Here is a 57,671-nt window from a genome sequence, read left to right on the forward strand (position 1 = left end):
TATGGGTTGCTGGCAACGAAGGGATGAAAAAGTGCATGTACGACTGACAAGCTTTTTCAGGCAAAAACCAACGACACCTAACGCCACTGTTTAAGCCGAGGAATTAGAAAGTTAACACTTAAGATGCAGAACAATAAAAGTATCAGGAGGTGCTAAGGCATTGATAAATTGGGATAAAGAAATTAGCTGACGATGCTAAGGGATCGATGCGGCTAGTAAAAAATGTAACAGCTCAGCACACATCGAAAAAGCGTAAGTTCTTACGCCGATATTTACACTATAAAAGTATCACTCGGGCTTGTTCAACACTTGGGATAAGGACGCGGCTACGCGCGGCCTATCCTTATCTGTTAGATGCTTATCGCTTGCGCCACCTCGGTAGCTTCATTTTTCCATGTTTCGCATTTGGAAACTTATATCTAGGTGCGAAATCTGAATACCACAAAATTTCCACACGACAATAATCCCGGAATTTGGAATCACTCCACAGCGCTATCATTTCTTTCTTTTTCAAGCGCTCTTTTGCAAGTTCTTTGTTGTTTGCGTTAAATACAACTCCCGTATATGGATTTACGCGTATAGGAGATGTCTTCACATGAAGGTGCCCATGTGGGACAGAAGGGAAACAATCAACGTCACCTGGCGTAAACTTCCACTTTCCGAGACCTACAAAACTCAGTTCATCTTCACGATCTGAATTCATAGAATGATTTGAATTTAGATCATGCTCATCTGAACTCATTGATTCAAGTTCGTCAGGCTCAAAAAGCTCATCTGCTACACGCAGTCTTTCTAGATACTCATTGAGACCTATAATACCTACTTGGTAACTCAAATCAGCCAATAGAATCAATGTTGTTCTCATACTTGTCACCTCGGTATAAACTACTTTCAAATTATACACTTAGATTGGTTACAGTAAACTAACCACCTTGGTGGTGAAAGACGTCAAGATCAAGCTTGTTAAGTACTCATTGCGTATAACAGCTTATTAGCGAGAATTCCGATAAACACCCCTAGGCTACTTACCAATACTCAATCACTTTTCAGCTTAATTTATTAATAATTTTAATAACTTAACAGCCATCAAAATTTAAATCAATCGACTAAATAGTGGATAAAACCGAGAATTGAGATAACCGAGAATTAATTTGGGTCCTTATGTAAATAGCCATATTAAAAAAGTTATTCATTTTCATAAGCTTAAGGCGTGATGATAATAGAAAGTGAGAATTTTCTTGTTTACATAACGAGAAGTAAGTTTGCACTTATGTGATACAGATATGTATTTGATAATTCACTTTAATAATAGACTTTAACAATACACTTTCATAATAGACTGCCAAACAGTAGATTCTGACAATATGCAGGTAACTTAAATTACCAAGTTCGTTGCTCATTCCCACCTATATATGCCGACCTATACATTTCCACCTATTCATTCCCACCTATTAATTTCATAAAAAAAAGCCCAAGCTATAACCTAGCTTGGGCATTGATATTACTTTAAATGTTGGAACTAGATTTTCAGCACTTTACTCAGTGGTAAATCTCGATAACGTTTACCTGAGGCTGCAAATATGGCATTGGTTAAACTTGGTGCAACGGGTGGCACGCCGGGTTCACCCACTCCTGCAGGTTTTGCATCTGACTCGACAATAATGGTTTCGATTTCAGGTGACTGGCCGATGCGTAGCAGCGGATAGTTATGGAAATTAGATTGCTCGACTTTACCGTCTTTATAACTAATTTCGCCCATCATCGCCAAGCTTAAACCGAATATGATGGCGCCTTCGGTTTGCGAATGTACCCTATCAGGGTTGACCACAGTGCCTGCGTCAATCGCCGCAATGCTTTTTAATACAGTCAACTTATCGCCGTCCATTTCAACTAATGTGGCCACTGCAACATAGCTGACAAAGCTGCGATGTACTGCAAAGCCCCAACCTTGATTGGCTTGGATTTTAGGCTGTTTTGCCATGGCCTTTTCTACTGCATCAATCACGCCTAAATAGCGGCCGATATCAATAGGGAAATCCTCTAAGGTTTCACCATAATTACCGTATTTCACCACTTGGTTTTCAAGCTTTTCATGTCGCGGTTTGCCCAGCAGCTCACGCCACATACTAATACAAGGTTTACCTGCATTTACTGCAAGCTCATCGACAAAGCTGCCGACACCAAAGCCATGCTGAATATTACACACTGAGCGCATCCAACCGATTCGAGAATGAGCAGTGGCTTTAACAGACTCCAACTGAATTTGGCTTAAGTTAAACGGCATATCAGAAAAGCCAAGGTCTAACTCCCCTGCTGATGGCATATCAACGCCTTCGGCAAAGGTTGAACTAATCGATGGAAAACCAGTACGGGCAAGTAACGCCGTTGGCGCTTTATTGCCATCTAACTTAGCTTGGTAATGCTGTGCACTAATAGCATGGTAGTAACCGTTTTGAATTTCATCTTCACGGCTCCATAACAGTTTGACTGGTTTAGCAATTTTTTGTGATAACCACGCTGCCTCGGCGCTAAAGTCAGGTTTTGATTTGCGGCCAAAGCCACCACCTAGCAAGGTGACATTCACTTTCACTTGCTCATCTTTTAAGCCTAAAACCCCAGCAACATTTTTCTGGGTGCTTTGTGGTGTTTGAGTTGATGCCCAAATTTCGCAGCCGTCTTTAGTCACTGATGCAGCGGCCGCTGGCGGCTCCATCATGGCATGGGTCAAATACGGCACGGTATAAACTGCTGATAAACTATTGTTGTCACTCCAATCACTGACTGATTCGCCCAATTGACGAATAACCGTACCTGACTCACCAACGCGTTTAACAAGCGCTGCTAAATCGGTATCCGAGTCATATTGACTGTTTGCAGAGTCTGTCCAGGTGATTTTTAGTGCTTTACGGCCTTGCAGCGCACTCCAGCTATTAGTTGCAATAACCGCAACACCACCAAGGGGCTGAAATAACGGCGCGCCTTTTGATATCGGAATTTGAATCACATCCAATACCCCTGCCACTTTGCGAGCAGCGCTATCATCTAAAGTCGCTATATCGCTACCCAATACTGGCGGTCGAGTAATTGAGGCGTGCACCATACCTGCTACTTTTACATCAAAACCATATTCAGCTTTGCCGTTAAGCATATCGTCCATATCTACGATGGTGGGCGATTTTCCGATATGAGTAAATTTCGACGCAGGCTTTAATGCCACGCTTTCAAGTGCTGGTGTTGTTAGTGCAGAGGCTGCAATGGCAAGCTCGCCAAATGACAGGCTTTTACCATTAGTTTTATGATGAATTTTACCTGCTTTGGCATACACATCTGCTGGCGTCACTTGCCACTGGTTAGCTGCTGCTTGCTCTAGCATGCTCCTTGCAGTTGCGCCCATTTGACGCATTTTTTGATAATGCTTACGGATACTGCGGCTACCATCAGTGTTTTGACTGCCATATTGCTCGTCAGCCAAACCTTGAACCACAACGATTTGATCCCACTCAGCTTCTAGCTCATCGGCTAAGACTTGTGGCACACCTGTTCTAATGCCTTGACCCATTTCAGAGCGGTGACAGGTTAAATACACCTTATTGTCTTCACCAATGGCGATAAAGATGTTCAGCTGCGCTTGCTTGCCTTGAGCAATAGCCTCTTGAGCAATTGCCATGGGACTCCACGCTAAGCCAGATGCGCCTAAGGCTAAGCCTCCGCCCACTGCGCCAAACAGTTTTAGCACGTTACGACGGCTAATGTTTTCAACTGCGGTAAATGTGGTCATGGTTATGCCTCCACTTTACTGTTTTCAGCAGCGGTATTAATTGCAGCTTTTATGCGAGGGTAAGTGCCACAGCGGCAAATATTACCCGACATGGCATCATCAATTTGCGCTTCAGACGGTTTGGCTGTGGTGTTAAGTAACGCTGCCGCTGACATAAGTTGTCCTGCTTGGCAGTAGCCACATTGCGGTACGTTATGTTTCTCCCACGCGGCTTTTAGCTTATCGGCTTCAAGCCCTTCAATGGTCGTTACTGACTTACCCGCTGCTTGTTTTATGCTGGTTAAGCAGCCGCGAACTGGCGCACCATCAATGTGGACGGTACACGCGCCGCAAAGGCCTGCACCGCAACCATATTTGGTGCCTGTTAAGCCTAAAATATCTCGCAGCGCCCATAAAATTGGCATATTTGGATCTGCATCTAAGGTGAAGCTTTTACCGTTCACTTCAAGTGTTTGCGTTTGTTGCGTCATCACTTACTCCTTGTTGGCCAACCACCAGCTAAGATCGGCTTGGGTATCAATATCAATGGCGGCTTGCTCTAACGGAAGTACGGCCAAGGTTTGATTAGTTAAATGTTGTTTTAATAGTTTTTTAGCCCCAGCATCACCTTCGAGCTGCTGAAGGGCATCAAAGTCTTCAGCTACAAATATCGCAGGTACACCCGGGTTTTGTTGATAATAAGCCGCGGTGGTTTGACCAAAAAGGCAAAACACACGGTATAGGCTTAAATAATGTAATTGGGAAACAGCCACTTGATCTGCAAGGCTTAACAACAGAGCATCGGCTTTTTCGGCCTGGGCATATTTTGCCGCCATGGCGACCGAACTGGCGATGCCCGATTGCCAGTCTTTATTGATGAGTATCGGTGTATTCATTGGCACTAATGGCGATAACACATCGATATGACCGCCTAGGATAACGCAAGGTTTACCAATATCTATTTGCTCAGCCGCCTGGGTTAATTCCAATAGGCTGTGAGTCAGTAAACTGTGGGGGTTAGCTTGTGGGTCTGGGTCATTCACTTCTGGGCCTGATACTATGGCAGCAAGCTTTGCACCATCAAATCGTGTGCTTTGACCTGCAGCCAACATCACGCTGACCACTTTAGGGGGCTTAGATAAAAACGTCACTAGGACATCACCTTATCTAAACGACTCAATTCTGCCTGCTTGCCAATGCGGTGGTGTAACACGCCATGGCATTGAGATAAAATACTTAACGCCACAGAACTAGGCAGTTCACCGCCCAGTGCAAGCCCTGCTGGCGCTGAAAAGAAACCACTGAAATCTTGTTCTGTTAACTCAGCTAAGCCAAACACTTTATCCCGCCTATGCCCTGGACCTAACAATGCAATGTAATCAATATTGGTAGGCTGCAGCGCTTTAAGGGCGTCGCAGTCGAGGTCTAAGTTATGGTTCATCACCACTGCAGCATCGAGTTGAGTAAGCTCTTCTGTTTTCAATTGAGTAAGCGGTGTTTTATTGATTTTTGCAGCAGGAAAGTCATAGCTGCGCGCATAGGCGGAGCGACTATCGAATACGGTAATTTTCCAATCAAGCTCGGCAGCTATTGCGGCTAACGGCTGAGCATCTAACCCACCACCAAATATCCCCAGATGATAAGGCGCTCTCACAGGGACAGATAAATAATCTTGCCCATCTAATACGACCCGCTTTGTGATCTGTTTAGCACTCTGTTTCGTGAGCTGTTTCGTGACCTGCTTAGCGCTCTGTTTAGTGAGCGGCTGCGTTTTTGAGGAGGGTTCGAAACTGTCATGTTTCGCAGCATTGGATGCAATGAATTTACCTGACATTTCTCCTGCATGACTCTTGTGGTCATTGAGAGATAATTGATAATGTCCCTGATTACCGCGAGTAAGCTGCTGATGAAGTTCTGGCAAACCAAGGTATTGGTTATCTGCCAGTAATGGCACCATCATGATATTAACAAGCCCACCACAACCGAGTTGGTAACTCGTATCGTTTTCATCAGTAGCATCATAGGTAATATGAGCAATACGTTGAGTTTGAATCGCATCTTGAGCATGGCGACGTAAATCTGCCTCTAAACAGCCACCACTGAGCATTCCCAACGTTTTACCGAGTGGGTCAAACAACATGATAGCGCCCGCTTTGCGATAAGATGAACCTTCAACTGACGTGATGACAGCTAACGCCCATTCCAATTGCGGTTTTTCTGCCCATGAGTCGAGTAATGAAAGTAAGTGATGCGCCATAGTCCCTGCCTGCTAAATCAGTCCATAATTCACTTCTGTAGCAGCAATTTGTCCAGAGGGAGCATCAAATCGTTACCCAGTCGTAGCCCTCACATTTCAGCGAGGCTCAACATAAGCTAACAAAGGATGTCAATAATGCAAAGATTACTGGGAATTTAATGCTGTAACTCGAGGTGATATATCAACATAACTTGCCAGCGAGTCAAGCTACTCGCTGGTTTGCTAATATACGAAGGAAAGGATAAAAAATGTAACTGTTTATGCGAAACTGACTCGGTTGAACAAACTGTCTTAAGCGACTTTAATATAAGCGACTTTAATATAAGCGACTTTAATATAAGCGACTTTAATATAAGCCACTTTAATAAAAGCCAGTTTAATGTAAGCGATTAGGCCAACAACTGATCAGCAACAAATGGATTATGTTGACGTTCTTCTTCAAAGGTCGACATGGGGCCATGTCCGGGAATAAAGTTAACTTTCTCTCCTAAAGGCCACAATTTTTGAGTAATTGAATTAATCAGTTGCTTATGATCAGACTGCGGGAAATCAGTGCGACCTATTGAGCTTCTAAACAAAACATCCCCTACCCAAGCAATTTGTGACTCAGACGAATGAAATACAATGTGTCCTGGTGTGTGTCCTGGGCAATGCAGTACTGATAACGTTTGCTCACCGACAGTGACATTATCACCTTCATTGAGATATTGCGTCGGCTCAAACGAGTCAATGTGCGGAAATCCGAAGTTTTGGCTCTGTTTAGCCAAACCTTCTAACCAAAACTTGTCGGCCACGTGAGGGCCGATAATGGGAATATTAAGTTGATTAGCGAGAGTTTTAGCTCCGCCAACATGGTCAATATGGCCATGGGTTAATAAAATCTTTTCTAATTTTAAGCCTAACTTACTGACTTCAGATACGATTCTGTCAATATCTCCGCCAGGATCAACCACTGCTGCAAGTTTGGTTTTGTCACACCAAATCACACTACAATTTTGCTGGAACGGGGTGACTGGAATGATTTGATATTTCATTGCTTATTTCCTTACAGTAGCAGGCGTTTGCTTTGAGCTTATTATGCTTCAAATAGCACAAAAAAGTTTGATCTATCTTTTAAATATTTATAAAAAACTCAGATTAGCCCTTACGTATGATGCAAAGTCGTAGCTTAAACTGCTAGTGCTGCGTAGCTAAAGGGAATATCAGCTTTAATTGACTCACGGTGAATAGACTTCTAGCTAGTGTAAATTTAAAGGAACATAAATTAGCTCTCGCTAACAAAACTTACACTGGTTGCGATAAGTTTTCATTGTGATCGATAGTTAAGCTTTCTACAATACCCCCTTTCTAAGACTCTATTCACATCACAGGTACAGCATGCAAATGGACAGCATTCTTTCAGGTATTGTTTCCAAGAAACATTTTTTCTCGGTTCCGCTCAACTATCAGCAGCCAGAAGGGGAAAAAATCACCGTCTTTGCCCGTGAAATTGTCAGCACAGAAAACCAGCAAAAAGATCTCCCCTTTCTGGTTTATTTTCAAGGTGGCCCAGGATTTGGGGCTGTTAGACCGATTGAAAACTCAGGTTGGATTAAACGTGCGCTACAAGAATATCGAGTGGTCTTGCTAGACCAACGCGGGACAGGGCTTTCAAGCCTTATCAACCACGCAACCCTTGAGCATTTATCTGTCGATGAACAAGTGGATTATGTCAGTCAATTTCGCGCTGATAATATCATTCGAGATGCTGAATTCATTCGCCTCAAATTAACCAACAATACCCAGTGGAGTATTTTAGGCCAAAGCTTTGGTGGTTTCTGCGTACTGCATTATCTATCTGCTGCACCTGATTCAATTAAAGAAGCCTTCATTACTGGTGGTATTCCGTCGTTAACCCGTCGAGCTGATGATGTTTATAAAGCCACTTATCAGCGAGTGATAAAAAAGAATAATGACTTTTATCACCGCTTTAAAGATGCTGAGCAATTAACCGCTGAGTTAGCTGAGTTCATCGATAATAATCAGGTCACATTAGCCACAGGCGAGCAACTCACCGTTGAGATGTTGCAATTACTGGGTGTGAATATCGGTATGGAGCAAGGGCCTGAAGCCGTTTACTATTTATTAGAACAAGCCTTGATTGAAACAGGCTCAGGTAAACAGATTAATCCGCTTTTCTTACATCAATTTAGTCAATTCTTAGACTATAACACCAACCCTATTTTCGCTTTAATGCATGAGTCGATTTACTGCCAACAGTTCCATCAGCAAGGTGCAAATTGGTCTGCCCATCGTGTTAGAGAACAGTTCCAACAGTTTAATTATCAGCGAGGACAACGCTTATTATTCACTGGCGAAATGATTTACCCGTGGATGTTTGAGCAATTTAATCAATTAAAGCCTCTTAAAGCATTAGCAAATGCCATTGCCGAAAAAGCTGATTGGAGCAATTTATATGATGTTGATGTGCTGATGCAAAACACTGTTCCTGTCAGTGCTGCCATCTATAGCGAAGACATGTATGTCGATATGAACTACAGCCTAGAAACGGTGCAATTAGTTGATAACTTGAAATATTGGCTCACATCAGAATATGAGCACAATGGTATTCGTATCGATGGCGAGCGGGTTTTAGATAAGCTAATCTCATTGAATCGCCAAAAGAGTCTTAGATAATATAATATTTAAGCTAAAACCTGCTTGTGATCACAATATGAAAGGCTAATTTAATTTTCAGTTAAGTAAGAACGGGCATAATCTATCCTGTTCCGCCCTTTATGTTGTGAACTAGTGAATTTTTTATGAGTAATCCTTAATTGAATTACTCATTTTTTTTGCCTCAAATTCAGTGGTCAGTATGCTTTATTTCAATCATTCACCAACAAAGTTAAATTCCCACTCATCGCTAGCTGGCTGCGGCCGCACCTTCAGTTTCATCGTTAGGTTTGTCACGAAGCGAGAAATAAATCTTCGATACCATAAATTCTGCAATCAAAATACCAAACACTAAAACAAAGAAAGCAACGATGCCGTCAAATGGGCCAGTAAAGGTAATACTGTCGCCGAAGGCTAAGTTAATGGCTTCAAGCATGATGATTTTCGAAAAGAACAAAATCGCCCAAGTACTTAGCGCGCGATAAACCTTAGGTGCAGTGCCAGGTTTACTTTTGAAGTAGTCAGCTAACTTATGTTCAAAGGCTATGGTTAGCTTTAACAGCAATTGCAACAGAATGGCGACTAATAATGAAATTGAGAAAGACGAGACACTAATATGTTGCCAGTACTCAGCAAGTAGATTTAACACCGTCAAATCGACTAAAACAGCGAGAGTATAACCAACAAAATAACGTTGGGGACTATTAAAACCATGCAAAGGTGTGGCAATACTGGTTGTTTCTGCTGACATTATAAACCTCTAATATATTGATACTTTATAAAAAAAGATTAATCACTCATTTATATTAACCACATTACAACAATACACAAACATATTACCACATGAAGTATCTGACTAACTCATTCGAATAGTTGTTGGTTACAGCTATTCGTTTCAGCTGTTCGTTTCAGCCATTCAATCCAGTGCTTAAGCCGCTATATTATTTTACCCGTTATTAAGCTAATACCTAAAAAGCGCCAAAGAAGCTTTTCAATGCTTTAAGCCTGAGTGTTGCGGCCCCTAACATATCAATCGGGCCTAGCAGTGAAAAAGGTTTCTCAGTAGAAATCCAGGCTGAGCCTCGTGCGCCAATCGGAATTTCAATGCCTTCTGGGTCGCTAAACTCAATCAGCACTGTTCGGCCAATATTTTTTGAGTTATTGACTAACTGCTGAGCGACGCCTTGTTCTTGACTGCCGTGACTGCCTCTTGCCTCCCCCGTAGCTAAAGATATTGAGTGAACTCGCCCTCTAAAAATGTGCCCAGGATATGCATCTACATAAAACTCGGCAAATTGACCTTGCTTTACTCGGTTCCATAGCTGATCGGGTATACGCATCTCAAGGATTTTAGTTTCAGTATTCCACAGTTGAATATTACCAATTCTTGACCCAGCTGCTGTATCAATGCGTGTTACTGCGCCATCAAAAGGAGCGCGAATTTCTAGCTGGCTATTTTCAAACTCAGCTTGTTGTTGCTGGGCAACTAATGATTCACGATCAAATTTCATCGCATTTAACCTTGATTGATACTTATCAATGTCTCGTTTAGCCACGACATTTTTAACTTGAGTTAACCTTGCTAAATCCTGCTCAGTTTGTGCTATATCAGCATCTAAGCTATTAATCTCAGCTTCAATCTGGCGAAGGCTATTTGTTTCTTCATTATTCACCAAAGTGTAGAGTAACTGGCCTTCTTTAACTTTCTGATTGTGCTTAACATAATACTTATCGATTGACTCTGTAATCGGGCTTAAAACCGCTGTTTGTGCTCTCACAACCGATGAATCAGTTAAGTCCACAGGAGAATAGAATCGATGAGCAAAGAACACTGCAAGGTTAATCAGCACACCTACAACAATCATAGAAATATAATTAGCCGTCGTGCGTTTTACTAAGCCAGTTTTAATTAAAATCCAGCAAATAAGTACATATGGATACAATAGTTCTTTCATTATGCTTGTCTCCCTATAGGGCCTGTTGATTTTTCAAGGTTATTTTTGCAGCGAATTGTTGGCCATTTATACAAAGCAGAGACTTTGTGGTGTAGTGCTCTACATAAAAAGTCGATAATGCAGTAAAAATAGCCAACAAACGCTGCCCAAAGGGTTCGACTAAAAGCGTTTTACTCTTTGTTGAATGAATTTTGCTTAGATGACTAGGCATCAATCCATTCGCCTCAATTAAAACGCTTATATTTCGAACAAAACTTAATCTGCAAAGATCAACAGGTCCTAATCACTGCCGAAATCTTTTTCCAATCGGTTACAACAATTAAGATGGCAGCTATCCACAATTCATTGTAAAAAAAGCCGATAGTACATAACCAGAAAATCAATTTTGCTTGCCCCGTATGTTCAGCATGCTTTTTGGGTAGAGAATGAAGTTTCCAGTAACCCCAAATTGCTAAGCAAATAGTCACGACCAACATCATGGTTAATGCACCAATAAAGATTTCAGTGTCCAGCAACTTACCCTTTAACGCTGAAGTGGTGGTCCAATAATCCGCTGGAATATCTTTGTGATGAACGGTAAAACCATTTGCTAGTAATACCGAGCCACAAATGACCGCCAGCAGCGTCAATAAAATATAAAATTTTGTTTTATGGCGATTAAAAAAACCTGCTTTAGCATTAGCTGCAGTGGTATCAATAGACGAAGATATTTGTTCTGTCATAGCCTGCCTTATTTTGATGTTGTTGAATCATCTTGGTATGGCAGAAATTATAAGGAGAGAAGCTACGGCAAAGTTACCATTTTGCGCCACGCATTATTAAGCATCGAAATGAAAAAATCAGCCACAGTGACTCGAACTAGAAATGAGGAGTGAGGTATTTGTAGTAAGTAGTGCGTTATGCGTTATAAATAGTGAGTAATGAGCAGTGAGTAATGAGCAGTGAGTAATGAGTAATGAGTAATGAGTAATGACTAACAGGAATTTAGCTAACGAGTCGTCATATAGAATATACAAATATGAATGTTCGGTAATTAATCAGTCGATTAAAAATGGTCAACTTTCACGTTATCTAACCAAATAGATTCAACTCGGTCTGCACGTTCTCGTAGAATGCCTAACTGGATAAACATATTTTCATCGTGTGCCACAAGCGTTTGCAGGGTTAAATGTACTTGAGGCTGATTGTTTATTGCCATCATTATGCGACCTTCAGTCATCGACCAGTATGTTTCTAATGTCACCGTATACCAAGTATTAGCTTTAATATCGTCAAGGTACCACAAGGCTTGCTTAGTATTAGGTTGCGCAGCTTCACCATCTATAACAACTGATTTTGCGATATTAGAAACCAAACTCATGCGTGAACCATTAAGCTGTAAACGATAGCTTTGCCGGTAGGTTTTATCTGACTCCCAGTAAGCAATCTGATGGGTATCTTCACTAAATAGTTGAGGTAGTAGAAATTGCCAGCTAACAGTGGTTGTTTGACCTGGGCGAGTATGGGTGGGTTTATGTTGTAGTTCTACTCGGTTAAGTGCTTCAATCCCACGCCATAGGTAAGATTGTTCACCTTTAATTGTTAATAACGCACCGTAATTTGAACTAGGTTCACTCGTAATATCTGAAATTGATTCTGAATTAGTCAGATTTAACCCTGCAGGCTTAGGAAGAATGTTGATGCCTTGTGGGTGAAGCACGTATGACCAATTATCTAGATTCAATTCAGCAAATGTTTCTTGCCACCCCCCAGCCGACCAACAAATGTTACTCATCAATACACTTAAGATGACTAAAGTTGATTTAATAAAAAAGTGAACGCCTTGCTGCATGTAACTCATCCATAAATTTCATTTAAGCTCAGGAGTAATAATTTAACTAAGCACATACTTCCGATTGAATAAGTTAATTTAAGCTAATTAGCGGTTTTTTTCGATACTCGCTTAGTGGTATTTTTTATCGTTTTATTGCCTGAAGAGGAAGAAGACGTTTTTCTTTTATAACCACTGCTTTTTGTACTACTACCTTTTGAACTACTGCCTCTTGAACTACTGCTGCGACGCTTTTTATAACCAGGGCCTGTGACACCTGATAGAGCACTAGGTAATTGATTCGCTGCTTGAGTAATCAAGTCATTCAACTGGTTTAGCAAAGGAGACATAAACGCATCGTAACGTAATTGCTTTTGACTAATGGCATCCAGACTACTTTCCCATAATGCGGTCATATCCGGTGTTGTGGCTGACTCAGGTAATGAGTTGACCAGACCAATACCCACAGGAGTTGCTACAATCGATTTGCCTTGGCGCTGCAAATAACCGCGTTTAAACAGTAACTCAATAATCCCCGCACGGGTGGCCTCTGTGCCTAAGCCATCAGTATCTTTAAGGATTTTTTTAACGTCTTTGTTGGTCACAAAGCGGTTGATACCCGTCATCGCACCCAATAACGTCGCATCAGTGAAATGTTTAGGCGGTTGAGTCACCTTTTCAAGAAGCTCACCCTGAGTGCAATGTAACAACTGACCTTGAGTGAGTGCTGGTAAGGTCGCCAGTTCATCATCATCCTTTTTAGTCGTATCGCTTGCAGCAAACAGCTGTTTCCAACCTAATGAGGTTTCTTGCTTGGCTTTGGTGGTAAACAAGCCACCTGCAATAGTCACTTCTACCTGAGTTTCATCGTATAAGTAAGCCTTATAGAACTGGGCTAAATATTGTCTGGCAATATGTGAATATAACTTGGCTTCTTTACTGGATAAATTGGCCAAATTAGTGACTTTTTCTGTTGGTACAATCGCGTGATGAGCATCGACTTTTTTGTCATCCCACGCCTTGGATTTAAGTTTGCTATTTGGTGAATCCGCTTTTGCAGTTAGTGACGGATCATTTTTGGATATTGCATTAATAACTTGCGGCGCTAAACCATGTTGCTCAACCGGCAAATAACGGCTATCAGAACGTGGGTAAGTAATCAGCTTATGGCGTTCATACAAGCTTTGGCACGTATCCAACACGTCCTTGGCGCTCATCCCAAAACGCTTTGCAGCGTCAATTTGCAACGCAGATAAACTGTAAGGTAATGGTGGGTTTTGACGTTTACTCTTAGCTTCCAGTTTTGTGACTTCAGCAGGTTGATTAGTGATACGGCCAACCACATTTTCAGCAAGCCCTTTAGCCAGCACTCGCCCTTCTTCATCCATGTAGGGCTGACAGGCTTCACTGGGTTTCCATTTAGCCGTAAAGGTTTGATTTTCTTGAGTGATAAGATGAGCTAACACATCGTAAAACGGTTTTGGCACAAAATGAGCAATTTCTTCGTCACGTCTAACAACTAAACCAAGCACTGGCGTCTGTACCCGACCGACCGACAAAACCCCTTGATAACCGACCTTTCTACCTTGAATGGTATATGCACGAGTCATATTCATGCCGTATAACCAATCAGCACGACTACGCGCCAGTGCTGAAGTTGAAAGCGGCACAAACTCTTTATTGCTGCGCATTTGGTTTAATGCTCTTTTCACTGCAGAGGGATTTAAATCGCTGATGAGTAGCCGCTGAGTTTGGCTAATCTTATCGGCTTTAATACCAGAATGGGATATCACTTCATCAACCAGTAATTGCCCTTCTCTATCAGGATCGCCTGCGTTAACCAGACTTGATGCCTGTTTTATCAGTTTTTTTAATGTGCTTAGCTGAGAGCGTGTTTTTGATTTAGGTTTTAACTTCCATTGCTGTGGCACAATTGGCAAGTGAGCTAATTGCCACGACTTATAAGCGGGATCATAAGCGTCGGGTTCTGCTTGTTCTAATAAATGTCCCACGCACCAAGACACGCAATCACCATTGGCTGTCATGATGTAACCATCACCTTTTTTATGAGGCTTAGGTAATACATCGGCTATGGCACGACCTAAGCTAGGTTTTTCGGCAATATAAAGGATCATTTAGTTCAAACCATCAAAATCGTTAAAGCACTTTTAAGCAGGCTTTTTCATCAGAATTAGTTTACTGTATATAATTACAGTGCATTTTAATAGTCATTCAAGAAATAATTTATCGAAAACAATAAATGAATATAAATAACTCGTGTCGAACACCAGATAACATTTATAAAGCAAATCTAACTAACTCTCGCGCTAACGCGCGCCAATTATTGTAGTAAATTTTCATAATCGATTTATAAACAATATAAATTAGCTCCAATAGCCATACAATTGACTTATTTAGCCTCTTTAAACAATCAAATCATCTTTCCCTGCTTGATTAAAGCTGGAGTAAAGTTGATCCAGATCATGATTGCGAACAAATTCTTGAGATAGTTTTAGTTAACGCAGAAAATGAGGTCAGGAGCCCGTTATGGAATTGAAGCAATGTGAGAAGTGCTATACCGACGTTTGTGTTAACGGTAAATGGTTTCACCATGACCACTTAACAACCAGTGCTTATATGCTAAATGGCGGTTCGCCTGAAATGATTGAGCTCGCAAAAATGCCAACAACTGAAACTGAGCTTGTGGATATGCTCACCTGCGTATTTTAAATGTCGGTGATAGTTTAAAGGGTGTATTAACACGCATTACATCTATCAGGATTAAAAGACTTACGCCGTTGCGTTAACACTTAAGTCAATGGCATAAAAAAAAGCAGTGCTTGCACTGCTTTTTTATGTCTTGTCATCACCACATTTCAGTGAGCCATCAAGTGCGACTTAAGCCAATTCTTGATTAAAAAATGCAATGGTTCTGTCCCAAGCAAGCTTTGCATTCGCTTCATCAAAGCGTGATGTAGAGTCATTATGAAATCCATGCTTGGCATTCTTATACATGTGCATTTGGTATGGCACATTTAACCGCTTTAAGTCAGCTTCATAATCTGGCCAAGATTTATTAACCCGTTCATCTTCTTCACCAAGTTGTACCATCAATGAGGCTTTAATATTTTCTCGGAGTTCTTTCTTAGCGGGTGTTCCATAAAAAGGCACGCCTGCGGTAAGTAAATCAGATTCGACTGCAGCAAGATAATTGACGATATAGCCACCAAAGCAAAAACCTACAGCGCCGAGTTTTCCATTACTGTTTTCATGAGATTTTAAAAACTTTGCTGCAGCGACAAAATCTTGTTGGATTTTATCGCGATCCATAGATTTTTGCATCGCTCGGCCTTCATCATCATTACCTGGGTATCCACCCAGTGGATAAAGTGCATCGGGTGCGAAGGCGATAAAACCTGCTTTAGCTAAACGGCGTGCAACATCTTTAACGTAAGGGTTTAAGCCTCGGTTTTCGTGTATGACTAACACCACAGGTAAAGAAACTGCAGTTTTGTTTGAATCAACATTAGCGGGAACAACTAAATACCCTTGGCCTTCGCCATGGCCTAATGGAGATGTAAACTTTTCATAAGTGGCCTTAATGTCAGCATCATTAAACGACACCTGCTCAGCCAGTGCGTAATTTGGCAGCAAAGCTGAGGTGAGTACAGTCATGGAATAACCGACTGCGACTAAGGTACCTAGTTTCTTCATGAAGGTTCGACGATCCATGCCACCGTGGGCATATTCATCGTACCAATCAAATGCTTCTTGTGGGATATCATTTCTTTGTAGCTGAGACATTGTCTTTCCTCCATTTTGAATCATTTAAGATTGAGTTTCTTTGACTAACCTAGGGGAGGAAAAGCACAATGTAAATAGTTTGTCGTACAAATAGTAAATGATTGATTTACTTGAGAAGCTATTTTATATCTTTCTCAATACCGTTTATACCCATGTTACCTCAAGATGCTTTGTCAGGCACAAGCTCGGATATCAATGCAAGGCGTAAGCTGAGGTAATTGTTATTCACTTTTCAAAGGTTACAACGTAGCAGTGGTTTTCGAGCTTGCGCCCCGTAGGGCAAGTCAAATAGCACCAATCTGCGTTGTTATAAAATATCGATGTAGAATAACTATACTTCAATTTTATGCCTAGCATCTTGGCACTATTTGCCTTGCTGACTTTGCATCTTGAAGTATCATGGGTATATTTCTTCATCAATAGTCTCGATACGAGCTTCGAATATGGCTCGTGCATCATGTAAGCCACGGTTATAAAAGTGCGCACCAATATTACTGGCAAAGAAATCCAATAAAAATTCGGCATCGAACTGACCTAAATCTTGGTCTAGTTCATCTTCAAAATAGGTTTGAACTTTTTGCACCATCAGTTCACGCTGTTCTGCAGTAAACTCAATTTTAGACATCTGCTTGGCTCTCCGTACACATCTTAATTATCAGCGTAAATTAACAATTTAAACTGCTTAGCCCTAGGGCCTGTTGAACTTTGCTGGTTAAATTTTGTTCGAAGTAAAAGCGTTTTAATCGAGGCGGATGAGTTGATGCCTAGTCATCTAAGCAAAATTCATCCAACAAAGAGTAAAACGCTTTTAGTCGAACCCTTCGGGCAGCGTTTGTTGGTCATTTTTACTGCGTTATCGACTTTTTATGTAGAATAACTACACCACAAAGTCTCTGCCTTGTACAAATGGCCAACAACTCGCTGCAAAAACAACCTTGAAAGATCAACAGGCCCTAATTATTTACAATCAAGGGTCTGTTGTTTTTACATTATTCAAAAACAAAAAAGCCAGCTTTCGCTGGCTTTTAACACACAAACTGTCATAACTAATTAAGGATGACAGACGTTATGCATTTCTAAGTTAGTGCCGATGTCTTTGCTATTCGCTTTCGCGTCATCATTACGTAACTGCGTTAAGTGGTCTAAGTAAGCTTGGTCAACATCGTTTGTGATGTATTGGCCATCGAATACTGATGTTTCAAAACGCTTGATTTCAGGGTTTTCCATGCCTACTGCATCGACCAAGTCAGTTAAGTCTTGGAAGATAATGCCATCAGCGCCGATGATTTTTGCAATCTCGTCAGCATCACGGCCGTGAGCGATTAACTCATTGGTCGTTGGCATATCAATACCGTACACGTTAGGGAAACGGATTTCAGGAGCTGCTGAAGCAAAGTACACTTTCTTCGCGCCAGCTTCACGTGCCATTTCAATAATCTGCTCTGAAGTGGTACCACGTACGATAGAGTCATCGACTAACAATACGTTTTTACCTTTAAACTCAGTATTAATGGCGTTGAGTTTACGACGTACTGACTTCTTACGCTCTTGTTGACCTGGCATGATGAACGTACGGCCAATGTAACGGTTCTTCACGAAACCTTGACGGTAAGGAAGCTCCATACAGCGTGCGATTTCTAATGCGATATCACATGAGGTTTCAGGAATTGGAATAACCACGTCAATGTCATGATCTTCCCATTCTTTTTGAATTTTAGCGCCTAGTTTTGCGCCCATGTTTACGCGACTGCCGTAAACTGAAATTTTATCCATCGCAGAATCTGGACGAGCAAAATATACGAACTCGAAGATACACGGTGCATAGCTTGGGTCGACTGCACATTGGCGAGTAAATAGCTGACCATCTAATGAAATATAAATCGCTTCACCAGGTGCAACATCACGCATGACTTCAAAGCCAACAGCGTCTAATGCAACACTTTCTGATGCCACCATGTATTCAGTACCCGTTGGTGTTTCATGCTTACCTAACACTAACGGACGAATACCAAATGGGTCGCGAAATGCCACTAAGCCCTGACCAATGATCATTGCAGCAACGGCGTAAGCACCACGAGTTTGCGCGTGCACTTTAGCAACAGCGTCAAATACTTCATCGGCACTTAAGGTTAAACTACGAGTCTCTTGAAGCTCATCAGCAAGTAGGTTTAATAACACTTCAGAATCTGAGGTGGTGTTAACATGACGACGTTTTTTCACTAAGCTTTCAGCTAACTCAACTGTATTGGTTAAGTTACCGTTATGGGCTAATGAAATACCAAACGGTGAATTAACATAAAACGGCTGCGCTTCAGAAGCACTTGAGCTACCCGCAGTTGGATAACGAACGTGTCCAATACCTGCTTTACCTTGCAGGCGCTGCATATGTTTAACTTCGAAAACGTCTTTAACTAATCCATTTGCCTTACGTAAACGAAACGCACTCTTGTCAACAGTTACAATACCTGCTGCATCTTGACCACGGTGCTGAAGCACGGTCAATGCATCATAAATGGTTTGATTAACCGATGACTGACCAACTATTCCGACGATACCACACATGGGTAAGCTTCCTCATTGTAAGATGTTTTATATTTATATTTTGGGTACAAAGCTAGATGTGTTTTCCAAGTAGTCAAAAAACCACTGAATAACGACACCAAATTGGGGTACAAGTTCTGACTCTTTCCACCAGTCTTGACTTGGCGAACCAGTAAAAGCATCCAGAAAAAATAAGATAGCGCTGACAATTAATGCCCCGCGAAGCGCACCGAAACACAAGCCTAAGACTCGATCGGTGCCTGATAAACCGGTTTTAGAAACCAGTTGACCTAATAAATAATTAACTAATGCGCCCAAGATAAGCGTGGCGACAAATAACACGGCGATGGCAACACCATTGCGGGTCATTTCATCGTTCATTTGGGTTAAATGAACGGCTAAGTCTTGATAGAATTGGCTGGCAATAAAGAAGGCAGCGAACCATACCACTAAAGACATGGCTTCTTTGGCAAATCCGCGGATCAAACTGATGACAGTTGATAAGCCGATGACGATGAGAATAGCGTAATCAATCCAAACCATTGAGATGGGGATCCGGTATAGATGTTAAGACGGCGCGATTCTAACAGAGACAGAAAACTTTCTCACCAACTGCTAGATAAATTGACTTTGCGCTGTACCAAACAATAGTGAATAGTTAGTTTTCTAGGGGATTGTATTGAACAATTTTGCCTTGAAGACCATTTAGTTTATTGATTTTTTTCTGGTATGTTTTGAGTTTTTCAGCAGAAAGTTCAGGCCCTACGAATACCTTTGTTAGCGAGCCATCTATCGGTTTAGCTGGCAAGGTATATGCGGTAAAACCATTTTGTCTGAGTTTTTTGACTAACTCTTCAACATTTTTAGCATTATTAAAGCCGCCAAGTTGTAAGGTATAACCCGCTTTAATAGGCTCGACTTTTTTAACTTCTGGCTTTGCTTTAGCGACTTGTACAGGTGTTGATGTCGCAGATGCTGCTTTGGCACTAGTTGATGCATTTTTATCTGAGGACGTTCTATCAGAGGCAGTAGTGGCAGCTGGAGTGACTTTTTCAGACGAATCTTCAGAGGCTCCTAAGTCTTGAGTTTGGGCAATTTCTTCCACTTCAAATGTTTCAGGTGTGTAGCCTTCGCCAATGACATCGCTGGTTTGCTCATTAATCACTGGGCGCAGCGGAATTTCGGTAAACTCTTCGATTTCACGTTGTTTTTTGCCATCGAGCAAGTCAGGTAAAAAAATCACCCCAAGCGCTACGATAACAACCGTTCCCACTAATCGGTTTTGAAATTGAGCAGACAAATGTTTATTTCCTTTATAAAATTTTGCTAAAGCCAGCCACAGTGTAAAATGAGCCAAAAACAATTACCACATCATCTGCAGTAATATTTGCACTGACACTTTGCCAAGCTTGATCTATCGAATCAAACTGAAATGCCTTCACAGCAGTTGTATTAGCTGTGTTATTAGTTGCGTTATTAGCTGCAAGGCAACTTGCCAGTGTATTGGCATCTAAACCGCGCTCAACATCTAAGCTAGTAAAGTACCACTCATCCACAGTATCGTTAAGCTCTGTAAGCACTGCTGATGCATCTTTATCTTTTAGCATGCCGCACAAAGCAATAATACGAGCCGGCTTATATTGTTGCAATTGAGACGCTAAATACTTTGCCGCATGGGGATTATGAGCAACGTCAACTAACACTCTTGGCGAATCTGACACTTGTTCTAATCGGCCTGATAACCTTGCTGTGGCAATGCCTGTAGTGATAGCTGCAGTACTGATTTCAGGCCAAGTTTGTTCTATCACAGCGATGGCCGTAGCAGCATTGGCTAATGGTAACTTAGGTAAAGTGAGTGAATTTATTGCGCCATTTTTACCGCTAAATTGCCATTTATCACCGTTAAGATGATAACTAAAGTCTTTGTTCACCTGATAAACATTCGCGCTAATTTCAGCTGCGTAATCCAATACCGTATGCGGTACGTCAGGCTCACCAATAACGGCTAAACGGTGACGTCTAAAGACACCTGCTTTTTCACGGCCAACGAGTTCTCGGGTATCACCAAGGTACTCTTGATGGTCGATATCAATTGAGGTAATCACACAAGCATCGGCATCGATAATGTTAGTGGCGTCTAAACGTCCGCCTAAGCCAACTTCGAGCAACACCACATCAGGTTTCGCTTGTTTAAAAATATACAAACCCGCAAGTGTGGCATATTCAAAAAAGCTTAATGAAATTTCTGTTTGTTGCGGCTGACTTCTGGCTTGCTCAATCGCTGTGAAAGCGGCAATTAATTGCTCATCTGATACATCTTTATGATTAAGACGTACTCGTTCATTGAAGTGAACTAAATGAGGCGAGCTATACACGCCAACCGTTTTACCGGCTTGCAATAACACTGACTCAATCATGGCACAAGTGGTGCCTTTGCCGTTTGTGCCTGCAACTGTGATTACCGTTGAGTTAAGGTGTAACAGGTCTAATCGTTGTGCCACTTCAGTGACGCGCGTTAAGCCCATTTCTATTTCAGTTGGATGAATAGAAAGTAAATAATTTAACCATTGAGACAAATTAGCCTCTTTTGCTGGGGCCGATATAGCTTGATTGCTATTCACTGAAACCATGTTATTCCTTAACGCAACAATGCTTATTTGTTCTATTTATATTCGAGCTAAGTATATTCGTGCTGAATATATTCGTGCAGCTGTTTGTATTCGAGTGTTAATTTAGCAATAAACTCAATCGAGCATAAACAATGGACCCATTGGTGGTTTGGGGAGCCCATAATGCTCAGGGTAAGTCACATCAACTAAATACAGGCCATTAGGTTTAGATGTTGGCGCGGCATACTTGCGGTCTTTTAATGCAAGTAGCTCATTAACCCATTCCACTTTTTGGTTTGATTGACCAATCTCAATCAAAGTACCAACAATATTACGCACCATGTGATGTAAAAAAGCATTGGCTTTAATATCAATCATGATGAACCTGCCTTGACGAGTTACATTAACAAATTCAATGGTTCTCACTGGGCTGTGGGCCTGACATTGAAGTGCGCGGAAGCTGGTAAAGTCATGCTCACCCACAAATAACTGCGCGCCTTGATGCATTAACTCATGGTCAATTTCATAGTGATAATGGCTTAAACCATTACGCAGAATGCCAGGTCTAAATTCACTGTTATCAATAATATAACGGTAACGACGTGCCGTAGCAGAAAAACGCGCATGAAAGGTATCATCCACCTCTTTTGCCCAGCGAATAGCAATGTCATCAGGCAATTTGGCATTAACGCCTAGTGTCCATGCCGATATTTGACGCGTTGATTGCGTATCAAAGTGCACAACTTGACCTGTGCCGTGAACACCGGAGTCGGTTCTACCGGCACAAATTATCTCAATTGGTTCATTGGCTATTGATGATAAAGCTGCTTCTATTCTCGCTTGCACAGAAGTAACTTCTTTCTGTCGCTGCCAACCGAAATATTGACTACCATCGTATTCGACACCTAACGCCACACGCATTGAAATAACCCTCAAGTTTAAAGAGCGCGCATTTTAGCACAAAAAAAACGGCGCATGCATGCTGCGCCGTTTGATCATGTTTGTTGCTTACTTAACACACTACACTCTCTGAGTATTAGCTCATATCGTTAAGTAATTTACCCGCTTCAGTTTGTTGGCGCTCATTACCATCAATTTGTACTTCTTTTAAAATGGCTTTAGCTGCATCTTCGTCTTCAATTTCAATATAAGCGCGAGCTAAGTCTAATTTGGCATTAACCGAATTTTCTTCATCGTCAACATCAATCATTTCGGCGTTGCCTATGAGTGCATTCACTTCACCCATATCTACATCAACATCTTTATATTGATCACTCAACTCAACATCTTCGTCTGCGTCATTAAGTAATTTGTCGATATCGATGAAACCATTTTCTTGCTCAAAGGTATTCAGCATGTCTTCTGAAGGGGCAGCTGCGTGACTGGTTTCAGGAGTTTGACCGACTAAGTCTTCGCTACCACCTTTCGCTTTAAGGCTTTCTTGAGCATCTAAAGCGGCCAATGCTTCATCGACAGTTAAATTATCATCAACTAATTGATAGCTATCATCGTCGTTATTTATTGCTTCAGTTTGCTCAGCTGCTGGGTGATTAGAAGCTTGTTGGAATAAATCTGCTTCCCAATCAATACCTGGCGCACCGGTTTTTTTAGACTTTAGATCATCGAAGAAACCAGACTCTTTAGCGACGAGTTCACTGTCAGGTTGCTCTTCAACGTCTAATTCGCTGTTAGTCGCATTAATGCTTTTGTCTTCAGTTATATCGGATTCATCGGTGGTTGAAAGGTCAGCCAGCATGGTATCGAAATCTTGTTCTGAAATCGTTTCATCATCGTTTGAAAATAACGCCTCTTCTTCATCAGCGATTTTATCAACGTCAAAATCTGCTAAAAGAGCATCGAGTTCATCGATATCAGAATCTTGTTCATCATGGCTTTGCTGCGACAGTTGATCTTGTTGCTCAGCGGCTAATAACTCAGCCACTAACGGATCTTCATCAGTCTCTGCTTGCGTTGCTGCTTGAGTATCATCTTGAATATCTAATGCTGACTCATCGCCTGGGGCAAACTTGAGTTCTGTTGCATCTAATTCAAGTTCACTAGATTCAGTCGATGTTTCATCCTGTAGCTCTGTCTGCTCTAGATTACTAACATCTAAATCAGCCAGTAACTCATCTAAATCCGCATCAGCTATCGCAGGGCTCTGCGTAGATAAATCAAGTTGTTGCTCTGGCTCAAATTCTGGTTCAGGTTCTGGTTCAAGTTCGGATTGTGAAGTATTCTCAAAAGAGCCTAATTCTGAATCTTCATCGATTGATTCTTTATTAGCAGATTCATTATCAATAGGTTCAATATCAATAGGTTCACTAGCAATAGGTTCATTAACAACCGAAAGATGAGAGTCTTCTGCTTCGATATCGGCAATAATGTCGTCGATATCGGCATTAGAATCTGCTTCAGTTTCAGCCAGTTCAGCTTCAAGGCTTGAGCTTTTAGCCTCTAACTCATCAACATCTGATTCATCAACAGCAACACTTTCTACTTCTGTGTTTTCACTAGAAGCGCTTTCAAGCTCAGAAAGTAGCGAGTCGATATCATCATTATCAGATTCAATATGAAGCTCTGATTCAATTTCCTCAAGTTCTGCACTCAGTACTTGCTCAACATCAAGTCCTTCGTTGCTCAGTGGAGCAAATTCTTTTTCTGGATCAACTTCAGCAATAAGTTCATCAATATTGGCGGTTTCATCTAGGCTAACTGAAACATCATCCTCTAACTCAGCTGCAATCTCTGCTGTGAAATCATGTTCTTCTTCAGTTGGTGCATCGATAGATGCTAATAAAGCGTCGAGATCATCTTCATCCGCTACTGCATTAGCATTAGTCTCAGTGTCAGTCTCAGTTACAGCTTCTGTTTCCACTGGCGCTTCACCAGCTACATCGTCTTCAGGCAAATCAAAATCAGCTAAAAGACTATCAATATCATCTTGTGGATCTGTATCCGCTGCTTTTTCTGCATCAGGCTCTGAAGTTACATCGTCTTCTGGCACATCAAATCCAGCTAAAAGACTGTCAATATCATCTTGTGGATCTGTATCCGCTGCTTTTTCAGCATCTGGCTCTGAAGCTACATCGTCTTCTGGCACATCAAAGTCAGCTAATAAGCTATCAATATCATCTTGTGGATCAGTATCCGCTGCTTTTTCAGCATCGGGCTCAGAAGCTACATCGCTTTCTGGCACATCAAAGTCAGCTAAAAGACTGTCAATATCATCTTGTGGATCGATAGCCTCTTCTGTTTCAGAAATCGCTTCATCTGAACGAGCTTCTGGCTCATCTAGCCCAGCCAATAAACTGTCTAAATCGTCTTCATCGGCAACACTTTCAGATACGGCTTCTTCTGCTGGGGTATCAAGTCCCTCAAGTAGGCTATCAAGGTCATCTTCATCCGCTTCAAGCGGCTGTAGGTCTTCCTCTTGCTCTTCCATGGCTTCAGCCCAAAGGTCATCAAGTGATGTCCCTTCAGCTTCTTCCTCAGTTGTTTCTGCATCTTCAGTGATATACATATCAGCATCGGATGAGTCATCAAGACTTAACTCTTCTGTTGCTGCACTGTCTAAATCCAGTAAATCATCAATATTGTCAGCATCGGCCTCGTCATCATCCAAATGGATAGCCAAGTTTTCAATGTCATCAACTTCTGGCTGAACCTCTGTGACAGCTTGTTCAGCAACAGGAGCTGTAACGGTTTCTGGTTCAGTTGCCGCTCTACTCTTACGGCGCATTAACCAAAATATAATTAAGAAAATAACGATAAGTGGCAACGCAGCTAAAACGGCCAATAAAATCATGTTGTCAGAAATCGAACGCCAAAAGTCAGTCGGCTCTTCTACTACTTCAGGTTTATTGTTTTGCTCAATAAGTTGCTGGTGTGATGCTTCTAACGCTTGATGCTTTTCAGTCAGTAACTGAAAGTCTTCTTGCATTGCAGATAGCTGCAAAGTGAGTTCTTGAATTTTTGCTTTTAATGCCGTGTTGTCAGCATCTTTAACCATCAACATATCTTCTGAGCGTGCTAACTCATCGGTCAGTGACAGCACTTTAGTTTGCTCATCTTCAAGCTTGACCGTTAGCTCATCAATTTGAGGCTGAACTTCTTCAGCAGCTTGTTTCGCAAGCTCTTCAGCTGTGGGTTGCTGAGTTTGTGCCACGATTTGTAACGGCTTTTGCGCTGAAGCTGCGGTGTTTGTCGCTGCTGGATTGTTCGTGGCAGGAATTGTTGCTGCTGTTGTGGTTCTCGGGTTGGCATTAGGCAAGCGCTTATCATTATTTTCAGCCCGAGTTTTAGCGTCAGCACGGCTTATTTGCGCCATAACATCTGCAGATGGCACTAATAGCGTCATCCCGCGTTCTAATGAATTGTAATTATTACTACTAAAAGCGTGAGGGTTCGCATCAAACAATGCTGCCATCACTTGGTAAACAGAGATATCTTGATTAGGTCTGACTTTTTGAGCAATGCTCCAAAAAGTATCTGAAGATGTTGTTGGACCATATTGACGGGTTGGTGCTGAACTTACTTCACCATTAGGGCCAGTAATTCTGAGCGTTTCTGCATGAGCAGGCTCGATAACATGAGAAGCAGAAACAACGGCCAGTGCACAGGCCATAATGCCAACAAAATAAGAGGTACGAAAAATCATCAATCTTTCCCTTTGAGCGCAATCGAGTTGTCTTCATGACAACGGGCTTTAGGTCATTTATTTTTATTAATTAAGACTATAAACCAGATTTAGTCACCCTGCTACTGCTGACAGCGGTAAAACGAAAAAAGCCTGCAGGCTGCAGGCTTTTTAGTCTAAATAACTCTATTCATAGTAGATTAGTAATAATCTCTAACAAGAACTTCAGCTATTTGAACACTGTTTAATGCAGCACCTTTACGGATGTTATCGGCCGTAACCCATAAATTTATACCGTAATCGTGAGAAATATCTTTTCTCACTCGGCCAACGAATACTGGATCGGTACCTGCTGAGTCTGTCACTACTGTTGGGTAGTCTTCATCATTTTCAAATAAAACAATACCTTCAGCATCACGTAAAACAGCTTTAACTTCTTCAGCTTCAACAGGTTGGCGAGTTTCTAAATGCACAGCTTCAGAGTGTCCGTAGAACACAGGAACACGCACTGCCGTTGGGTTAACCACAATATCGTGATCGCCAAAAATCTTCTGTGTTTCCCACACCATTTTCATTTCTTCTTTGGTGTAGCCGTTTTCCATAAACACATCGATTTGCGGTAATACGTTAAATGCGATTTGCTTAGGATATACCTTATTTTCCGCAGGTAGACCTTGTAGTAACTTAGATGTTTGACCTGCTAACTCATCAATCGCTTGCTTACCAGAACCTGATACAGATTGGTATGTTGCAACGTTAATACGTGAAATACCGAATGCATCATAAATAGGTTTTAGCGCCACTAACATTTGAATCGTCGAACAGTTAGGGTTAGCAATAATGTTACGGTTACGGAAGTCAGCAATTGCTTGTGGGTTCACTTCAGGCACAACAAGTGGTACATCGATGTCGTAGCGGAAGTGCGATGTGTTATCAATCACAACACAGCCATGCTCTGCCGCAATTGGTGCCCATTTAGCTGAGACATCACCACCAGCAGAGAAAAAGCCAATTTGTGCTTTGCTCCAATCGAACGTGTCCACATCAAGAATTTCTACTTGTTTTCCATTAAAGCTAACGGTATCGCCAGCACTTCGGCTGCTTGCTAATGGGTATAAGTTCGCGACTGGGAATTTTCGTTCTTCGAGGATCTCAATCATAGTTTGACCCACTGCACCCGACGCACCTAAAACAACAACATTAAATTCCTGTGACATAATTAACGCTCGACTCCTGAAAAACCTAATTTAAGCATCCAATTTACCTCAGATTGCCCCGTGTTGACTAGCGACAATGCACTAAATTCACGTCTATGAGTGTGATTTTTTCTCATATGGTCAAACCCATGGTTATTAAGGAAGCTATTTCTAAACAAATAGTCATCATCATTGAGGTTATAGACCAATCTGGCAATATTAAGCAGCTGTGTTTCTGATAACGCATCATTGATATCAAGCTTGCTAATACTAAAAGCAGGTAACAAGTTACTGACGCTTTTATCAACATCAATATTCATAATCTCGCACAGTTTTTGAAACAACATATGCGTGCCACGCGCTTTGCCTTCAAGACTATAGCCGGCAATATGAGGTGTGGCAAATTCAACTAAGGGCACGAGTTCAGGCATAGGGTTTGGCTCGCCTTCCCATACATCTAGGACCAGTTTTAAATCAGCTCTTTGTTGCTTCACTTTTATCAAAGCACGGTTATCTATTACTTCGCCGCGGCAGCAATTTAACAGCCAAGTATTGGGTTTTAATTGGTTAAGGCGCGTTTCATCGAACATATACCATGTTTTGTCTTCACCAACTCGTGTAATTGGCACATGAAGACTGATGATATCGGCCTGCTCGATGATCGTATCAAGGGATACAAATTCACGGGTATTGCTGTTGCCAATTTGCGTCTGCTCTCGCGCTAATACAGGATCGCAGAGTAAAACCTCAATGCCGTATGCTTTTAAACAATGTTCAAGAGCGGAGCCAGTATTGCCAGCACCAACAATGCCAACCACTTTGTTTTGTAATGGCTGCTTAAATCGTTTAGCTAACTCAAGCATTGCAATAAAAGCAAATTCACCCACTGCGGTTGCGTTACAACCAGGCGCATTAGTAAAAGGAATATTTTGCTGCTGTAAATAATCCAAGTCGATATGATCAGTACCTATTGTGGCACTGCCAACAAATTTAAGCTTGTTCGCTTGTGCTAATAACGCTTGATTCACCTTGGTCACTGAACGCACTAATAAAACGTCAACATCAATTAACTGCTCAGGGGTTAACTGGCGGCCATTCACTCGGGTGATTTCACCTAATTCGCCGAATAACGCTTCGACATAAGGCATATTCTCATCAGCAACAATCTTCATATTTGGGATTTACCATCATAAAACGACTCAATGGGCTTATTCTATCAAGTTATCAATGGCATTCGTTACCTACAAAAACGAAATATTGTTTTTTATTTTCTTTTTTTGCGCAACAGAATCCGCGACTGACCCTGTGACTCGCTTCGATGATTCAACTAGCACCTGGCTACCAAGACTTTTTCTAAAAAATATTTTGAAAACAGTGAAAGATGGAACGGATTGGAGCATTAACTTGTTTACCTGAAGTAAGCCTTCAGGCAAACAAGTTAGCTTATTGAGCATAAATTAATTAGACGTAACGGTTAACAATATTTTCTAGCAACTCTTGACGGCCTGATACCTGGGTTGGGTTAATATCATTGTCTAACACAAGTTTAGATAAACTTTCTAAGCTGTGGTCACCCGTCATGATGCTGCGTCCCAACTCTTGCTGCCACCCCGAATAACGGTTTGTCACAAAATCAGATAAAGGTGCATCTTCTATTAATTTAGCTGCATTTAATAAAGACTTAGCCATCGTATCCATCCCGCCAATGTGCCCGATAAATAAATCATCACGTTCACATGATTGACGACGCAGTTTAGTATCGAAATTAAAGCCTCCAGTAGTGAAACCGCCTGCCTTCAAAATTTCATACATCACTAACGAGCACTCAGCCACATCATTAGGAAACTGGTCGGTATCCCAACCATTTTGCATATCTCCGCGATTAGCATCAACACTTCCCATGATACCTTCAGCACATGCTGTGGCAATTTCATGGTGAAAACTATGACCGGCTAACGTGGCATGATTCGCTTCAATATTCACTTTTATCTCGTTTTGTATCCCATGCTTGTGTAAAAAACCGGCTACCGTAGCGGTATCATAATCATATTGATGTTTTGTCGGTTCTTGAGGCTTAGGTTCAATTAATAAAGTGCCTTTAAAGCCAATTTTATGTTTATGCTCTATCACCATTTTTAAGAAACGAGCATATTGTTCACCCTCTTGCTTAAGGTCTGTATTAAGTAAAGAGTCATAACCTTCTCTGCCTCCCCAAAGGACATAGTTTTCACCACCTAAGCGATGAGTCACATCCATTGCATGCTTAACTTGTGCAGCTGCATAAGCAAACAACTGCGGATCAGGATTAGTTGAGCCACCAGCACTAAAACGAGGGTTTGAAAATAAGTTAGCGGTTCCCCACAATAGTTTCACTCCCGTTCGCGACATTTCATTTTCAAAGATATCGGCCATATGATTTACGTTGGAATGGAATTCTTTTAATGTTGCCCCCTCAGGAGCAATGTCAGCATCATGGAAACAAAAATAAGGCACGCCTAACTTTTCAAAAAATTCAAAAGCAGCTTTAGCTTTTTGTTCAGCTAGTTGTAATTGACAACCTACAGGCTGAATCCAAGGACGATCAAAAGTACCAGCACCGAAAATATCTGAGCCTGCCCAACAGAAATTGTGCCAATAACAGGCTGCAAAGCGAAGATGCTCTTTCATCGTTTTACCTAATACGATCTGATTTTCATCGTAATATCTAAAAGCAAAAGGATTAGTACTATTGGCACCTTCAAATTGAATTTTATCGACGCTATTAAAGAATTGTTCACTCATGGGTGTCTCCTGGTTAAATTTAGTGACTATTTTTCTGATGATTAAATGAAATTAAAAATGCATTTTTAAGCTGTGATAAAGCTGTTTGAACTTTTTATATTGATAGCTGTAATAATCTTGCATGGTTAGATCAGGTTGTATTTCGTAGTCGACTTCACCAGAAAAACAGACATCGACAGGATCTTTTTGGGTAACTGCTATTTGGGCTAGACGTGCAGCTCCCAACGCTGGGCCTACTTCACCACTCTTACGATAAGTTAAGGTTCTATTTAAGACACTCGCGAGAATCTGCCCCCAAAGTTTGCTTCGCGACCCACCACCAATGACAGAGATATTTTCGATTTGGCTACCTGAATCGATTAAGGCTTTCTGGCCATCAGCAAAAGCAAATGCTACGCCCTCTAAAACCGAACGGCATAATTCAGCAGCTGTGGTATTGTGGGTAAGACCAAAAAACACACCTTGTGCAGTAGGGTTATTATGTGGGGTACGTTCGCCTGATAAATACGGCAAAAAAATCAAAGATGAAGGAGAAGAAAAATCAAGTTTCTCTGTTTCAACTAATAAACTCTTTTCATCCTTAAATCCTGTTAACTCAGTCACCCAAGTTAAACAACTTGCAGCACTCAGAGTGACCGACATTTGGTGCCATGTGTCAGGAATGCAATGACAAAATGTATGTATTGCACTATCAGGGTGTGGGTTGTAGGTATCATTTGCGACAAAAAAAACACCTGAAGTCCCCAAAGATAGAAAGGCTTGCTTAGGGGCTATGACACCAATCCCTACCGCTCCAGCAGCATTATCGCCGCCACCTGCGACGACTGGAACTTCAACCATTCCCCACATTTGGGCAACTTCATGAGTTAATTTACCTGTAATTTCGGTGCCTTCGTATAACTGGGGCATCTGCTCAATTGTTAACCCTGTCGAATTAAGCATTTCTTTAGACCATTGCCTTTTCTCCACATCTAGCCATAAAGTGCCAGCACTGTCAGACATGTCAGAAGCAAAATCGCCCGTCATTAAAAAACGTAAGTAATCTTTAGGTAATAATACTTTTGCAATACGCTTAAAATTATCTGGTTCATTTTCTTTTACCCACAATAATTTAGGCGCAGTAAAACCCGGCATAGCAATGTTGCCTGTAATGTGTCGAGTTTGCTTTTCAGTTGCCTCAATGGTTTTGCACTGTATTTCACTTCGTCCGTCATTCCACAAAATGGCAGGACGTATAATGTGATTTGAGCTATCAAGTAAAGTTGCACCATGCATTTGCCCCGATAAACCAATGGCATTAACTTCAGCGAGCGATTCAGCATGGAGGCTTTTCAGTGATTGCATTGCTAAGTTAGTGGCTTGCCACCAATCTTGCGGTGATTGCTCCGACCATAAAGGTGTTGGGCGGCTCACCTTTAAAGGGGAAGATGCCTGCGCAATCACCGTACCTGTCCCATCAAGAATAATAATTTTTACGCCTGATGTGCCTAAATCTATACCTAAATACATAATTTGCTCTTAATGGTTGCTAGCGTTATTCACTGACTGCTTTAATCGATATCAATCAGGCCCTAATGAGCTATGCCTTTAATGTTGTTAATCAAAGCAAAGCTCAATAGACTCTATATTTTACTTACGATGAGTGGCTCACTACCGTTTGAGATTGAACTCCCAAACCTTCTATTCCCAATGAAATTTTATCACCTGGCTTAAGATAGAGAGGCGGCTTTTGCCCTAACCCAACACCGGGAGGAGTCCCAGTTGAAATCACATCGCCTGGTTGTAGGCTCATAAATTGGCTTAAATAGCTGACAATAAACTCAGGCTTAAAAATCATGGTTTTGGTACTGCCATTTTGAAAAGTTTTACCATTCACTTTTAGCCACATAGATAAATTTTGTGGGTCTTGAACCTCATCACGAGTGACTAGCCAAGGGCCAATAGGTCCGAAAGTATCGCAGCCCTTTCCTTTATCCCATTGACTGCCTTTTTCTAGTTGGAAACTCCGTTCTGAAACATCATTACAAACGCAGTATCCAGCAATATACTCATTGGCGCTTTCCTCCGAGACATAAGACGCATTCCGACCTATGACTATGGCAAGCTCAACTTCCCAATCTAACTTATCGCTGTTTTTAGGCTGAATAATGTCATCATTGGGACCTGAAATCGCGCTAGTGGCTTTACTAAAAACTTCAGGTTCACTAGGTATAGGCATGCCCGATTCAGCAGCGTGATCAGCATAATTTAAACCTATACAGATAAATTTCCCGACCTTATTGACACATGAACCTAATCGCACATCCGCATCAACAATGGGTAAATTTGATGTATCAATGTCATGCAAACTTGCTAGGCTTTCATCTGACAAAACACTGCTATCAATATCTTTAACAACTCCTACAAGACTACGCATGATGCCGTTGTCATCGATAAGTCCCGGTTTTTCTTGGCCTAATGCCCCATAGCGAAATAGTTTCATTATTTGATTCTCGATTTAAAGTAAGGAATTAATTATTTAAAGTGACAAAGCCACCATCAATAGGAAAGTTACTGCCTGTGATAAATGCGGCAGCATCAGAACTTAAATATTCAACCATGGCAGCAATTTCATCCGGCTGGCCCATGCGACCAATTGGCTGGCTTTTTGACAGTTTTTCAAACATTTCTGCTTTATTATCTGGGTAATTATTTTCTAAGAAATTGTCCACAAATGGAGTGTGAACACGGCCAGGAGAAATGCAGTTACAGCGAATGCCATAAGCTAAATAATCCCTTGCCACTGAGTAAGTCATGGTTAACACAGCGCCTTTGGTCATCGAATATGCAAACCTGTCAGCAATGCCTACAGAAGCGGCAATAGAAGCCATATTGATAATGACGCCACTTTTTTTCAGTTTCATTTGATCTATAACGGCTGAAATGCAGTTATAAACTCCTTTAACATTGATCTGATATAAACGATCTAAATCTGCTTCTTGGGTTTGTTCTATATTGCCAATGTGCGCAATACCCGCATTATTAATTAAGATGTCGATGGAATGTTGTTGGTTGATTTTATTAAATAATGAAATAATATCTTGCGTGTTTGATACATCAGCACTATATGCCTCAGCCATGCCGTTTGTATTAGTAATAATATCAACCGTTTCTTGCGCAGCGTTATGGTCAATATCGACGACCAAAACCTTAATGTTCTTTCTTGCCATTCGCACACAAATGCTTCTACCAATACCGCTACCGCCACCGGTAACAAGAACAATTTTCGTGTTGTCTTTAATATTCATCTTGCTTCCTAATCCTTGTGCTTAAATCGGTTATAAGTGATAGAACTTTTGTGCATTTCGAGCCCAGACGTTACGCTGTTCATGCTTTGATAAAGTGCTAAGCAACTGTTTAGTTAAACTCATCCAATGTTCATAATCGCCATTCAATCTCATCACTGGCCAATCACTGCCCCACATCATTCTTTGGGTTCCAAATACAGACAGCACATGCTCAAAATAAGGTTGTAACTGTTCAACAGATACCTCGCCCTTAGGAGCCTCTGTTAATAGCCCTGAAAACTTTATCGATACATTGTCTAGCAACGTAAATAGCGTTAAATACTGTTTCCAATCAGGTGATGGTTTGCGATCGATATGAGGCTTTCCACAATGATTTATCACAATTTTTAAAGCCGGGTAGGTTTCAGCAAGCTTTGCAATTATAGGTAGTTGATGCGCTTTAATAAGTGCATCAAAACTTAATCCTTTTTTAACTAAGAACTCAAAAATCGGCTGATATTTTTCTAGTAATATCCATTCAACACACGGTATGTCTTGCAACATAGGGCGGATACCTTTGAAATAGGCATCTTCAGACAAGTTTTGCAGCGTATCGAGTACTAAAGAGCTGTTCATATCAACCCATCCGACGACACCTGCAACATATTCAGTTTGAGAAGCTAAGCGTAATAAGAAATCCGTTTCAGTTTCTATCTCAGCAGCTTGTATCAAAATGGTTTGATGGATGTCAGCATCTACAATCTCTTGTGATAAATCTTCAGGTAAATAATCTCGATATAGAAGAGCTAATTCAGGTGTCAGCCAATCATAAAACCCCAGAGATAATTGCCAAAAATGCTGGTGACTATCAATCTTGTAGGTAGCATTAATTTCAGACGAGTTATCTAATGAACCAAAACCAACGGATGCTTTACTAAATGAAGTGTTCGACATAATTATTGATCCTCCACTGTAAAAGGCAGAGGCGAATCAATATCAATTAATCCTTTGTATTTTAGTGTTTGCCAAAAATCAGACGGTATTTGTTGATTAAATAATTCAAAGGTTTTATGTACTCGGCTTTCACTGCCTAAGCCTGGAATGACAGAAGCTACGGCGCTATGTCCCAATGGGAATTGTAAAGCGGCAGCAGCTAATGTGACATTGAAGTTCTCACATACGGTTTCAATTTGAGCCACTTTATCGATGATATGTTTTGGTGCTGGCTCATAATTATATAAAGGCGAACCATGCCCTTTAACGCCAGTTGCAAGTATGCCAGAGTTATAAGGCCCCCCAAGGATAATCGATGCACCATGGGCTTCACATCGGGGTAAAAATGTGGCCAAAGGCGCTTGTTCGAGCAAGGAATAACGCCCAGCCAATAAAAAACAGTCAAACTGACCAATGTCCATTACCCTTTCACAAATAGCGGACTCGTTGACACCTAAACCAATTGCTTTTATCTGGCCTGCGGCTCTTAGTTCATCTAAGGCTTTATAGCCGCTTGTGCATAGTTGCCCATAATAAAATTCATCTTGTTCACCATGGGTATCAACACCAATATCATGAACCAATAAAATATCAATTTCGGCTAGGCCCAGTCGTTGCACGCTGTCTTCATAAGAACGCATAATGCCGTCATAGCTATAATCATAATGAGCATCAAATGGCATAGGTGTAGCGAATCCATAGCGCAATGTCTCTACTTTGGCCTTACTATCAGGGCGTAGTACCCTTCCAACTTTGGTGGATAGTACATACTGGTTTTTAGGAATGTTTCGTAATGCATCACCCACTCTTCGCTCACTCAGCCCGAGGCCATATCGAGGTGCTGTATCAAATAAGTTCATTCCTAATTGAATCGCACTAGCCAGAGTAGCTGATGCTTCAACATCACTGACCTCATGAAAAAGGTTACCCATGGATGCAGCACCAAAACCTAATGGTGATACTGATAAACTGGTTTTTCCTATTTTTCTCGGTTCAAATCGTGTTGTCATTATTATTATTCTTTTTGTTATTTAACGAGATGTTGGTGTAAATCAGAAACCTTGCTACAACCCAACTGATTCATTATTTGAGTTAGTTGTAGCACCAGCGAATTAATTGTATGCAAGCCGCCGTTATCCCCCAGCGCACCTACGCCATACACAAATGGTCTACCTAAAAATGTAAAATCGGCTCCTGATGCTAATGCCCCAGCGATGTTACTACCGCTTCTTAAACCACTGTCCATAAATATTTTTATTTGGCTGCCATATTTTTGTGTCACACCTTGTAAGGTCTCTATAGGTGACTCACCAGCATCAAGCTGTCTTCCTCCATGGTTTGACATAATCACCGCATCGGCACCGAGTTTAATCGCTGCTTTAACATCGGTTTCATTTATTAATCCTTTGATAACTAATGGACCTTTCCAAGTATCTCGGATCGGTTTTAACCCTTCTATATCTACCCGCCCCATCACTGTTTTATTCATGAAAGCGGCCAGCTCATCAGTCGGCATTCCTTTAGGCATATAGGGCTTTAATGTTTCCATTTCCGGCGTACCTGCTAATGCAGTTGCCAAAGACCAATGAGGACATGACAACATTTGTAATATGTTTTTCAAGGTCATTTTTGGCGGCATAGCAAGGCCATTTTTAATATCACGTGGTCTAAAACCGAATGTAGGCACATCAACAGTGACCACTAGCACTTGGTATTGAGCTGCAGTAATTCGATTCAGTAAGTCTTGGCGTATGACATCGTCAGTTGGGTTATATAATTGAAACCAAGCTTTACCTTCAGAGACTTGTGCAATTCGTTCTAAACTACTTGAAGAGACAGTACTTAAAATATAAGGAATATTTTTTTCTGCTGCTGCTTTCGCAAGAATTTCAGGGGACTTGGGCCACATTAACCCTTGTAATCCAACTGGCGCGATACCAAAAGGGGCAGCATATTTATGTCCAAACAGATCCACGGTTAAGTCACTACCGGAAAAAGGTTTAAGTAACTCACTACGAAGTTGAACACCTTCCACTTGAGTACGGTTACGACGCAATGAGATCTCTTCCATACATCCGCCTTCAAGGTAATCAAAGGCAAACTTAGGGATCCGCTTTTTAGCGTGACGCTTTAAATCTGCAACATCGGGGTATTTGGGATTAAAATAGTCACTCATAGCCTGCCGTCCTTTTAAAATGCTTGTAGGGAAATACCTAATATGTGGATATCAATCTGAATGCGTTATTATTCGTTATCTCGATAACTTCCATAGAGATTCATTACTCCCCACTGTTTTAACCAAGTACGTTTGTCTTTTTCACCTGACCACCAGTTTTCATGATGAAAATTTCCCCAATTACCTTCGCCATCAATAGCGTGGTCAAGATCGCCCACCGCGATATTTAAACCCATTTGAGTTAATGGCATATCAGCAGACCAAAATTGACCAGAAGATATTTCTAAAGTTGCTTCTGGGCGAATTTTCCATTCCATGGTGTAGCCATAGCCTTCAGCCTCAGTTTTTATATGTACTTTTACTTCGATATCTTTATTAAAAATCCAGCGCTGATAAGTGTCCCAAGCAGATAGCATCGAGCGTTCTTCACCTTCTAGCAGACCTGCTACACCAACCCCACCTAATCGAGATTTATGTGTGCTGGCAACCATTTGCCAGCTGCGACTGTTTCCTTTATTTAATTCACCATCTTCATTTCGCCACTTATTTTCTGCATTAATCAGTACTTCGACACCATCACCAAACCAAGGGAAACCTTCTCGCGTTAATGCATTCGCTTGTGGGTTTTCCTTTGGTAACCAGCGAGAGGTATCAATTCCATAAATCACGTCATCGGTTATATCAAAAGCAAAATATAAATGGAGACCGTCATGCTTAATCCATACATTGCCAGATAGGTCTTGTGCTGTTTTCACTGGAGAAAATTGTGCAGTCCATTGTTCTACTCCACTAATTTGAGTCGCGTCGCTATATTCTTCAGCAGTTACTTTCCCATCAAAAATAGGTGTTAAACCTCGGTAAACATTAACTTCAGGGCGAGTTAATGTCTGGGAATAAGCTTCTGTAGGTATGACTTTCGAAGGCATATCAGCAATTGAGTTTGACTGATTATGATTAGATAGCAGTTCAACGTTAGATGCGGTATTTGGCTTACTCGCCATATATTCAAAACATGCATATATGCCTACCATTGCAACAGCGAGACACAACCAGCCTTTCCAAATAGAACGGCTTTGGCTTGAATTGTGACCGCTAAGATCTTTGTAACGAGGTAGCATCGTTTCTTGTTCTGAATGCTGAGTCATGAGCGATAACCCTATGATTAAGGCACATGAAAACACGAACAAGAAAAATGACAGCATCAAGAAGTGAGGCCATTGCTCAAATAAACCAAATGTCTCACCTTTGGTACTAAGCAAGCCAATTGAAATACAAGTAATGCAACTAATTATGAAACTATATGTTGCAGCTGTCGCAGTGACGCGCCGCCAAAATAAACCAACTAAAAATAGAGTGGTCAGTGGTGGGGCTAAAAAGGCAATCAAGCTTTGTAATAATTCAAATAGGTTAGCCGCAACATTTTGCATTGCCAATGCCCAAAAGAAAGCAAGAACACTGGCTACAATTGTTACAACTCGCCCAACAACGCGCCCTTCCTGAACAGTTAACTTTTGGCCTTTTTTGAATATAGGCTGATAGAAATCAAGCGTAAAAATGGTACTAAATGAATTTAAACCTGAATCTAGCGTACTGATTAAGGCTGCCATCAATACCGCAATCATTAAGCCTCTAAAGCCAACAGGCATGTAATCACTGACCATCGCAATAAAGGCGCCGTCAGTATTTTCAATGCCTGGTTGCAATCCAAAAAATATAATCCCTGGCAGAATGAAAATAAATGGCGGTAAAACTTTTAAAACAGCAGCAAGTAACACTCCTTTTTGCGCTGTCGGTAAATCTTTTGCAGCAAACACACGCTGCACAATGGTTTGATCCGTACACCAAAACCAAACAGCCATAACTGGGTAACCTAAAATAAAGGCAACCCAAGGAATATCTTTAGACTCGGTATCAATTAACGTCCAATAATCCGCAGGCGTTTGTGCCATCAGGCCTTCAATACCACCAATTTCATATAGACCAATTAAGGTAAGTGCTGACATACCGATGATCATCAGTACGGTTTGAAAAGCATCGGTTACAATAACCGCTGCTAAGCCGCCAATGACAGTAAAACTGGTGGCAATAAATAATAATAGTAATATCGAAGCCCACAATTCCCAGCCAGTAAATTGTGAAAACAACAAACCACCAACATATAGTCCTCCGCCAAGCCATATCACAACGATAGTTAGCAAAGAATATGCGGTTAATAAACGATACATAGTATCGCCAAACCTGCGCTGAATAAATTGCGGCACAGTAGTAATGTTGAGGCTTAAATAATAAGGAGTAAACACCATCGCAAGGAGTAAAAGAAATATCCAAGCCATCCATTCAAAATTGGCAATGAGCATCCCTGAACTATATGCGGCACCAAAACTGGCAATTAAAAAAGAAGGCCCAATATTGGTTCCCCAAATAGACATACCAATACTGGCAAAACCAACACTTTTATCTCCAACAAACAAACTTGCATTTTTTGCCTGTCTCATAGAGACCACTATACCAATGGCCATTAGCAGGAAGACATAAATCCCTATGACGTAATAATCAATTGAGTGAAGTAATTCGTGTGATTTCATTTTAATCCTAAAATAGTGGGCACCTAATATCAGTGCCCACATTAATCGTTAACGACAGTGTTAGAATGCTGCTCTAGCAGCCAGTACGATCGTTCGACTTCTTGTCACAAAGTCTCTGAAGTTTGTTTCATCAATAATATAATTTCTTGAGTCTTCTTCAGTTGCATTGATGACGTTTAAAATTAAATCGAAATTATCAGTCACTTTATAAGATAGGTTTATGTCAACTTGCCCTGAACCTTCAGTAAATGCAGGTTGGCTTGCTCTATCAAAACCACCACCTAACGCTTGGAAGTAATCATCACGATATACATAAGCAACACGGGCACCGAAATTATCAGTCTCGTAATAAGCCATTGCATTGAAATTATTTTTTGATGAGCCTGGGAAGCCGTAATTTAATAGAGGGTCATTGTCTGGGTTGTCGAAGCTTGAATCTACGTAGGTGTAGTTAGCCTGAATACCAAAACCTTCAATGAGTGATTCTAAAGGCATATTTGTGCCTAATTCGAAACCGTGAACCGTACCGTTTGATACGTTTACAGGTTGTGTGACATCAAATAACTCATCATAACCATCGATTTTAACGTCAGAGCGTGCTTGCCTTAGCACAAAGTTACTCACATCTTTATAAAAGAGGCTGGCATAAATCGCGCCGTTATCTTCAGTATAATATTCAAGAGTGGTATCAAATGACCAAGCGGTATAAGGTTTTAGATTTGGGTTACCTATCTGTGCAGTTGGATTTTTAGTTGGGTCATAACCTACTGAGTTAGGATCTTGAAAATCAATAGTTCCATTAGGTTTTAAATCTGAATATTCAGCTTGTGACATTGATTTAGAAGCACTTAATCGCCATTGAAGATTATCTTCTATTGCTAACATGAAATTTGCACTAGGTAAGTATTCCCAGTCACTAGTACTCGAAGTTGCTTGCACATACTCCGAACTAATCACGCCACCTGTTGTATTTACAATTCGTACATTCTGGAAGCCATAAACATCATGTTCAGTATTAACAGCTCGTACACCAATATTTGAGGTATAAGGCATATTACTATCACCCATGTCCCCCGCGATATCAGCCTGTAGATATAACGCTAATGTATCCTCTTCAACCACAAACGAACTTGCGCGATCTAATGGCATATCGCCATCAACAACATCAAATAAATTGTCATCGAAGGTACTACGATCAGCCTTCATTCCAAAGACATCAGGATACGCTGCTAACTGTGAGTCAAAATCTGCCATTAAGAACTGATTGAAACCAATATTTTCATTTGGAAATAACTCTTCAGTTAACGAACCATCAAAGGTCGCATCTCTAAATTTCTCTTCATCCCAAATTAAAGTAAACGCACTCGCTTCACGAATATCAACTTCAGCAGTTGTATATCTGACACCACCTTTTATTGTGATGTTTTCATTAATATATTGCTTGGCATCCAATTTAAATGCATGTTTATCAGACTGTCCCTCACGCTCACGGTTGAAACCACCAATACTGTCATATGAGCTTGGATCATTAGCGTCAGAACCAAAGGTAAATGAAGGTACCTTTCCTGTGCCATCATAAGTAATTTGATTTTGATCAAGTACCGTATTGATACCCGTTTCGATGATACCTAAGCGAAGGTCTTGTCTAAAATCTACACTCGAATATGAATAGTCAGCCTCAAGGGTAAAGTCACTGTATTTACCCCATATCAAATTCATTCCTACAGTAGAGTTATCTGATAAGTTATCGAATAACAGATCAAATGGACTTAATCGCATGCCGCTTCCACCAACGACTTTTGATTGATCGACACTTTGAACAAAATTGTTTTCAATAGAAATGGCATCAGGACCAAATACACCACTGTAATCAAAGAAAATATCAACTGTCGGGCGCTGTGAATAAACATCATAAGTAGAAGTGTAACCATCAATTGAAAACTCTAAATCTTCAGTTATTTTCCATTGTGCTCCACCAGCAAAAGACTGTCGTTCCTTAGTTCCACGGATAGCATTCAAGGTGATACGATCGTGGGCAATCACTCCCTCTCTAATCGTATCTGCAAGCCCATCTCCAGTGGTGTCTAAATTAATATCACGCTCTTGTGCTCGGGTATATGCTTCATCGACAGCATAGTCGGCTTCGGATATCACGGCTGAAACATAAGCAGAAAACGTATCGGCATCATTTTTAAAGCCTACAATACCTGAGAATTTTGGTGATACCTCTTCCGTTAAGCTGTCATGATAGCCAGACACTGTAGCAGTACCAAAATAGTTACGGTCATCTTTAAATAGACTTAAATTCTCAAGCGGTTTTAAGGTTTCTAGCTCAATTGAGCCACCGATGCCGCCTTCAATTGTTTCTGCTGAAGGGGTTTTGCGAACAACTACACCACTGATTATTTCAGAAGGGATAACATCAAGATTAAATTGACGAATATTCTGAATACCTTCATCACCATGTGACAAAGGTGAGCGACCATTAACCGTGGTATTTACAAATAGTGGCCCCATACCACGAATAGATGCACGGTCTCCCGAAATGCCATTATTATTACGCTGAATTTGTACCCCTGGAATTCTATTAATTGCATCACCAATGTTTTCATCAGTAAATTTCCCCAAATCTTCTGATGTAATAGCATCGACAACGCCATCTGAACTTCGCTTTAAGTCCTGTGACTTAATAATACTGCTTCGTATATTTCCTTTCACAGAAATAACTTCAATTTCTGGCTCCGATTTTTCTTCTAGCTCAGCAGCAATACTTTGCCCTGATATCAAACCAGTTGTCACAGCTAATGCTAGTAATGACTTGTTAAATTTCATGCTTATTCCCCTGCGTATTTTTTACACGTATTCCATTCTCTATATTTTTTATTTTGAGATAACGATATAAATCATCAACAGCCCCAACACGAAATATATTACATGCATTGATTGAAATATCAACAGACTTGTTAAAAATATATTTACAGCATGTTAAAATTTCAGTTTGACACAAAGACACTTATGAGATTAACTATAATACAACATAAACTTAACATTGAAATGACTTAAACAGTGATTTTCAACCAAATTGATATTTCTGCTAGTTCATTCCAAATCTCTAGCATGACTATCTTCTTACTGTCGCTACAAAGGATTTTTATGAATGCAATAGGTAATAAAACAGGAAATAAAATTACCTTAGGCGAGGAAGCCTACAATATTTTTAAAGAAGGAATTTTAAGTGGTGAGATAGCAAAAGGTGAGATTTTTACTCAAGCTTTCTTAGCTAAAAAGTTCAATGTGGCCATCAGCCCACTTCGAGTAGCAACAACCAAACTTGAATCAGAAGGCTTAATTAAAGTCATGTCCCGTAGCGGTATACAAATCATTAATACTGATTTTGAGCTAACTAGAAATACTTATCAACTTAGAGTCATTTTAGAAAGAGAGGGACTTCGAACATACATTCGTTCGGTATCAGAGCAAGAAATTGATTACTTTCGTCAACAGCATGAATTATTAAAAACCGAAATTATCGATTCACAAGATCGTCTCTACGCCTATAAAACACTAGCTAAACTTGACTCTGAATTACACACGAAATTCGTTTTAGCATTAGACAACAAGATTATCACTAAATCATATTTGGCTAATGAAGAACTAATCCGCCTCACACGTCTTGACCGAGTTGATCTCGCTTCGCAAGAAATGATGATAAGTACAGTTAATGAACATTTAGCGCTAATCGATGCTATCGGTAATCGTGATCAAAAGAAAGCATTAGCAACATTAGACAAGCACCTTGAGACATCAATAAAAAGAGCCATGGGTCTATGGGGATTTTGAGTAGTAAAACTATTAAACATCAAAACTATAAGTGAGATAAAACAATGATATCAACCATAAAATCCATAAAAATCCACTGTTTTGATTATCCCAGAGATCGGATTATTGGGGATTCACAAATCGCTTCAAGCCGTGTTTGGATAGGTGCATTAGAACTATTTGATGCTCATGGAAACTCTGGTCTAGGCTTTTTCCAATCACTAACCGCCCCACTACCTGATGCAAAATTTATTAGAGTCCTGCTAGAGTCATCATCTTTAGAGGGGTTAACAGGCCAAACACCTGAAGCATTAATCCATAGGGTTACAAGACCAAGAGGCGGCAATATACAAGCTTTACCCTATCATTTAGATCAGGCGATTGATCAAGCTTTATGGGATATCGTCGCCAAAAGAGCTGATTTACCCTTATATCAATTGCTGGGTGGAACTAAAAATAAAGTTAAAGCTTATGGTAGTGGTGTTTGCTTTCATTTAACAGATCAACAAGTTACCGACTTCTATACTAATGCCATCAAGCATAACTTTGATGGTTATAAAGTAAAAGTTGGCCATGTTGATTTACAGCGCGATATCAAACGATTACTACAAATATCTGACATTGTAGGTAAAGATAAACGGATCATGGTTGATGCAAACGAAGCATGGTCCCCCAAAGAAGCCATCATGAAAATACGGGCATTTGAACAAGCTGGAGTGCCGATATTTTGGGTAGAAGATCCTATCTTAAGGTATGATTACCAAGGCTTAAATGAAATAAGACAAGCACTGAAAGACACACATGTTAATGCTGGCGAATACCTCAATTTAACAGGTAAAAAAGCATTATTAGAACATGAAGCAGCTGATGTTATTAATATCCATGGTGACTTTTCAGCTGCATTACGTATCGGTTGGCTCTGTGCAGAAAAAGGCCTACCTATTGCTATAGGTAATACGCCAATGGAAATAGGCGCTCACATTGCTTCTGCATTACCCGAAGTAATATATACAGAACACTCGATGCTTAATTGGGACTATATTGTTGATAGCCCCTATAGCATTGAGAATGGATACATTGTATTACCCGATAAATCTGGCCATGGACTCACATTGTCAACCGATAACATCAAAGCACTAAACCCCAGTATTTCGTAAAATTTCAACAGAATAAAAGACTGTGTCATCCACAGTCTTTTCCCCTCTAATTTAGTCACAGATAAATTATATAAACAAAACCTTTGACGGTGCAAAAAACAGGCTACAAACTTAACTTTGAAATATTATAATTAGAAGTTGATATTTCAACTGAGGAGAAAACCAACAAATAACTCATAAAGGTATATTATGATTAACCACCTAACTTGCTTTGACAAAGCGATAAAACGTTTACTATCGCAAAGTATTATTTTAAGCCTAGCCCTACTACCACTATACAGTCTTGCCGCGATTCAACAGTCCTTCTATGTTTCCCCTGAGGGTAGCGACAATAATCAAGGAACAATTGAGTCCCCCTTTTACACCTTTGAAAAAGCTAGAGATGCAGTCAGAACAGTCAATAGCAATATGACCGGCGATATCGTGGTGTATTTAAGAGGCGGCCTTTATCCCATTTCTGAGACAATTACATTAAACAACCTAGATTCAGGAACGAATGGGTATCGAGTTTACTATCAAGCTTTTGATAACGAAACCCCAGTTATCCATGGTGCTACACAAGTTTCAAACTGGTCGCAACATAGCGGCGATATCTATAAAGCAACTTTAAACCGTACAGATAAACTCAGAAGTCTATTTGTAAATGATGAACGCGCTTATATGGCTAATAAAAATGTCACTAGCTCTGGTAGTTGGGGGACTTACAACATCACTGCTGGCCAGGCACCTTGGGCATGGATAAGTGGTTCTCATCCAGATGGCGTAACCTATTCATCAACATCCATCCCTAATCTAACTCATGCTGTTGATGTTGAAATAATGAACAAAACGACGTGGAATACAAATATTGTCACGGTTAGAGAAAGTATCATTGAAGGTGATCAGAGAGTTCTAAAACTATCGCAACCCTACGCTTCAATAGCCATGAATCAAAATTGGGGTGCATTTAATACCAGTGGTAACCATACGCTATATAATGCATACGAATTTCTTGATTCACCGGGTGAGTTCTATTTAGACCGCTCAACTGACACACTTTATTATTATCGTAATACTGAAGATATGTCGACGGCTCAAGTTTATGCTCCCCAATTAGGTGAATTATTAAATATCACTGGAGAATCACCAACCAATAGAGCAGAAAACATTACCTTTGATGGGATCACTTTTGCTTATGCTGAAGCTGTTCTTCCTTCAGTAGATGGCTCACATGGGAAATCAACTGTACAAGCAGCAACTTGGAAAACGGTATACGCTGATGGTAATTGGCATAATGACAAATACACCTCATATGACGTGTTGAGCGGAGCAATCAACGTTAATCACGCCGATTCCATTATTTTTGAAAACGGGACAATTAAACACATCGGTAATGAAGGTATAAACTTTACTAATGATGTCATTAACTCTCAGATCATCGGTAATAAGGTTATTGATATCGGTGGTTCAGGAATAAATATTGCCCATCCACAACATGTTTATATTGGAGATGGTGGCGCAAATGAAAAATACTCTGCAGATGAAGAAAGTGTCGTGCAGGATATTTTAATTAGCAATAACCTCATTTATAAAACCACTCGTTTATATTCTGGTCATGCTGGCATTACGGCTTTTTTCACTGATGGTTTGACCATAGAAAATAATCAAATTCAAAATACAAAATACTCAGGAGTTAGCTTGGGCTGGGGTTGGAATAACTTTGCCGAAGAAACGACTCCAACTAATCCAACCACTGTTGCTAGGAACAATAAGTTTAATTATAACCGCGTCTATAACGTGATGACCGAACTTCATGATGGTGGCGCCTTTTATACGTTAGGCAGTCAGCCAAATTCAGAAGCATCGGGAAACTATGTTAAAGCACCAAGTATCCATTTTCAGGGGGTCTATCATCCAGATGAAGGCACTGCATGGTACACAGGTAACGACTTAGTTTTCGAGATTGTACCTGGACAAGATAACTTTGAGCTTAATACATGGCGTGACAAACACGATAATCACTATAGTAATATTTATACCACTTCAAGTGCTTACCAAATTGGAGCACCAAATTCGACTATTACTAACCTCCAAGTGTACCCATCGGCTGAGTGGCCACAAGCGGCATTAGATATCATAGAGCTAGCGGGCTTGGAATCTGAGTATCAACACTTGTTGGTTGGCATTCCTGATGCTCCAGACGTACCAGGGTTGTCAGCACCATCTGGCGGCACACTTTTAGAGGCTGAAACTGCGACTATTTTAGGCATTGGTTCTCAATTTGCTGATGCCAATGCCTCAAATAATCTTGCCGTTGAAAATATCCACCGAGTGAATTCCGGAATTGAATTTACCAATGTACCTAAATCAACGGGATTTATTGTTAGGTATACGTCTAAAAATACTGGTACATACAGTATTTATATCGATGATGTTCACTATGCTGACTTTAGCTTTGATGCAACTGGAGCCTGGTCGGGCTCATACACTGATACAGCCATAATCCTCGCTAATATTCCCGCAGGTTCAACACTCAAATTACAAAATGATTCTGGTGATGCTGGTATTAATATTGATTACATTTTACTAAAAGATTTGAGTCTGTTTGCTGAATCTGAAGTCGGCCAACTATATGGTGGAGCCAAAGCCGAAAGTGAACATTTAGGCTTTAGTGGAACAGGTTTTGTCGGTCAATTACTCAATACTGGTGATGCTGTGCAAATGGAAATTGAAACTGAATTAGCAGGGCAATATTTCATCGACACGGGTTACGCTATGGGTACATTTGGACCCAGTGGCGAACGCAGTTTGAGTCTATATATTAATAATACAGACCAAGTTCAAAGTCGTTTTGTTACAACAACAGAGTGGGATAACTGGTCAGTCATTTCAAACAAGATTTCCTTACTTGCTGGTGATAACACTCTTAAGTTTCAACTTGATAGTGACGATACTGGCTACGTTAACATCGACTATATCCAACTAACCAAAATATACGAAGCAGAAGAAGCAACTTTAGTAGGCCTATCATCTAACAATAATCATGATGGTTTTAATGGTTTTGGCTTTGTAGACAACATTACAAATATAGATGACTCCGTAACATTTACTGTATATGTAGCTAGCTCGGGAGAGTACACACTAAATGAAAGGTACTCAATGGGAGCCCATGGACCTGCAGGGAACAGAACAATGAGTATTTATATTAATGGAGTTGATATTTTGCAAGCCAGTTATACCTCAACCGCTGATTGGGCAACTTGGTCTGATAACCTTCAGTCGGTGAATTTACAAGCAGGCTATAACACCATTAAGTACCAATTAGATTCTGATGATACAGGTTGGATTAACCTAGATTACATCACCATTAAGTAAACAGGTTTGTATGTCATACTGTTAACTCAAATTAGCAGTATGACGCTTCTGGAGCAAAGAATGACTGCAAATAAAAAGATACATTGGGGGATTTTGAGTACGGGTGCTATCGCTGACAAATTTTGTCATGACATGCCATTTGTTAAAAATGGACAATTAACGGCTGTCGCGGCAAGGAAACTGGAAAATGCACAAGCTTTTGCTCAAAAGCACAATATCAAACAAGCTTATGGCGGTTATGAAGCATTATTTGCTGATCCTAATATAGATATTATCTATATTGCCACACCACATAACTTTCATTTTGAGCAGGCAAAGTTAGCACTAAAATCTGGCAAATCAGTCCTTTGCGAAAAGCCTATCACAGTTAGTAGTCTTCAGTGTGAAGAGCTACAAAAATTGGCTGCACAGAAGAATCTATTTCTAATGGAAGCGATGTGGACCTATTTTTTACCTGCTATAAGAACTGCTAAGCAATGGGTTGATGAAGGACGTATTGGTAAAGTTAAACATATTAAAGCTGACTTCGGTTACGCCGTTCCTTTTGAACCAAACGGTAGAATGTATAACAGAGATTTAGCAGGCGGTTGTTTATTTGATATGGGCATCTACCCACTAGCCATTGCACAACTTTTCAATCCTGGGCCATTAAGTGATGCTTGTATTAAGGTTCAATATTCAAAAAGTGGCGTTGAAGATGATCTTGTTATTTTGGCAAAAGCTAACGAAGTTATACTTTCGTTAGCAACATCCTTTAGGTGTCGTTTGCAAAACAGTGCCCAAATAATTGGTGAAAAAGGTTATATTGTTATTCCAAATTTTTGGCGAGCAAATGAATGTACTTTACATTCAGTAGATAAAACGATTGATACTTTCGAGGATTCATCCCCCTGTAATGGACTATCTTATGAAGCGCAAGCTGTAGGTGAGATGCTACTTAGCAATAAAAAAGAGCACCCTACGATGCCCTTAAAAACTAGCTTGCTACTTCAAAATCAAATGGATTACCTTCGTTCACTCTATCATGAAAACTAGACTAAAATAGCTTCATATGGCGGTGCAGTGCTTCTCTAAAATGAAGCAGTAAAGCTTGCGATGCTGCTTCCTTGTCTCGTTTGGCACACGCTTGTAATATTTGAATATGCTCTGATAACGAACGCTTGACTAAGTTACTTGTAAAGTGATGCTCAAGCTGAATCAGTTTTATATAGTACTTAAGCCGAGTCGCGGTGACTTCAACAAATTCATTTTCTAAACATGAAATCAAAGTGCCATGAAATTTCAATTCAATAGCTTCAATGTCATTTAAAATATTTGGGGTAATCCCCTCTTTTTCGACCTTTTCAATTAACAAGATATGTTCATTTATTAATGAGTCTATAATGGTTTCTTGTCCATACTGCGCAAAATGACTCGCTGCAGAGCTTTCGATAATTGAACGAAATTGATAGGTTGCTCGGATAAACTCTAAATCTGGTTTACGGAACTGGATACCTGCCCGAGGGTGAATAATAAGCATATTCTCACTTTCGAGAACGCGTAAGGCATCACGTAAAGGTTGCGTTGGAATATCTAGCAATTTTGACAATTCTCCTTGAGACATAAATGCCCCTGGCGCTAATTTACCGTCAAAAACCCACTGGAGAATTTTGTCGTGTGCAGCTTTATTTAACGAGATAGCTTGCTTACTTTCAGGTTCATTGTTTGAGGCTAACACCGCACTTTTCTTCTTTTTTTCTACCACTAGCTATACCCCTAACAAATCCTTTTTAAACTGAGCCCGAAGCACCCAATCGATGCAAAATCAACTTCCAATTTGAGTATCTATTTTCCATCATAATTAGTCACAATATAAAATATCTATTACCAGTATTGTGACTAGATTTCACAATCTCGGTCAATGCAAAAACACACATCTATGATACTCAATTGGCATTGATGAATAATGTTACATTATATACCTATAAAGCTCTAAGCATATCCTCTTTTATCGCTTTAAAACTTCCATTACATCTCATTTAGCAATAATTATAACAGTAAGTCAGCTTACTCCTATAAACAGGCAAAACATGCTTTAACCTTTCATAGCACTGCTTATTTTAGACACAGATAAAGCACAGTACATTCTTACGACCTTGCGCTAAATACACGCCTAACGAAGATTCACACAAGTATTTAGCCCCGACCCTAGGTCTAAATTAATTTTACATCATTCAATTTCTTATAAAACAGAAAATAACTTAAGAAATAGCTAAACTTAACTTAATAATTTTAGGCTAGAAATAAAAAAACCAGTAGCAAGAGCTACTGGTTTTTTATATTCATGCCAATTAAATACGCATTTTTATTAGTTGGTTAAAAATAAGTTTACTTATATTTGCGCATCACTAACGTGGCGTTTGTGCCACCAAAACCAAAGCTATTGCTCATCACAGTCGTTAGTTCAGCATCACGATATTCTGTGACTAATGGAATCCCAGCCGCTTTCTCATCCGGCGTATCAATATTGATACTTGGGGCGATAAAGCTGTTTTCCATCATCATTAAGCTATAAATCGCTTCATGAACACCTGCAGCGCCTAAAGCATGACCTGTCATTGATTTAGTTGAAGCCACTGGCGGCATGTTTTCAGGGAAAACTTCATGCAATGCTTCAAGTTCACGTACATCACCTACTGGAGTTGATGTACCGTGAGTATTGATATAATCAATTGGCGTATCAACATCAGCTAAAGCCATTTGCATACAACGCACAGCGCCTTCACCAGATGGAGCTACCATATCGTAACCATCAGAAGATGCACCGTAACCAATAATTTCGGCATAGATTTTAGCGCCACGGGCTAATGCGTGTTCTAACTCTTCAACAACAACGATTCCGCCGCCGCCAGAGATAACAAATCCATCACGATCTGCATCATATGTACGCGATGCTTTTTCCGGCGTGTCATTGTACTTAGTTGATAACGCGCCCATTGCATCAAACCCCATAGTCAGGGTCCAATCTAATTCTTCAGCACCACCAGCAAATACCATATCTTGCTTACCCATTTGGATAAGTTCTGCCGCATGGCCGATACAGTGAGCTGATGTCGCACAAGCTGAACTGATTGAGTAGTTCATGCCTTTAATTTTAAATGGCGTTGCTAAACATGCACTCGCCGTACTCGCCATAATGCGCGGTACAATGTATGGACCTACACGTTTAACGCTTTTTTCGCGTAACGTATCTGCCGCTTGAACTTGGTTTTTAGAAGAAGCACCACCCGTGCCGACAACTAAACCCACACGATGATGAGAATATTGCTCTTCTGTTAAATTTGCATCACTGATTGCTTCTTGCATCGCAATGTATGCGTATGCTGCTGCATCACCCATAAAACGTAACGCTTTACGGTCAATGTGATCTGCTGGGTTTAATTTAATATCGCCCCACACATGACTGCGTAATTTCATTTCTTCGAATTGGTCAGAATGGGTAATACCACTGCGTCCAGCTTTTAGTGAATCTGTCACTTCTTGCTTGTTATTACCGATGCTTGAAACAACACCTAAACCTGTTATTACGACTCTTTTCATTTTTTGCTATCCATTTTGTACGTGTCAGTACCTAATTTTGCTGCCGCAATGATATCCGCTTTAGACGAATAAAGTGGTCAGCTTTCAGTAAACATAGGTAAAATAATCTCAATAAAACCAATTTGAGTATGAGCTTTGACCCAATTAACCACTGACTTCCCTATAGTTACCCGAGATTGTGCATCAATATCGGCCAATTTTCCAAGTAGTTACTGTCAAAACCCTGATTATGCAGCAAGCATAAGGCATTATTATGAAGGTGTCTTGTCTCATAAGCCAATCTCGAGCAAAACCCTGTGTATTGGGCAAATTGGGCTAGGAGTTGGTATGGAGGCCATGCTACTTTGGCAATTATCTGAACAATTTAATCAAACAATACACTTAAATGTTTTTGAACATTATGGCTTAAATGCATTTGAGCTAGTTCAGTTAATGACGCTTGCTGATAGTGAAATCAGCCAATCATCACATTGCTTTCATCGCTATGCTCAGCTACTGCAAAATGCATGTATTGCTAATATCGATGGTTGTCAGCGACTCAGTTTCAATCGCGGTCAATTTATCATCGACTTATACTTTGGTGATTATGCCCGCAACGCTCAGAGCTTGCCATTCAGTCAGCAAGGTCAAATAAGCCATTGGCATTGCTTACCTCATACGACTGAAGCGGCGTATTTTGATCAACACCTAACAGAAAAGCTTTTCTGGCAAATGGGTCGAATAAGCCTAGATAATGCCAATATTTACGCTTTTGATACTGATGCAAACTCCAAGAAATTAGCACAGCTTACACAGCTCACAGGCTTTAATCTTGTTTCTAGCCCAGAAGCTATTAAGGCGAATGAACAGACCAGAATGCTGCAAGAGATCCCTTTATGTGAGCGCAGAGCATTACGTCAGTCTTTGCAAAGTGAATATGCCTATTCACTGCCTTCAAGTGCTTTTGTCACAAACGATTTAACTGCAAGTGCTTTAGCTACAAATGCTGTAACCGCAAACGCAGATACAAACAATGTTAATGACTCAATTGCGATTATAGGCGGTGGCATTGCAGCAGCTCACCTTGCTTTGTCGCTGGCAGAGAAAGGAAAAAGTGTCACAATTTACTGTAAAGACAAAATACTGGCTGATGGCGCTTCAGGTAACAAACAAGGGGCGATTTACCCGCTATTAACCCCAGATAACAGCTTAATGAGCCAGTACTTCCAACAGGCCTTTTTGTATAGTCGTCGCCGCTTGCAAGAACTCACCGCTGCCGGGCATCAAATCGACCATCAATTTTGTGGCGTATTGCAAACAGGCTTTGATGAAAGAAGCGACGCGAGATTAAATAAAATAATTGATGGTCAAGATTGGCCAAGTGAAATTGCATTTGCCGTTAGCCCACTTCAAGCAAATAACATTGCCAAGATTCAAATCGACAAGCCAGCATTTTATTACCCATTAGCAGGTTGGATTTGTCCCCATGAATTTGCAAATGCGGCAATTAAGCAAGCACAGCAGATAGCCGGCAGTAAAGGTAATGAGGTGGTGGTAAAGCTGAATTGTGAGATTTCAGCATTAACTAAATCAGGAACGAATTGGCGATTAACCTCGACTGAGCATGATGAAGTAAGTAAGCAACATTATGAACATCCCGAAGTTGTTGCAGCATCTGGGGCCCAGCTAACGGAGTTTACACAAACCCGTGCACTTCAAGTCACTGGGTTTCGCGGCCAAGTGAGCCATATCCCGTCAAAAGGTAAACTTGCCGAATTAAAAACGGTGATTTGCGCTCATGGTTATCTCACCCCTGAAAATAATCAACATCATTGTGTAGGGGCAAGTTACGTCAAGTCACCTGAAAACCTTGAATACTGCCCTGATGAACAGTTAGAAAATGCCCAAAAAATGCATCATAGCTTTCCAGACAGAACATGGGTTAATGACATAGATGTTTCAGATGAAAATGCAAGAGTCGGCGTACGTATGGTCACCCGCGATCATTGCCCTATGATGGGATTAGCTCCGGATATAGATGCGATCTTCAAGCGCTATAATACTGAACCATTAAAAGACCATCAGCTTACCGTTACAAGCCGAAAATTTTGGCGTCATCAACCTGCACCATCACATCAAGGCTTATATGTATTAGGCGGTTTAGGCTCAAGAGGGTTAAGTTCTGGGCCATTAGCTGCAGAAGCATTAGCATCCATTATTTGCGAGCAAACGCCACCCATCAGTTACGATATGTTTGCCATGCTCAATCCAAATAGAATGTGGTTAAGAAAATTGCTTAAAGGCAAATCGCTAATCTAATCGATGGCGATTATTCCAAAGGAATGACAGATGAGCACGAAAAATGAAAAGATACATCAAGCTTATTTAGGCGAGCTATACGGCATTGCCTTTTTTAGTTTACTGCAAAATGTTGAAGAAGATGAACGGCGAATAGAACTCTGGAAGAAACTGGTTGAAGTAGAAACTCTCACTGCTGAGTTACTGTTATCTCACTTACTCAAGCAGACGGAGCGATTCAGCTTTCCTGTCGAAACCATGACACAAAAAGGCCATGATGACGCACAAAAATGGCTTGATTTGTCATGGACAGAATTACTGCAAACTTTGGTTAATTGGGTAATCCCTTACGAAGAAGAGTATCGTCAGTGGGCAACAGATTGCACTGAGCATAATAAGATTTTTGATTTAATTGCAGCCCATGAAACCGCTATTCTAGATTGTTTTCAGGCTGAATTAGCACAAAAAAATGGTCAAGTAGAACTTGACCATTATATTAAGCAGCTTATTCATTAGAGCGTGCTTAATTCATTAGCGAGCGCTTAGTTTATTAAACAGCATGTAGACTATGCGCCTAGTTAGCTCAAATTAGTGCTATTTCTTCCACGTTTTGACTTTAGTGCGATTATTATTATCTCGACTCTCGCGGATCAGTTCATCATCCGCTGCGATTTGTGCACTTTTAGACAGTCGATCATATAACAATACATTGACTGAGGCCGCTAAATTCATACATCCCACCGTTGGCACATAAACCACCTCATCTGCAGCATCAATAATTTGCTGCGGAATGGTGCCATCTTCAGGGCCAAAGATATAAAAAGCATCTGCAGGATGTTCAAATAACGGCAACGGTGTTGCGCCAACTACTAAATCAACACAGATTACTTTAGCGTTTTTTGGGGCTTGTTCTAGCAACGATTCCACCCGTGTTAACGGGATCGTTTTGGCTGCATTTTTAGTATCAACATCATATTGTGCTTCACCTGAGCGAGCCGCCAATTCATAACGATTACCCGTATAAAATACCGCATTCGCTTGATAACAACCTGCTGCGCGCATAATCCCACCCACATTTACAGGTGTTTTAGGATTAACCAGCCCGATTGAAGCTGTTGATATATTCTTTTGTTCTGTCATGCCAATTCGCTTACTAATGCTTATTTTATATCGCTGATGATTTGACGTAATTGTTGCCAAGCCCTTTGCACTAAAGCAAAGTCGGCAGCTTCTAACTCATCATCTGCCAATGCTAAACAATCGACCATTTTGTCATCTAGGGCATCAATACCGCTAAGTTGTTCTTGTTCAAGCTGAGAAAAAACCACTGCTATATGACCCTGTAAGTAACCGCTGGCAAATAGCGCGTCATCATCACCATTGGCAACAGTGTGTTCAATCCAACCTTCTAAAGCTGCATCATACTTCTCTAACATGGTCTAACTCTCCGATAAATCTGGGTTGGCAACTTGGTACATCACGTAATCGTGGTATCCAGTGGTAATTTTATAATAACCAGTAAGTGCACTATCTAATTCAGGGTCGCCACTATCCACAATTAATGGCCGTCCTTCAAGTGCTTTTAGCTTAGTTTTTGTTGCTAAGATAATAATATTGTCTTTTCCGACCTGCTTAATTAGCTCTGGCGAGAGTTGCTGATTACCACGACCAAGAATATGCCCCTGACCGCCAATTAAGGTAATGACTAACTTCGTCGGTTTATTAGTCGTCAATTCAAGTAACTGTTTAGCGGTGACATCAGCAGCAACCACTTGCTCATTCTGGATAACATCCACGCCCAATAATGTGTTATCTAGATTAAGCTCTTCCATTAATGCAGCAACCGTTGAGCCACTGCCAATGATATAAAGCTCATCTTCCATTTGATTAATAACATCAGCAGCGATATCAGCAAGCACTAACTCGTCGACCTCTTTACCGCCCATTTTAACTGCTTGAATATAACGTGGCTCGGCAGGTACTAGCATTTCACCAAAGCGTTTCGCTTTAACTGTGCCTTGCCTAAATGCTTGCTCATCAATATCCATCACATCAGCCGTCATCAAGCTCACTAACTCGCCTTTAAGTAGCATATTAACTACCACACCAGCAGCATGCGGGGTTATCGCGTATACGCCAGAGTGAATCTTCACTCCAGCTGGCACGCCAAGTACTGGTATAGCGTCATCAACTACGGCAAAAATATCTCGCGCAGTACCGTCGCCACCGGCGAAAAGTAATAAATCGAGTGACTCGTTCATTAACGCTTCTACTGTGAGTTGTGTATCTCGAGCGTGAGTAAGTTGATGATGTTGTGGTTGTTTATCTGGTGTCAAAGTCTCGTTTGCCGCAGTCGAATGCACACAGGTCACTGTAAACCCCATTTTCTGCGCGAGGTTTTGGCCCATATCACCGGATGCGGTAATAATATCAATTTGATCTTTAAATGGCTCAATTACGGCTAATGCTTGTTCCATTCTTAAGTTAGCTTTTGGCTCTGCGCCCTTTTCAATTGCCAATTGCGCCACATTATCAGAACCTTTTAGGCCTACACTGCCACCTAATCCTGCTAATGGGTTAATAATCAAACCTAATCGAAAACGCTTCACTGCAATCAATCCTCTTTCACTTTTCTAATGAACTTTAACAATGCTAGTTAAGTTAATCTTATTCATGGGCAATATGTTATGTATTAGCTTTTGGCTTTCAAATAAGGTTTTGGCTCACGAATAGCCAATGTAGCTAATAATGCTAACACAGCGCAAAAAGAAGCAAATAACCAAGTTTGACTAGCACCTGAACCATCACCCCAAATCATACCACTCACCCATATTCCAATCGCGCCGCCTAAACCAAAACTTAAGCTAGCATAGAGCGCTTGGCCTTTACTGCGATGCGCAATATCAAAATTACGATGAATAAACTGAATTGACGCTGCATGTGTTAAACCAAAAGTGAATGCGTGAAGTGCTTGGCTGATGGACAACAGTAAAATATTATCTACGCCATATGCCAATAAGACCCACCTTACAACCGTAAAACCCATACTGACTATCAAGAGTAATTTAACCCCAAACCGACCCAATAATCTTGGCGCAAGCATGAACATTAAAATTTCAACCACCACGCCAAAGGCAACGAATAAACCTGCTATGCCCTCGGTATAACCTGCTTGTTTAAGGTATAAAACAAAAAAGCCATAAAAAGGCCCTACACTCATTTGCAGTAATATCGCTGAAATAAGAAACCAAATGATAGAAGGAGACAGTGTTAAAGGCGGTCTTGAGCCTACGTCAGCTAAGGACGCTCTATTATTGGGAAGTGCCAAAGCACATAAGAACATGCCGATAAAAAGTACCATCCCAATTGAAGGGACAATTTCAGCACCGAACTCACTGATACAAAAACCTGCAATGATGACTAAGCAAATATACCCGACACTTCCCCAGCTACGTATTGCACCATATCGATGGGACTCATCCCCTAAACTTTCGAGCGTTATGACCTCAAGCTGAGCCAAAATCGCATTCCAAAAAAAGGTGTATACCATCAAACTGATAGCTAAATATGTGAGGCTGCCATCAAAGAAAAAGCTGACATAGGTAATCGCAGCGGCTGCAGATCCGAATTTAACTAACTCAGAACGCATACCGGTTCTATCGGCAACCATAGCCCAAACATTGGGAGCAATAATTCGCGTTCCCATAAGGATTGCCATCAGAAAGCCAATCTCTTGGGCATTAAAACCTCGGTTATCAAAAAACACACCAAGGTATGGAACCATTAAGCCAAGAATTGAAAAAAAGAAAAAGTAACAAGCGCTGAGCCAACGAACGTTAGGCTCAGCTGATGACGCATTAGGCATTTATTTCATACCGATAACGGGAGTTTCAGAAACCACGTCCTGATTTTGTGCGCGATGGCGAAGTAAGTGATCCATTAATACAATTGCAAGCATTGCTTCTGCAATCGGCACAGCACGGATACCAACACAAGGATCATGACGCCCTTTTGTGACCACATCAGCCGTAGTACCTTGAGCAGTCATGCTTTGACCAGGAACTGAAATGCTTGAAGTTGGCTTAAGTGCTATATGAGCAACGATAGGTTGACCAGAAGAAATACCACCTAACACACCACCAGCATGGTTTGACTCAAAGCCTGCTGGGGACATTAAATCACGCCCCTCAGAACCTTTTTGGGTTACCACACCAAAACCATCACCGATTTCAACGCCTTTAACAGCATTAATGCCCATTAATGCATGAGCAATATCAGCATCAAGACGGTCAAATACTGGCTCACCGAGTCCAACAGGTACGCCTGTTGCCGCAACGGTAATTTTAGCTCCGACTGAGTCACCTGATTTTTTCAAATCACGCATGTACTCATCCAGTTGCTCTAATTTAGACGCATCAGGAAAGAAGAAAGCATTTTGTTCAACTTCATTTAAATCTACTG

The 57,671-nt window shown here is 40.8% G+C and carries 45 protein-coding genes and 2 pseudogenes (1 of these 47 running past the window's edge); 9 read left to right on the plus strand and 38 right to left on the minus strand.

Annotated elements, in window-relative coordinates; genetic code table 11:
• Window positions 1-358: 358 nt before the first annotated feature.
• From LMH66_RS16390 to LMH66_RS16415, 6 genes are all read right to left on the minus strand, one after another.
• Window positions 359-865, minus strand: coding sequence for a hypothetical protein (locus LMH66_RS16390; protein ID WP_229371315.1), 507 nt, complete (start codon window positions 863-865; stop codon window positions 359-361).
• 654 nt (window positions 866-1,519) lie between these two features.
• The gene (locus LMH66_RS16395) at window positions 1,520-3,778 is read right to left on the minus strand and encodes a xanthine dehydrogenase family protein molybdopterin-binding subunit (RefSeq protein ID WP_229371317.1); all 2,259 of its coding nucleotides are present in this window, start codon (window positions 3,776-3,778) and stop codon (window positions 1,520-1,522) included.
• Window positions 3,779-3,780: 2 nt separating this feature from the next.
• Window positions 3,781-4,248: a (2Fe-2S)-binding protein gene (locus LMH66_RS16400; protein ID WP_102527157.1), complete on the minus strand. Its 468-nt coding sequence runs from the start codon at window positions 4,246-4,248 to the stop codon at window positions 3,781-3,783.
• 3 nt (window positions 4,249-4,251) lie between these two features.
• Window positions 4,252-4,908, minus strand: a complete 657-nt coding sequence (locus LMH66_RS16405) for a nucleotidyltransferase family protein (RefSeq protein WP_229371319.1) — start codon at window positions 4,906-4,908, stop codon at window positions 4,252-4,254.
• Complete coding sequence (locus LMH66_RS16410) at window positions 4,908-6,014, minus strand: XdhC family protein (RefSeq protein ID WP_229371322.1); 1,107 nt, start codon at window positions 6,012-6,014, stop codon at window positions 4,908-4,910. Before LMH66_RS16410 ends, LMH66_RS16405 begins: the two co-directional genes overlap by 1 nt.
• A 389-nt stretch (window positions 6,015-6,403) precedes the next feature.
• Entirely contained in the window at window positions 6,404-7,048 is a 645-nt protein-coding gene (locus LMH66_RS16415; RefSeq protein ID WP_102527160.1) for an MBL fold metallo-hydrolase, read from the minus strand.
• A 343-nt stretch (window positions 7,049-7,391) separates the two neighbouring features.
• On the opposite strand from LMH66_RS16415, the gene LMH66_RS16420 reads away from it, so the two are divergent.
• Window positions 7,392-8,690, plus strand: coding sequence for an alpha/beta fold hydrolase (locus tag LMH66_RS16420; protein WP_229371324.1), 1,299 nt, complete (start codon window positions 7,392-7,394; stop codon window positions 8,688-8,690).
• 229 nt (window positions 8,691-8,919) lie between these two features.
• Here the strand turns inward: LMH66_RS16420 and LMH66_RS16425 are convergent, their stop codons facing one another.
• The 6 genes and pseudogenes from LMH66_RS16425 to LMH66_RS16450 form a co-directional block, all read right to left on the minus strand.
• Entirely contained in the window at window positions 8,920-9,420 is a 501-nt protein-coding gene (locus tag LMH66_RS16425) for a hypothetical protein (protein ID WP_102527162.1), read from the minus strand.
• A gap of 217 nt (window positions 9,421-9,637) precedes the next feature.
• Window positions 9,638-10,624: an HlyD family secretion protein gene (locus tag LMH66_RS16430; protein WP_102527163.1), complete on the minus strand. Its 987-nt coding sequence runs from the start codon at window positions 10,622-10,624 to the stop codon at window positions 9,638-9,640.
• Window positions 10,624-10,835: pseudogene (locus LMH66_RS16435) on the minus strand (hypothetical protein). Before LMH66_RS16435 ends, LMH66_RS16430 begins: the two are co-directional and overlap by 1 nt.
• 58 nt (window positions 10,836-10,893) lie before the next feature.
• Window positions 10,894-11,346, minus strand: a complete 453-nt coding sequence (locus LMH66_RS16440) for a hypothetical protein (RefSeq protein ID WP_102527164.1) — start codon at window positions 11,344-11,346, stop codon at window positions 10,894-10,896.
• Window positions 11,347-11,669: 323 nt separating this feature from the next.
• Complete coding sequence (locus tag LMH66_RS16445; RefSeq protein WP_229371326.1) at window positions 11,670-12,455, minus strand: heparin lyase I family protein; 786 nt, start codon at window positions 12,453-12,455, stop codon at window positions 11,670-11,672.
• Window positions 12,456-12,538: 83 nt separating this feature from the next.
• Window positions 12,539-14,569 (minus strand): DNA topoisomerase III, encoded by a 2,031-nt coding sequence (locus LMH66_RS16450; RefSeq protein ID WP_229371328.1) that lies wholly within the window; start codon window positions 14,567-14,569, stop codon window positions 12,539-12,541.
• Window positions 14,570-14,981: 412 nt separating this feature from the next.
• Here LMH66_RS16450 and LMH66_RS16455 point away from each other — a divergent pair, with 412 nt between their 5' ends.
• Window positions 14,982-15,164, plus strand: coding sequence for a hypothetical protein (locus LMH66_RS16455; protein ID WP_102527167.1), 183 nt, complete (start codon window positions 14,982-14,984; stop codon window positions 15,162-15,164).
• 168 nt (window positions 15,165-15,332) lie between these two features.
• Here LMH66_RS16455 and LMH66_RS16460 read toward each other — a convergent pair whose 3' ends face one another.
• On the minus strand, window positions 15,333-16,238 hold the full coding sequence (locus LMH66_RS16460) for a dienelactone hydrolase family protein (RefSeq protein WP_229371331.1): 906 nt from the start codon (window positions 16,236-16,238) through the stop codon (window positions 15,333-15,335).
• Between the two features lie 397 nt (window positions 16,239-16,635).
• Window positions 16,636-16,863 (minus strand): DUF2164 domain-containing protein, encoded by a 228-nt coding sequence (locus tag LMH66_RS16465; protein WP_229371332.1) that lies wholly within the window; start codon window positions 16,861-16,863, stop codon window positions 16,636-16,638.
• A 135-nt stretch (window positions 16,864-16,998) separates the two neighbouring features.
• Between LMH66_RS16465 and LMH66_RS20580 the strand changes: the two are divergent.
• A pseudogene (locus LMH66_RS20580) lies at window positions 16,999-17,196 on the plus strand (hypothetical protein); the annotation flags it as partial.
• A gap of 92 nt (window positions 17,197-17,288) precedes the next feature.
• Here the strand turns inward: LMH66_RS20580 and purF are convergent.
• The 17 genes from purF to LMH66_RS16555 form a co-directional block, all read right to left on the minus strand.
• A complete protein-coding gene (gene purF / locus LMH66_RS16475) occupies window positions 17,289-18,800 on the minus strand; it encodes an amidophosphoribosyltransferase (protein WP_102527170.1) in 1,512 nt (503 codons plus the stop codon).
• Between the two features lie 33 nt (window positions 18,801-18,833).
• A complete protein-coding gene (locus LMH66_RS16480; RefSeq protein ID WP_102527171.1) occupies window positions 18,834-19,322 on the minus strand; it encodes a CvpA family protein in 489 nt (162 codons plus the stop codon).
• Window positions 19,323-19,437: 115 nt separating this feature from the next.
• A complete protein-coding gene (dedD, locus tag LMH66_RS16485; RefSeq protein ID WP_102527172.1) occupies window positions 19,438-20,079 on the minus strand; it encodes a cell division protein DedD in 642 nt (213 codons plus the stop codon).
• A gap of 13 nt (window positions 20,080-20,092) precedes the next feature.
• Window positions 20,093-21,409, minus strand: coding sequence for a bifunctional tetrahydrofolate synthase/dihydrofolate synthase (gene folC / locus LMH66_RS16490; protein ID WP_229371333.1), 1,317 nt, complete (start codon window positions 21,407-21,409; stop codon window positions 20,093-20,095).
• Window positions 21,410-21,523: 114 nt separating this feature from the next.
• A complete protein-coding gene (gene truA, locus LMH66_RS16495; protein WP_229371334.1) occupies window positions 21,524-22,309 on the minus strand; it encodes a tRNA pseudouridine(38-40) synthase TruA in 786 nt (261 codons plus the stop codon).
• Between the two features lie 115 nt (window positions 22,310-22,424).
• The gene (locus LMH66_RS16500) at window positions 22,425-26,048 is read right to left on the minus strand and encodes a FimV/HubP family polar landmark protein (protein WP_229371335.1); all 3,624 of its coding nucleotides are present in this window, start codon (window positions 26,046-26,048) and stop codon (window positions 22,425-22,427) included.
• A gap of 179 nt (window positions 26,049-26,227) precedes the next feature.
• Window positions 26,228-27,244 carry an aspartate-semialdehyde dehydrogenase gene (locus LMH66_RS16505; RefSeq protein ID WP_102529486.1) on the minus strand — a complete coding sequence of 339 codons (1,017 nt, stop codon included), beginning with the start codon at window positions 27,242-27,244 and terminating at the stop codon, window positions 26,228-26,230.
• Between the two features lie 2 nt (window positions 27,245-27,246).
• The gene (locus tag LMH66_RS16510) at window positions 27,247-28,395 is read right to left on the minus strand and encodes a 4-phosphoerythronate dehydrogenase (RefSeq protein WP_229371336.1); all 1,149 of its coding nucleotides are present in this window, start codon (window positions 28,393-28,395) and stop codon (window positions 27,247-27,249) included.
• A 289-nt stretch (window positions 28,396-28,684) separates the two neighbouring features.
• Window positions 28,685-30,004: a xylose isomerase gene (gene xylA, locus LMH66_RS16515; protein WP_229371338.1), complete on the minus strand. Its 1,320-nt coding sequence runs from the start codon at window positions 30,002-30,004 to the stop codon at window positions 28,685-28,687.
• Between the two features lie 51 nt (window positions 30,005-30,055).
• Window positions 30,056-31,513 carry a xylulokinase gene (gene xylB, locus LMH66_RS16520; RefSeq protein WP_229371340.1) on the minus strand — a complete coding sequence of 486 codons (1,458 nt, stop codon included), beginning with the start codon at window positions 31,511-31,513 and terminating at the stop codon, window positions 30,056-30,058.
• A gap of 124 nt (window positions 31,514-31,637) precedes the next feature.
• Window positions 31,638-32,486, minus strand: a complete 849-nt coding sequence (locus tag LMH66_RS16525; protein WP_229371342.1) for a fumarylacetoacetate hydrolase family protein — start codon at window positions 32,484-32,486, stop codon at window positions 31,638-31,640.
• A 28-nt stretch (window positions 32,487-32,514) separates the two neighbouring features.
• Window positions 32,515-33,291 (minus strand): SDR family NAD(P)-dependent oxidoreductase, encoded by a 777-nt coding sequence (locus LMH66_RS16530; RefSeq protein WP_229371345.1) that lies wholly within the window; start codon window positions 33,289-33,291, stop codon window positions 32,515-32,517.
• A 30-nt stretch (window positions 33,292-33,321) separates the two neighbouring features.
• Window positions 33,322-34,224, minus strand: a complete 903-nt coding sequence (locus LMH66_RS16535; RefSeq protein WP_229371347.1) for an amidohydrolase family protein — start codon at window positions 34,222-34,224, stop codon at window positions 33,322-33,324.
• A gap of 2 nt (window positions 34,225-34,226) precedes the next feature.
• Window positions 34,227-35,273, minus strand: coding sequence for an aldo/keto reductase (locus tag LMH66_RS16540; protein ID WP_229371350.1), 1,047 nt, complete (start codon window positions 35,271-35,273; stop codon window positions 34,227-34,229).
• Between the two features lie 17 nt (window positions 35,274-35,290).
• On the minus strand, window positions 35,291-36,439 hold the full coding sequence (locus LMH66_RS16545; RefSeq protein ID WP_229371352.1) for an alpha-hydroxy acid oxidase: 1,149 nt from the start codon (window positions 36,437-36,439) through the stop codon (window positions 35,291-35,293).
• A gap of 68 nt (window positions 36,440-36,507) precedes the next feature.
• Window positions 36,508-39,024, minus strand: a complete 2,517-nt coding sequence (locus LMH66_RS16550) for a sodium:solute symporter family transporter (RefSeq protein ID WP_229371354.1) — start codon at window positions 39,022-39,024, stop codon at window positions 36,508-36,510.
• Window positions 39,025-39,084: 60 nt separating this feature from the next.
• Window positions 39,085-41,856 (minus strand): TonB-dependent receptor, encoded by a 2,772-nt coding sequence (locus tag LMH66_RS16555; RefSeq protein WP_229371356.1) that lies wholly within the window; start codon window positions 41,854-41,856, stop codon window positions 39,085-39,087.
• 321 nt (window positions 41,857-42,177) lie between these two features.
• Between LMH66_RS16555 and LMH66_RS16560 the strand changes: the two genes are divergently transcribed.
• The 4 genes from LMH66_RS16560 to LMH66_RS16575 all read left to right on the plus strand — a co-directional run bounded on the left by LMH66_RS16560 (window position 42,178) and on the right by LMH66_RS16575 (window position 48,389).
• A complete protein-coding gene (locus LMH66_RS16560; protein WP_229371358.1) occupies window positions 42,178-42,864 on the plus strand; it encodes a GntR family transcriptional regulator in 687 nt (228 codons plus the stop codon).
• A 44-nt stretch (window positions 42,865-42,908) separates the two neighbouring features.
• Window positions 42,909-44,000, plus strand: coding sequence for a mandelate racemase/muconate lactonizing enzyme family protein (locus LMH66_RS16565; protein WP_229371360.1), 1,092 nt, complete (start codon window positions 42,909-42,911; stop codon window positions 43,998-44,000).
• A 189-nt stretch (window positions 44,001-44,189) separates the two neighbouring features.
• The gene (locus LMH66_RS16570; RefSeq protein WP_229371362.1) at window positions 44,190-47,354 is read left to right on the plus strand and encodes a CBM35 domain-containing protein; all 3,165 of its coding nucleotides are present in this window, start codon (window positions 44,190-44,192) and stop codon (window positions 47,352-47,354) included.
• A 60-nt stretch (window positions 47,355-47,414) separates the two neighbouring features.
• Window positions 47,415-48,389 carry a Gfo/Idh/MocA family protein gene (locus tag LMH66_RS16575; protein ID WP_229371364.1) on the plus strand — a complete coding sequence of 325 codons (975 nt, stop codon included), beginning with the start codon at window positions 47,415-47,417 and terminating at the stop codon, window positions 48,387-48,389.
• Between the two features lies 1 nt (window position 48,390).
• On the opposite strand, the gene LMH66_RS16580 is transcribed toward LMH66_RS16575, so the two are convergent.
• Together LMH66_RS16580 and fabB are read right to left on the minus strand one after the other, a co-directional pair.
• Window positions 48,391-49,098, minus strand: coding sequence for a GntR family transcriptional regulator (locus LMH66_RS16580; RefSeq protein ID WP_229371366.1), 708 nt, complete (start codon window positions 49,096-49,098; stop codon window positions 48,391-48,393).
• Between the two features lie 623 nt (window positions 49,099-49,721).
• The gene (gene fabB / locus LMH66_RS16585; RefSeq protein WP_102529488.1) at window positions 49,722-50,933 is read right to left on the minus strand and encodes a beta-ketoacyl-ACP synthase I; all 1,212 of its coding nucleotides are present in this window, start codon (window positions 50,931-50,933) and stop codon (window positions 49,722-49,724) included.
• Window positions 50,934-51,260: 327 nt separating this feature from the next.
• Here fabB and mnmC point away from each other — a divergent pair, with 327 nt between their 5' ends.
• Window positions 51,261-53,231 (plus strand): FAD-dependent 5-carboxymethylaminomethyl-2-thiouridine(34) oxidoreductase MnmC, encoded by a 1,971-nt coding sequence (gene mnmC / locus LMH66_RS16590; RefSeq protein ID WP_229371368.1) that lies wholly within the window; start codon window positions 51,261-51,263, stop codon window positions 53,229-53,231.
• Between the two features lie 30 nt (window positions 53,232-53,261).
• Window positions 53,262-53,726, plus strand: coding sequence for a hypothetical protein (locus LMH66_RS16595; RefSeq protein WP_102529490.1), 465 nt, complete (start codon window positions 53,262-53,264; stop codon window positions 53,724-53,726).
• Between the two features lie 78 nt (window positions 53,727-53,804).
• Here the strand turns inward: LMH66_RS16595 and LMH66_RS16600 are convergent, their stop codons facing one another.
• From LMH66_RS16600 to aroC, 5 genes are all read right to left on the minus strand, one after another.
• Window positions 53,805-54,350, minus strand: coding sequence for an RNA methyltransferase (locus LMH66_RS16600; RefSeq protein WP_229371370.1), 546 nt, complete (start codon window positions 54,348-54,350; stop codon window positions 53,805-53,807).
• 20 nt (window positions 54,351-54,370) lie between these two features.
• Window positions 54,371-54,646 carry a YfcL family protein gene (locus LMH66_RS16605; protein ID WP_229371373.1) on the minus strand — a complete coding sequence of 92 codons (276 nt, stop codon included), beginning with the start codon at window positions 54,644-54,646 and terminating at the stop codon, window positions 54,371-54,373.
• Window positions 54,647-54,649: 3 nt separating this feature from the next.
• The gene (locus LMH66_RS16610; protein ID WP_229371375.1) at window positions 54,650-55,819 is read right to left on the minus strand and encodes an ATP-NAD kinase family protein; all 1,170 of its coding nucleotides are present in this window, start codon (window positions 55,817-55,819) and stop codon (window positions 54,650-54,652) included.
• A gap of 83 nt (window positions 55,820-55,902) precedes the next feature.
• Window positions 55,903-57,075, minus strand: coding sequence for an MFS transporter (locus LMH66_RS16615; protein ID WP_229371377.1), 1,173 nt, complete (start codon window positions 57,073-57,075; stop codon window positions 55,903-55,905).
• Window positions 57,076-57,671: the 3' portion of a chorismate synthase gene (aroC, locus tag LMH66_RS16620; RefSeq protein ID WP_229371379.1), read on the minus strand. The gene runs 499 nt beyond the window's last position; 596 of the gene's 1,095 nt are visible here — the last part of the coding sequence; the start codon falls outside the window, past its right edge — the gene reads right to left on this strand; the stop codon is at window positions 57,076-57,078.

It is taken from the genome of Shewanella sp. 10N.7 (assembly GCF_020806285.1).
Classification (GTDB): Bacteria; Pseudomonadota; Gammaproteobacteria; order Enterobacterales; family Shewanellaceae; genus Shewanella; species Shewanella electrodiphila.

Coding starts and splice junctions, on each gene's coding strand:
- folC (WP_229371333.1), bottom strand. CDS start 21,409: ATGGTTTCAGTGAATAGCAATCAAGCTATATCGGCCCCAGCAAAAGAG.
- xylA (WP_229371338.1), bottom strand. CDS start 30,004: ATGAGTGAACAATTCTTTAATAGCGTCGATAAAATTCAATTTGAAGGT.
- LMH66_RS16430 (WP_102527163.1), bottom strand. CDS start 10,624: ATGAAAGAACTATTGTATCCATATGTACTTATTTGCTGGATTTTAATT.
- mnmC (WP_229371368.1), top strand. CDS start 51,261: ATGGAGGCCATGCTACTTTGGCAATTATCTGAACAATTTAATCAAACA.
- LMH66_RS16565 (WP_229371360.1), top strand. CDS start 42,909: ATGATATCAACCATAAAATCCATAAAAATCCACTGTTTTGATTATCCC.
- LMH66_RS16605 (WP_229371373.1), bottom strand. CDS start 54,646: ATGTTAGAGAAGTATGATGCAGCTTTAGAAGGTTGGATTGAACACACT.
- purF (WP_102527170.1), bottom strand. CDS start 18,800: ATGTGTGGTATCGTCGGAATAGTTGGTCAGTCATCGGTTAATCAAACC.
- LMH66_RS16480 (WP_102527171.1), bottom strand. CDS start 19,322: ATGGTTTGGATTGATTACGCTATTCTCATCGTCATCGGCTTATCAACT.
- LMH66_RS16460 (WP_229371331.1), bottom strand. CDS start 16,238: ATGTCTCAGCTACAAAGAAATGATATCCCACAAGAAGCATTTGATTGG.
- LMH66_RS16535 (WP_229371347.1), bottom strand. CDS start 34,224: ATGTCGAACACTTCATTTAGTAAAGCATCCGTTGGTTTTGGTTCATTA.
- LMH66_RS16615 (WP_229371377.1), bottom strand. CDS start 57,075: ATGCCTAATGCGTCATCAGCTGAGCCTAACGTTCGTTGGCTCAGCGCT.
- LMH66_RS16420 (WP_229371324.1), top strand. CDS start 7,392: ATGCAAATGGACAGCATTCTTTCAGGTATTGTTTCCAAGAAACATTTT.
- fabB (WP_102529488.1), bottom strand. CDS start 50,933: ATGAAAAGAGTCGTAATAACAGGTTTAGGTGTTGTTTCAAGCATCGGT.
- LMH66_RS16400 (WP_102527157.1), bottom strand. CDS start 4,248: ATGACGCAACAAACGCAAACACTTGAAGTGAACGGTAAAAGCTTCACC.
- LMH66_RS16575 (WP_229371364.1), top strand. CDS start 47,415: ATGACTGCAAATAAAAAGATACATTGGGGGATTTTGAGTACGGGTGCT.
- LMH66_RS16555 (WP_229371356.1), bottom strand. CDS start 41,856: ATGAAATTTAACAAGTCATTACTAGCATTAGCTGTGACAACTGGTTTG.
- LMH66_RS16540 (WP_229371350.1), bottom strand. CDS start 35,273: ATGACAACACGATTTGAACCGAGAAAAATAGGAAAAACCAGTTTATCA.
- LMH66_RS16525 (WP_229371342.1), bottom strand. CDS start 32,486: ATGAAACTATTTCGCTATGGGGCATTAGGCCAAGAAAAACCGGGACTT.
- xylB (WP_229371340.1), bottom strand. CDS start 31,513: ATGTATTTAGGTATAGATTTAGGCACATCAGGCGTAAAAATTATTATT.
- LMH66_RS16390 (WP_229371315.1), bottom strand. CDS start 865: ATGAGAACAACATTGATTCTATTGGCTGATTTGAGTTACCAAGTAGGT.
- LMH66_RS16560 (WP_229371358.1), top strand. CDS start 42,178: ATGAATGCAATAGGTAATAAAACAGGAAATAAAATTACCTTAGGCGAG.
- LMH66_RS16440 (WP_102527164.1), bottom strand. CDS start 11,346: ATGACAGAACAAATATCTTCGTCTATTGATACCACTGCAGCTAATGCT.
- LMH66_RS16415 (WP_102527160.1), bottom strand. CDS start 7,048: ATGAAATATCAAATCATTCCAGTCACCCCGTTCCAGCAAAATTGTAGT.
- LMH66_RS16595 (WP_102529490.1), top strand. CDS start 53,262: ATGAGCACGAAAAATGAAAAGATACATCAAGCTTATTTAGGCGAGCTA.
- LMH66_RS16545 (WP_229371352.1), bottom strand. CDS start 36,439: ATGAGTGACTATTTTAATCCCAAATACCCCGATGTTGCAGATTTAAAG.
- LMH66_RS16505 (WP_102529486.1), bottom strand. CDS start 27,244: ATGTCACAGGAATTTAATGTTGTTGTTTTAGGTGCGTCGGGTGCAGTG.
- LMH66_RS16500 (WP_229371335.1), bottom strand. CDS start 26,048: ATGATTTTTCGTACCTCTTATTTTGTTGGCATTATGGCCTGTGCACTG.
- LMH66_RS16445 (WP_229371326.1), bottom strand. CDS start 12,455: ATGCAGCAAGGCGTTCACTTTTTTATTAAATCAACTTTAGTCATCTTA.
- LMH66_RS16570 (WP_229371362.1), top strand. CDS start 44,190: ATGATTAACCACCTAACTTGCTTTGACAAAGCGATAAAACGTTTACTA.
- LMH66_RS16550 (WP_229371354.1), bottom strand. CDS start 39,024: ATGAAATCACACGAATTACTTCACTCAATTGATTATTACGTCATAGGG.
- LMH66_RS16510 (WP_229371336.1), bottom strand. CDS start 28,395: ATGAAGATTGTTGCTGATGAGAATATGCCTTATGTCGAAGCGTTATTC.
- LMH66_RS16395 (WP_229371317.1), bottom strand. CDS start 3,778: ATGACCACATTTACCGCAGTTGAAAACATTAGCCGTCGTAACGTGCTA.
- truA (WP_229371334.1), bottom strand. CDS start 22,309: ATGCGTGTGGCGTTAGGTGTCGAATACGATGGTAGTCAATATTTCGGT.
- LMH66_RS16530 (WP_229371345.1), bottom strand. CDS start 33,291: ATGAATATTAAAGACAACACGAAAATTGTTCTTGTTACCGGTGGCGGT.
- LMH66_RS16465 (WP_229371332.1), bottom strand. CDS start 16,863: ATGTCTAAAATTGAGTTTACTGCAGAACAGCGTGAACTGATGGTGCAA.
- LMH66_RS16600 (WP_229371370.1), bottom strand. CDS start 54,350: ATGACAGAACAAAAGAATATATCAACAGCTTCAATCGGGCTGGTTAAT.
- LMH66_RS16455 (WP_102527167.1), top strand. CDS start 14,982: ATGGAATTGAAGCAATGTGAGAAGTGCTATACCGACGTTTGTGTTAAC.
- LMH66_RS16425 (WP_102527162.1), bottom strand. CDS start 9,420: ATGTCAGCAGAAACAACCAGTATTGCCACACCTTTGCATGGTTTTAAT.
- LMH66_RS16410 (WP_229371322.1), bottom strand. CDS start 6,014: ATGGCGCATCACTTACTTTCATTACTCGACTCATGGGCAGAAAAACCG.
- LMH66_RS16450 (WP_229371328.1), bottom strand. CDS start 14,569: ATGATCCTTTATATTGCCGAAAAACCTAGCTTAGGTCGTGCCATAGCC.